This window comes from Pseudomonas sp. 1, assembly GCF_056626735.1.
Window position 1 is genome coordinate 173,014 of record NZ_JBWXMQ010000011.1, and the last position, 56,914, is coordinate 229,927.

A 56,914-nucleotide genomic window follows, 5' to 3' on the forward strand; every position below is an offset into this window, starting at 1 on the left:
GTTCGGCAGGGCGTTGAGGTCTTCCAGCAGGCCGGTACGGTTCACATCGTGGGTGGCGGCGTCGTAGTAGCGGTAGTTCTGCACCGGGAAACCGGCGGTTTCGAACAGCGCGCGGTGGTTTTCCCAGCTCGGATCGCTGATCGCTACAACGGCATTCGGCAGCAGTTGCTTGAGGAAGTCGGCACCGATTTTCAGTGCGCCGGTCCCGCCGACGGCCTGAGTGGTGACAACGCGACCAGCTGCCAGCAGTGGCGAATCATTGCCGAACAGCAGCTTTTGCACGGCCTGATCGTAAGCGGCGATGCCGTCGATTGGCAGGTAGCCGCGCGAGGCGTGCTGAGCGGCGCGAATGGTTTCGGCTTCGATGACGGCGCGCAGGAGTGGAATTCGCCCCTCTTCGTTGCAGTACACACCCACCCCGAGATTGACCTTATTGGTCCGGGTATCGGCGTTGAATGCTTCGTTGAGGCCCAGGATTGGATCGCGGGGTGCCATTTCGACAGCGGAGAACAGGCTCATTTTTACGGCAGCTCTAATGGAGAGTGGAGGGACGTGTGGCGCTCCAGCCGAATGCACTAGAGCGGTGCACAAACGGGGAGCTAGTATAGAGGCCATCATCGATCAATGGCGACAGGCGAATCGGCTTTTAAGGTAAGTTTTTCCGATTATTTCTCGACCGTTAGTCGAATGGATTTGTCAGAAGCTTTACCGGATGTAGGACGTTTGCCTTGAAAGGCGAGGCAATCGGCTCCACATTCAGCACAATCTTCGTTTTTCCTTGCGCGACATCGGTCGTTTGCGGTCTTTCTCGTGGGCCTGCGCTTTGTCGTCGGCGTCGCGACTCCAGAGGTGTTTATGTCTGAATTCCAGCTCGTCACCCGTTTCGACCCCGCCGGCGATCAACCCGAAGCCATTCGCCAGATGGTCGAAGGCATCGAAGCCGGGCTGGCGCACCAGACGCTGCTCGGGGTGACCGGGTCGGGCAAGACCTTCAGCATCGCCAACGTGATCGCCCAGGTGCAGCGTCCGACCCTGGTGCTGGCGCCGAACAAGACCCTGGCTGCGCAGTTGTACGGCGAGTTCAAGTCGTTCTTCCCGAACAACGCCGTCGAGTACTTCGTTTCCTACTACGACTACTACCAGCCCGAAGCCTATGTGCCGTCGTCCGACACCTTCATCGAGAAGGATGCGTCGATCAACGACCACATCGAGCAGATGCGGCTGTCGGCGACCAAGGCCTTGCTTGAGCGCAAGGACGCGATCATCGTCACCACGGTGTCGTGCATCTACGGTCTGGGCAGCCCGGAAACCTATTTGAAAATGGTCTTGCACGTCGATCGCGGCGACAAGCTCGATCAGCGTGCGCTGGTTCGGCGCCTGGCCGACCTGCAATACACCCGCAACGACATGGATTTCGCCCGGGCGACGTTTCGGGTACGCGGCGACGTGATCGACATTTATCCGGCCGAATCCGACCTCGAAGCGATCCGGATCGAGCTGTTCGATGACGAAGTAGAAAGTATTTCCGCGTTCGACCCGCTGACCGGTGAGGTCATCCGCAAGCTGCCGCGCTTCACCTTTTACCCGAAGAGCCACTACGTGACGCCCCGGGAAACCTTGCTCGACGCCATCGAGGGGATCAAGGTCGAGTTGCAGGAGCGCCTGGAATACCTGCGCAACAACAACAAACTGGTGGAAGCCCAGCGGCTGGAGCAGCGCACCCGGTTCGACCTGGAGATGATCCTCGAACTCGGCTACTGCAACGGCATCGAGAACTACTCGCGCTATCTGTCGGGCCGTCCGGCTGGCGCGCCGCCGCCGACCCTCTACGATTACCTGCCGGCCGACGCGTTGCTGGTGATCGACGAGTCCCATGTCAGCGTGCCGCAGGTCGGCGCGATGTATAAGGGCGACCGTTCACGTAAGGAAACACTGGTGGAATACGGTTTCCGCCTGCCATCGGCGCTGGATAACCGGCCGATGCGTTTCGACGAGTGGGAAGGGGTGAGCCCGCAGACGATCTTCGTTTCGGCCACGCCCGGCAACTACGAAGCCGAGCACGCCGGTCGGGTGATCGAGCAAGTGGTGCGACCGACCGGTCTGGTCGATCCGCAGGTTGAAGTACGCCCGGCGCTGACTCAGGTCGACGATCTTTTATCGGAAATCACCAAGCGGGTGGCGTTGGAGGAGCGGGTGCTGGTCACCACGCTGACCAAGCGTATGGCCGAAGACCTGACCGATTACCTGGCCGACCACGGCATTCGTGTGCGTTATCTGCACTCCGATATCGACACCGTCGAACGGGTCGAAATCATCCGCGACCTGCGTCTCGGCACGTTCGATGTGCTGGTGGGGATCAACCTGCTGCGTGAAGGCCTGGACATGCCGGAAGTGTCACTGGTGGCGATTCTCGACGCGGACAAGGAAGGTTTCCTGCGTTCCGAGCGCTCGCTGATTCAGACCATCGGCCGGGCGGCGCGTAACCTCAATGGCCGGGCGATTCTCTACGCGGATCGCATGACTGGTTCGATGGAGCGCGCCATCGGCGAAACCGAGCGCCGTCGCGACAAGCAGATCGCCTTCAACCTGGCCAATGGCATCACGCCCAAGGGTGTGTTCAAGGACGTCGCCGACATCATGGAAGGCGCCACCGTGCCCGGTTCGCGCAGCAAGAAGCGCAAGGGCATGGCCAAGGCCGCCGAAGAGAGCGCCAAGTACGAAGCCGAACTGCGCTCGCCGAGCGAGATCACCAAGCGCATCCGCCAACTTGAAGAGAAGATGTACCAGTTGGCCCGCGACCTGGAGTTCGAAGCGGCGGCGCAGATGCGCGACGAAATTGCAAAGTTGCGTGAGCGGCTGTTGGCCGTTTAACGGATCGTTCCCACGCTTTGCGTGGGAATGCGGTCCTGGACGCTCTGCGTCCGCTCAAGGTTAATGTGCCTCGCCGGCCTTCAGTCCGGCGGGTAGTTTCTTGGTGAGCAAGATCGCCAACATGCTGATCCCCAACGCAATCCCGACAAAATGAAACGCATCGTTGTAGGCCATGATCAGCGCCTGCTGATGAACGATCTCGCTTAATTTGCCCAGCGCCGCCGTGTCACTGCCGAACCGATCGGTCATCGACGCCAGGCGTTCGGCCACCTGCGGATTGGTCGGCACCACCGCTTCACGCAAGTAATCGAAGTAAGTCTTGGTGCGCGCGTCCAGCAACGTCGCAAGCAGGGCGATGCCGATGGCGCCGCCGAGGTTGCGCAAAATGTTGAACAGACTTGACGCCGAGCCCGCGTCCTGCGGCAGGATGTAAGCCGTGGCGATCAGCGAAATGGTCACCATGATCAGTGGTTGACCGAGGGCGCGGATAATCTGGATCTGATTGAACTGCGGCCCGGCGAAATCCGGGTTTAGCACGCCAGATGAAAAACTCGCCAGCCCGAACAGGCCAAAACCGATCGTGCACAGCCATTTTGGCGAGACGAATTTCATCAGCTTCGGCACCAGCGGAATCAGAAACAGCTGCGGCACGCCCATCCACATGATCACCTCACCGATCTGCAGGGCGTTGTAGTTCTGGATCTGTGCCAGGTACAGCGGCAACAGATAGATCGAGCCGTACAGCCCGACGCCCATGCCGAGGCTGGAAATACTCGACAGACCGAAATTGCGGTTGCGCAGGATGCCCAGGTTGATCAGCGGATTGGGCTTGGAGATCTGCACGATCACGAAGGTGATCAGGCTCAGCAGGGCGATGCTGCCCAGCGTCACGATCAGATTCGATTCCAGCCAGTCCTTGCGATGGCCTTCCTCAAGGAAAACCTGCAAGCAACCGAGGCCGACGCCCAGCGTGAGAATGCCGGTGTAATCGGTGCTTTTCAGCAGTTCCCAGTGCGCTTCTTTCTTCTCCAGGCCGTACATCAGCCCGGCGATCATGATCAGTCCCGGCGGGATGTTGATATAGAAGATGTACTCCCAGCCCCAGTTTTCCGTGAGCCAGCCGCCGAGGGTCGGGCCGATGGACGGGGCGAAGGTGGCGGTCATGGCAAACATGGCCATGCCTTTGGCCCGGTGGTGTTCGGGGAGTTTGATCAGCGTCAGGGTGAACGCCAGCGGGATCAGCGCGCCGCCGGTGAAGCCTTGCATGGCGCGAAACACGATCATGCTTTCCAGGCTCCAGGCCATCGAGCACAGCAGCGACGAAATCAGAAAACCCAGCGAAACCCACACCGCCAGCCGCCGGGCCGACAGCAACTGCACCAGCCAGGCGGTCAGCGGAATCATGATGATTTCCGCCACCAGATAAGACGTCGAAATCCACGAGCCTTCTTCCAGCGTCGCCGACAGGGCGCCTTGAATGTCCTTGAGCGATGAGTTGGTGATCTGGATGTCGAGCACCGCCATGAAGGCGCCGAGCATCACGCTCATCACGGCGATCCAGTCCCGCCGGGTCGGTTCGCCGGCCGGGCGGATCAGTTGGTCACCGGCCATTGTCAGGGGCGTCTTTGATATTCACGGTTGCGGTGACCGACATGCCCGGACGGATTTTGCCGTGCAGCGGGTTATCGGCCTTGAAGGTCAACTTGACCGGAATCCGCTGCACGACCTTGGTGAAGTTGCCGGTAGCGTTGTCCGGCGGCAACAGGCTGAACTGCGCGCCGGAGGCCGCGAACAGGCTGTCCACCCGCGCTTCGATCGGCGTATCGCCGTAGGCATCGAAGATCAGCTCGGCCTTCTGTCCCGGTTGCATGTGGCCGATCTGGGTTTCCTTGAAGTTGGCCTGGACCCAGATGTCCTCGTCCGGAACGATCGACAAAAGATAGGCGCCGGCCTGCACAACTTGCCCATTGCGGGCGGCGCGCTGGCCGATCAGGCCGCTGATCGGTGCGTGGATTTCGCTGCGGGTCAGGTTCAGTTCGGCCTGGGCAAGGTCGGCGCGGGCGTTGGCGATCTGCGCGTCGAGGCGTTTGATTTCGGCGGTCAGTGCATTGACCTGCTGGCGCTGGCTCTGGGCATCGGCTTGCGCCTTGGCCACTTGCGAGCGGGCGATGTGGGCTTCGGCAGAAAGGGTGGTGACACGCTCCTCGGAAACGTAGCCGGGTTTGCGCAGGGTTTCTGCCCGCGACAAATCCACCTGCGAGCGGCCGAGTGTCGCCTGGGTGCTGGCCACCTGTGCGTCGCTGGCGGCGATCAGGCTGGCTTGCTGGGTCAGTTTGCTCTGGGCTTGCAGGCGCTCGGCCTCGCGGGTGGCGAGGGCGGCGTTGGCCCGATCGACGGCAAGGCGAAAGTCATTGCCTTCGAGACGGATCAGCAGTTGGCCTTTTTCCACGTGCTGATTGTCCTGCACCAGCACTTCGTCGATACGCGCGCTCAACTGGCTCGACACACGGGTGATTTCACCCTGGACATAAGCGTTGTCGGTGCTTTCATAAAAGCGGCCCTTGAAAAACCAATGGGCGAAAAAGCCCCCGGCAATCAACAGGACCAGCAACAGGAAAATGAACAGGCGACGCTTGAGTTGGGCAGGCATGGGCAAACTGTAGTCGAGGAATTGTAAGGAAAGTTATCAGCAGGCGAATCTGGCATACAGCCGATGAGCGGTAAATGCCGTCTGTTGATAATCGGCCATTCATCACGACCAACGGGCGTTCCAGACGCAACCTTGGCTTAAATGCCCTGCCCGCTGGAGCGGGGCGGGTGTCGCCTGTTACCATTCGCCGCTTGATTGTTCTTTGCTTTTCATTCTTTTCGAGACATGCCATGACCACCGTCCGCACTCGCATCGCGCCATCGCCTACCGGGGATCCCCACGTAGGTACCGCTTACATCGCACTGTTCAACTACTGCTTTGCCAAGCAGCACGGCGGTGAGTTCATCCTGCGGATCGAAGACACCGATCAGTTGCGTTCGACCCGCGAGTCCGAACAGCAGATCTTCGACGCTTTGCGCTGGCTGGGTATCGACTGGAGCGAAGGCCCGGACGTCGGCGGCCCGCACGGTCCATACCGTCAGAGCGAGCGCGGCGACATCTATCAGAAGTACTGCCAGCAACTGGTCGACATGGGCCACGCCTTCCCGTGCTTCTGCACCGCCGAAGAGCTGGATCAGATGCGCGCCGAGCAAATGGCGCGCGGCGAAACCCCGCGTTACGACGGCCGTGCGCTGCTGCTGTCCAAGGAAGAAGTCGCCCGTCGCCTGGCTGCCGGCGAACCCCACGTGATCCGCATGAAAGTGCCGACCGAAGGCGTCTGCGTGGTGCCGGACATGCTGCGTGGCGACGTCGAGATCCCGTGGGATCGCATGGACATGCAGGTGCTGATGAAGACCGACGGCCTGCCGACGTACTTCCTGGCCAACGTGGTCGACGATCACCTGATGGGCATCACCCACGTGCTGCGCGGTGAAGAATGGCTGCCGTCGGCGCCGAAACTGATCCTGCTCTATGAATACTTCGGTTGGGAACAACCGCAGCTGTGCTACATGCCGCTGCTGCGTAACCCGGACAAGAGCAAGCTGTCCAAGCGCAAGAACCCGACCTCGGTGACGTTCTACGAGCGCATGGGCTTCATGCCGGAAGCGATGCTCAACTACCTGGGCCGCATGGGCTGGTCGATGCCGGACGAGCGCGAGAAGTTCTCGCTGCAGGAAATGGTCGACAACTTCGACCTCAAGCGTGTGTCGCTGGGCGGGCCGATTTTCGACATCGAGAAGCTGTCGTGGCTTAACGGCCAGTGGCTGCGTGATCTGCCGGTCGAAGAGTTCGCTGCTCGTGTACAGAAGTGGGCGTTCAATTCTGAATACATGATGAAGATCGCGCCGCACGTTCAGGGCCGTGTCGAAACTTTCAGCCAGGTTGCACCGCTGGCCGGATTCTTCTTCGCCGGTGGCGTGAATCCGGATGCCAAGCTGTTCGAGTCGAAAAAGCTCTCGGGTGATCAGGTTCGTCAACTGATGCAGTTGATCCTGTGGAAACTGGAAAGCCTGCGTCAGTGGGAGAAGGACAGCATCACCGCGACGATTCAGGCGGTGGTCGAATCCCTCGAGCTGAAGCTGCGTGATGCGATGCCGTTGATGTTTGCGGCGATCACCGGTCAGGCGAGCTCGGTGTCGGTGCTTGATGCGATGGAAATCCTCGGGCCGGACCTGACCCGTTTCCGTCTGCGCCAGGCGATTGACCTGCTGGGCGGCGTGTCGAAGAAAGAAAACAAAGAGTGGGAAAAGCTGTTGGGCGCCATCGCCTGATTGGGTTTGACTCTGCAGGATGCGCCGCAGGTCAGGATCTTTTGATCCCGTCCTTCGGCGTTTTCTCCCGAATTTCCGGGGGGAGGGCGGTAAGTGATTGTAATGCCGACAAAAAATTTTGAATTTTTTCAAAAATAAGTTTGACAGCCTTTCGATACGCCCTTAAGATTCGCCCCGTCCTCAGCGATGACATCAACGATGAGGGGCTATAGCTCAGCTGGGAGAGCGCTTGCATGGCATGCAAGAGGTCGACGGTTCGATCCCGTCTAGCTCCACCAATTTACACTTCGAAGCCTGGCCACGCCGGCTTCGAAGCGATCAACACTCAGCGTTGATCAGTTGTATAGAAGGGTTTGCGTCCCCTTCGTCTAGTGGCCTAGGACACCGCCCTTTCACGGCGGTAACAGGGGTTCGAGTCCCCTAGGGGACGCCAGTTTTACAGAAGCGATGTTGCAAGATGTCGCTCCGCCGAGAGGCGAAAAATCCGGGGCTATAGCTCAGCTGGGAGAGCGCCTGCATGGCATGCAGGAGGTCAGCGGTTCGATCCCGCTTAGCTCCACCAATTTACAGTTCAAGGTCTGGCCACACCGGCCTTGAATCGATCAGTACTCAGCGCTGATCAGTTGTATAGAAGGTTTGTGTCCCCTTCGTCTAGTGGCCTAGGACACCGCCCTTTCACGGCGGTAACAGGGGTTCGAGTCCCCTAGGGGACGCCACGATTACCCGCTCTGCGGGATTTTATAAGGGTCATTCAATTATTGAATGGCCCTTTTGTTTGTCTGGCGTTTGGCCAAATCCTCTTTTTCCTTAACACTGTGCTTCAGACCAGCGGTCACGCTTGTGACTTGCGGAATATTATTATGAGAATAATATTGCTATCGTAATATTCGGAGGCGACGATGAACGACAAGAAAGCTCAAACCCGCGAACGCATTCTCAAGGCCGCCAGCGCTGCACTGATCCAGCGCGGCCCCGCTGAACCGAGCGTGGGCGAAGTGATGGGCGCTGCCGGCCTGACCGTCGGTGGCTTCTACGCACACTTCGAAAGCAAGGACGCAATGATGCTCGAGGCGTTCAAGCAATTGCTCGGTCGCCGTCGCGACCTGATTGCGGACATGGACAGCGAACTGACCGGTGAAGAGCGCCGCGCCCTGGTGGCTGCGTTCTACCTGTCGCGCAAACATCGCGATTCCAGCGATTCGGCGTGCCCGATTCCGGCCTCCATTGGTGAGCTGGGCCGTCTGCCAGAAGCGTTCCGGATCGCATTGAACGAACACCTGGAATTGATGATTGCGCAGTTGGCCGCAACGCCGGAAGACACCGATAAAGCGTTGGCCGACGTGGCCTTGATGGTAGGTGGTCTGGCGCTCGCGAGGGCGTTGGGCCCTGGGGATTTATCCGATCGATTGCTGCGCGCTGCCAAGTCGGCGGTGCGTTGACCTGAAGGCTACAAGCCCGAGGAGAGAGCGATGAGCACGTTGAAGTGGGTTCGTGGCGTTAATGGCACCTTGGGCTGGTTTGCACCGAAACTGGTGGCGAGCAAAATGCGGCTGGCGTTCATGACGCCGCGCGCGAATGCGCCGCGGGACTGGGAATTGCCGCTGCTGGAGAAATCCGAGCGCATCACGTTGCGTTTCGGTCTCTCGGCCCTCCGTTGGGGGCAAGGCCCGACTGTCTTGCTGATGCACGGCTGGGAAGGGCGGCCCACCCAGTTTGCCGCATTGATCACGGCGCTGGTCGAAGCGGGTTACACCGTAGTCGCGCTGGATGGCCCGGCCCACGGCCGCTCGCCGGGGCGCGAAGCCAATGTGGTGTTGTTCGCTCGTGCGATGCTTGAGGCCGCTGCAGAGTTGCCACCGTTGCAAGCGGTCATTGGCCACTCCATGGGTGGTGCCAGCGCCATGCTCGCCGTGCAATTGGGCTTGCGCACTGAAACCCTGGTGAGCATCGCCGCTCCGGCGCGAATCCTTGGTGTTTTGCGCGGATTCGCCCGCTACGTCGGTATGCCACCCAGAGCTCGTTCCGCGTTCATTCGTCAAGTCGAGCAGGACGTTGGCATGCGCGCAGCCACGCTCGATGTCGCCCACTATCAACTGGATATGCCAGGCCTGATCGTACATGCCGAGGACGACACTTTCGTCCCGGTCAAGGAATCCCGACTGATCCACGAATCCTGGTTCGACAGCCGCTTGCTGCGTCTGGAAACCGGCGGCCATCAGCGAGTGCTGGCCGACCCTCGGGTGATTGATGGTGTGTTATCACTGCTGGCCGGGCGAAGCCTTCAGGCGCGGCAATCGGCGTAGTCATCCGTTACACTGCCCCGGTTGATTAATCTGACCGGGAGTAGGGCATGGGCTGGGATCGGGCGACGCCGTTTACCATTGATCTGCAAGTGGGCGCCGAGGACATCGACGGGCTGGGCCACGCCAACAACGCGGTGTACGTGACCTGGCTCGAGCGCTGCGCCTGGCGCCACTCGCAGCGCCTGGGTCTGGATCTGGTCGAGTACCGGCGTCTGGATCGGGCAATGGCCGTTGTACGACACGAAATCGATTACCTGGCGGCCGCCTACGAGGGCGACGAGCTGCAACTGGCGACCTGGATCGTCGATTGGGATCATCGCCTGAAAATGACCCGTCACTTCCAGTTGATTCGCCCCAGCGACAACGCCACGCTGCTGCGCGCCCAGACCACCTTCGTCTGCATTGAGCTGTCGACCGGCAAGCCCAAGCGCATGCCCACCGAGTTCATCGAAGGCTACGGCCCGGCCATACAGACGGCGGACATGGGTTTAACCCGCGAAACCCAGTAAACTGCCGCACGTTTTTCCTTGAGTGTGTGTTTCCCATGCAAATTGCTCTGGCGCCGATGGAAGGGTTGGTCGACGACATCCTGCGCGATGTCCTGACCCGTGTCGGCGGTATTGACTGGTGCGTGACCGAGTTCATTCGGGTCAACGACCAGTTGCTGACCCCGGCCTACTTCCACAAGTTCGGCCCTGAACTGCTCAACGGTGCGCGCACCGCTTCAGGCGTGCCATTGCGCGTGCAATTGCTGGGTTCCGATCCGGTGTGCCTGGCGGAAAACGCGGCACTGGCCTGCGAGTTGGGTTCTGAGGTGATTGACCTGAACTTCGGCTGCCCCGCCAAGACCGTTAACAAGTCCCGTGGTGGTGCGGTTCTGCTCAAGGAGCCGGAACTGCTCAACCAGATCGTCGAGCACGTCCGTCGCGCTGTCCCTGCGCACATTCCGGTCACTGCCAAGATGCGCCTGGGGTTCGACAGCCCCGATGGTTCGCTGGTATGCGCCACGGCGCTGGCCGAGGGCGGTGCCGAGCACATCGTGGTTCATGCCCGGACCAAGATGGACGGCTACAAACCGCCGGCGCATTGGGAGTGGATTCCGCGTGTGCAGGACGTGGTCAAGGTGCCGGTGTTCGCCAATGGCGACATCTGGAGCGTCGAAGACTGGCGTCGCTGCCGGGAAATCAGCGGTGTCGAAGACATCATGCTCGGTCGTGGCCTGGTGTCGCGTCCGGATCTGGCCCGTCAGATCGCCGCCGCTCGTGCCGGCGAGGAAGTCGTCGAGATGACCTGGTCCGAGCTGCTGCCGCTGATCCAGGACTTCTGGCTGCAAGCCAAGGCACAGATGACCGCGCGTCAATCGCCGGGCCGCCTGAAGCAATGGCTGGCGATGCTGACCCGCAATTACTCCGAAGCCACCGAGCTGTTTACCGTGCTTCGCCGCGAAACTGAACCGGATCAGGTCTCGCGTTTGCTGGGCTTGCCGGTCGCCGAAGCGGCCTGAAAAAAATCTTCAAATCGTCTCTTGAAAACAAAATGCAGGTCCCTATCTAAGGGTTACGCGATGCCGAATTCGGGTCGCGGAGACAAAAAAACTTGCTGATTGTTTTCAGGAGATTTGAACCATGAGTACTGCATTTTCCCTCGCTCCACTGTTCCGTTCCTCGGTAGGTTTCGACCGTTTCAATGACCTGTTCGAAACCGCCCTGCGCAACGAGCCAGGCAGCAGCTATCCTCCTTACAACGTCGAAAAACACGGTGACGATCAATACCGCATCGTCGTGGCGGCGGCCGGTTTCCAGGAAGAAGACTTGGAACTGCAAGTCGAGAAAGGTGTGCTGACCATCAGTGGCGGCAAGCGTGACGCGAACGAAGGCGTCACTTTCCTGCACCAGGGCATCGCCCAACGTGCATTCAAGCTGTCCTTCCGCCTGGCCGATCACATCGAGATCAAGGCTGCCGACCTGCGTAACGGTCTGTTGAGCATTGACCTGCTGCGAGTGATCCCGGAAGAAGCGAAAGCCAAGCGCATCCCGATCAACGGGGCGGAGAAGCCGGTCCTGCAATAAGCCGACCGGGAAGAAGGGCGCCGAAAGGCGCCCTTTTTTGTGCCCGTCATTCCAGCAATCCTTTCAACCCCTCCAGCGGCAACGGCCGGCTGTGCAGATAACCCTGATACAAATGGCAACCCAGCCCCTGCAGGAAGGCCAGCTGTTCCGGGGTTTCCACGCCTTCGGCGATCACTTCCAGTTCCAGGCTGCGGGCCATGGCGACAATGGCGCGGATGATTTCGGCGTCGTTGGGGTCGCTGGTGGCGTCACGGATAAACGATTGATCGATCTTCAGCGTGTCCACCGGCAATCGCTTCAGGTAGGTCAGCGATGAATAGCCGGTGCCGAAATCGTCCATGGCAAAGCTCACGCCGAGTTTTTTCAGGCGACGCATTTTGCTGATGGTGTCTTCCAGGTTCTGGATGACGATGCCTTCGGTAATTTCCAGTTTCAGCAGTGAGCAGGGCAGGCCGTGGCTGCTCATGCTGTGCTCGATGCGCTCGACGAAGTCGTTCTGGCGGAACTGCCGGGGGCTGATGTTCACGCACAGGGTGAAGGCCAGAGGATCGATCAGCTGTTCGGCGATCAATTGCTTGAAAGCTTCGCACGCCTCATCGAGGATCCAGGTGCCGACCTCCAGAATCAGCCCGCTGTCCTCCAGGACCTTGATGAATTCGGCGGGCGATTGCGCGCCGAGTTCCGGGTGGTTCCAGCGCACCAGGGCTTCAGCGCCGATGATGCGATTGTCCCGGGCGTCGATCTGCGGTTGGTAATGAACGTCGAATTCACCCCGGGACAGCGCCAGGCGCAGGTCGGTCTCCATGCGCAGCCGTTCGCTGGCCGCTTTCTGCATGGTGTTGTGGTACATCTGCGTGGTATTTCGTCCGGAATCCTTGGCGCGGTACAGCGCAATGTCGGCACGTTTGAGCAGATCGGTCGGCGTCGAGCCGTGATCGGGAATCAGCGCCACGCCGATGCTCGGCGTCACTTGCAGGCGCTGGCCGTCGAGGAACATCGGCTCCGACAGCAACTCGCGAATGGTGTCGGCCAGCTCGCGCACCTGGGCGCTGACTTCATTACGCGTGCCTTCCAGACCACTGAGCAACACCACGAATTCATCGCCACCCAGTCGCGCCACGGTGTCTTCCATGCGCACGCTGGCTTCAAGGCGCGCGGTGATGATTTTCAGCACCGTGTCGCCGACCGGGTGACCCAGTGAGTCGTTGATGTGCTTGAAGTGATCCAGATCGAGAAACAGCAGCGCGCCGCGCAGGTTGTGGCGCTTGAGCAGGGCGATCTGCTGGCTCAGTCGATCCATCAGCAGCGCGCGGTTGGGCAGGTTGGTCAGCGGATCGTGATAGGCCAGGTGGCGGATCTGCGCCTCGGCGTTCTTCAGCAGGCTGACATCCCGGGCCGTGAGCAACAGGCAGGCGGTTTCATTGAGGGTGATCGGTTCGACCGAGACTTCCACCGTCAGTATCTCGCCGCGCTTGTTGCGCCCGAGCATTTCCTGATGATGCACGCGGCCCTTGATCTGAAGTTCGGCGAGCAGCGCCGAACGCTGTTTTTCCTCGGCCCAGATGCCGATCTGATACACGGTTTTACCCACCACTTCGTCGGCGCGGTAACCGGTCAGGCGGCAGAAACCGTCATTGACCTCCAGATAGCGCCCGGTGTCGCGTTCGGTGATGGTGATGGCGTCGGGGCTTGAGTGAAACGCCTTGGCGAATTTCTCTTCACTGGCCTTGAGTGCCGCTTCCGAGCGCTGTTGCTGAGTAATGTCGCGCAATGTGGTGACGATGCACGGCTGGTTGCCAACGCTGATCTGGCGGCTGGAAATCACGCAGGTCAGCGACTGGCCGTCTTTGTGCTGGACGATGATCGCGACATTGCTCAGGCCCTGTTCGCGGATCACCCGTTCGATGCGTTGCAGACTTTTCGCCGAGGCGTCCCACAGGCCGATTTCTTCGGCGGTATGGCCGATCACATCGCTGGTGCTCCAGCCGAAAGTCTGGGAAAAGCTGGAATTGATCTCGATGAATTCCCCGGTTTCCTGGCGCGTCACGCATATCGGGTCGGGACTGACCTGGAACAGCGTGGCGAATTTCTCTTCCGAAGCCACCAGTCGTTGTTCGCGCTCGACCTGATCGGTGATGTCCAGCAGGGTGCCGGCCATCCGCAGCGGTACACCGTTGTCGTCGCGATAGAGGCGGGCGCGGCTTTCCAGGTAGCGCGAGCTGCCATCCGGCAGTTGCACGCGGTAAGTCAGCTGATAATTGCCCGCCGGGCCTTCGCGCAGGCTGCGATAGGCGTCGCGCATGCTGTCGCGCTCTTCGCCGGGGACGCCCTCGAAGAATTCTTCGAACGATTCATGAAATGGTTTCGGCTCAAGACCGTGCAATTGCGCGGCCCGGGCCGAGCCGTAGAGCATGCCGCTGGGAATGTGCCAGTCCCAGGTGCCGAGCTGTGCCGAATCCAGCGCCAGGTCGAGGCGTTCCTGACTGTCCTTCAGGGCATGCTCGGCGGCCTTGCGTTCGGTGGTGTCGAGAAAGGTGCTGAGCAGGTACGGCTGGCCTTCCAGTTCGACCTTTTGCGCGCTGAGGATGCCGTCGTGGATCTGGCCGTTGCTGGCGCGGAACTGCACCTCCATGCTGATCAGTTCGCCCTTGGCCTTGGTTTTCTTGACCAGCTCCGCCCGTTGTTCGGGATGGACCCACAGGCCCAGCTCCAGGGTGGTGCGACCGATGGCGCTCTGCACCGGCCAGCCGAACAAGCTTTCGAAATACTGGTTGGCCTCGCTGATCAGGCCGTCTTCCTGACGGGTCAGCAGCACCATGTTCGGGCACAGGTGAAACAGCGTGGCGAAACGTTTTTCAGAGCTGCTGAGCGCCTGTTCCCTTTGCCTTTGGTGGGTGATTTCTCGGATGACCCCGATCATTCGGGGCCGGCCGTGTTTGTCCGGCAGCAGGCTGCCGTTGATCTCCAGCCAGTGCAGGCTGCCGTCGGGCCAGCGGATGCGGTGATGCATCGCCTGTTCCAGCGGCGCGCCGGCGATGACCGCGTGGAAGGCGCGAATGGTTTTCGCCCGGTCTTCCGGCGGCAACAAGTCGAGGTATTCCAGGTCTTCGGGCAGCGGTTGCCGCGGGTCGAAGCCGAACAGGGCCTGAGTGCCGCGCGACCAGCTGATCTGCCCGCGCTCGATATCCCAATACCAGGCACCAAGCCGAGCGCCGTTGAGCGCCGCGAGCAATTGCGGCGCGCTCTCCCAGCTCTGCTCGGAACGCCGTGGATCAATGGCCTGAATACGCGGCATCGGCGGAATACGGTCAACAGATTTCGGCATTGTTAAGGGGCCTTGAGCTGATGTGGGCGTTTGGCACAGGGACGGCAGCTCTATAGGAGTAGCACAAGTTAGCCGAGAGTCCCTGGCAGATCGATTTGAGCGTCCAGCAGGGCCATAAATGCCCGTGCAGCATTCGACAGCGTCCTTTCAGTGTGCAGGATATAGCCTAGCTGGCGACGGAGCTGTATGCCCGGTAAAGGTATGCGCGCCACCTGTTCATCGAGCATCGTGCGCGGCAAAACGCTCCACGCCAGACCGATCGACACCATCATCTTGATGGTTTCCAGGTAGTTGGTGCTCATCGCGATGTTCGGCGTCAGGCCCTGAGCCTCGAACAGCCGTTGGACAATGTGGTGGGTAAAGGTATTGCCGCCGGGGAAAACTGCCGGATGACCGGCAATGTCCGCCAATGTGACGGCGCCGTTGCTGATCAATGAATGTTCGGGGGCGACCACGAAATCCAGCGGGTCATCCCAGACCGGCGTGGCCTTGACCAGCGTATGTGGTTCCGGCGCGAGCGTGATGACCGCCAGTTCCGCCCGGCCGTGAAGAATTTCTTCGTAGGCCACTTCCGAATCGAGGAACTGAATATCCAGCGCAACCTGTGGGTAGCGGCGAGTGTATTCCCTTAATAAGGGCGGCAAGCGGTGCAGACCGATGTGGTGACTGGTGGCCAGGGTCAGGCGGCCCGTGACTTCGCCGGTCAGGTTGGTCAGGGCGCGGCGGGTGTCATCGAGCACGTTGAGAATCTGATAAGCCCGTGGCAGCAAGGCGCGGCCGGCCTCGGTCAGGCCCACTTCACGACCGAGCCGGTCGAACAGTCGCACATTCAATTGCTGCTCCAGCCCGGCGATGCGTTTGCTGATGGCCGGTTGCGTCAGGTGCAGGCGTTCACCGGCGCCGGAGAAGCTTCCGGTTTCGGCAATCGCGATAAAAGCGTTGAGGTTGGCCAGGTCCATGTTTGTATTCCAGCTGGTTATCCAAAGCATAAAAAATATGAATTTGAGTTATTTAATCTAACCCCATAGGATCGGCCTCACAAGCCAAAGGGTTATTGATAAGCCCAGGGCATAGAAACAAGCTGATGAGGAACCGTCTGATGGCCGGCAAAACGCTCTACGACAAGCTCTGGGATTCGCATTTGGTCAAGCAGCGCGACGATGGCTCGGCGCTGATCTATATCGATCGTCACATCATTCACGAAGTGACCTCGCCGCAGGCCTTCGAAGGCCTGCGTCTGGCCGGGCGCAAGCCGTGGCGCATCGATGCCAACATCGCCACCCCGGACCACAACGTACCGACCACCCCGGAGCGCAAGGGCGGCATCGAAGCCATTGCCGACCAGGTCTCGCGTTTGCAGGTTCAGACCCTCGATGACAACTGCGATGAATACGGCATCGTCGAGTTCAAGATGAATGACGTGCGACAGGGCATTGTCCACGTGATCAGCCCGGAGCAGGGCGCGACCTTGCCGGGCATGACCGTGGTCTGCGGCGACTCGCACACCTCGACTCACGGCGCGTTCGGCGCCCTGGCTCACGGTATTGGCACTTCCGAGGTCGAGCACGTACTCGCCACCCAGTGCCTGGTCGCCAAGAAAATGAAGAACATGCTGGTGCGCGTCGAAGGCCAGCTGCCGTTCGGCGTGACCGCCAAGGACATCGTCCTCGCCGTCATTGGCAAGATCGGCACGGCTGGCGGTAACGGCCATGCCATCGAGTTCGCCGGCAGCGCGATCCGTGATCTGTCGATCGAAGGCCGCATGACCATCTGCAACATGTCCATCGAAGCCGGCGCCCGCGTGGGTCTGGTAGCGGCGGACCAGAAGACGGTGGATTACGTCAAGGGTCGTCCGTTCGCACCGAAAGGCGCCGAGTGGGATCTGGCGGTCGAGTCCTGGAAAGATCTGGTGTCCGACGCCGACGCGCATTTTGACACCGTGGTCGAGCTCGACGCCGCGCAGATCAAGCCGCAGGTCAGCTGGGGCACTTCGCCGGAAATGGTCTTGGCCGTTGATCAGAACGTGCCGGACCCGGCCAAGGAAATGGATCTGGTCAAACGCGACTCAATCGTCCGCGCCTTGAAATATATGGGTCTGACCGCCAATCAGGCGATCACCGACATTCAGCTCGATCGCGTATTCATCGGCTCCTGCACCAACTCGCGCATCGAAGATTTGCGCGCTGCCGCGGTGATCGCCAAGGGCCGCAAAGTTGCGTCGACCATCAAACAGGCCATCGTGGTGCCGGGTTCGGGTCTGGTGAAGGCACAGGCTGAAGCCGAAGGTCTGGACAAGATTTTCCTGGAAGCCGGTTTCGAGTGGCGCGAGCCGGGTTGCTCGATGTGCCTGGCGATGAACCCGGACCGTTTGGAGTCCGGCGAGCACTGTGCGTCGACCTCCAACCGTAACTTCGAAGGCCGTCAGGGCGCCGGTGGCCGTACCCACCTCGTCAGCCCGGCCATGGCCGCTGCGGCGGCGGTGAACGGTCGTTTCATCGACGTTCGTGAATTGATCTGAGGAGCGCAGCATGAAAGCTTTTACCCAGCACACCGGCCTTGTCGCACCTCTGGATCGTGCCAACGTCGACACCGACCAGATCATCCCGAAGCAGTTCTTGAAATCGATCAAGCGCACCGGCTTCGGCCCGAACCTGTTCGACGAGTGGCGTTACCTCGATGTGGGTCAGCCGTATCAGGACAACTCCAAGCGCCCGCTGAACAAGGAATTCGTGCTCAACGCCGAGCGTTATCAAGGCGCCAGCGTGTTGCTGGCCCGCGAGAACTTCGGTTGCGGTTCCAGCCGTGAGCACGCGCCGTGGGCGCTGGAAGAATACGGGTTCCGCAGCATCATCGCGCCGAGCTACGCCGACATCTTCTTCAACAACAGCTTCAAGAACGGTTTGCTGCCGATCATCCTGAGCGACGCAGAGGTCGACGAGCTGTTCAAGCAGGTCGAGGCCGAGCCGGGCTATCAGTTGCAGATCGATCTGCAAGAGCAGACCGTGACCAGCCCGAACGGCAAGGTCTATCGCTTCGAGATCGATGCCTTCCGCAAACACTGCCTGCTCAATGGCCTGGACGACATCGGCCTGACCCTGCAGGACGGCGATGCGATTGCCGCGTTTGAAGCCCGGCATCGCGCGAGCCAGCCGTGGTTGTTCCGCGACGCGTGATTGATTCGAGATGATGTAGTCAGGGCTGGCCCCTTCGCGGGCAAGCCCGCTCCCACATTTGAAGTGCATTCCCCTGTGGGAGCGAGCTTGCTCGCGAAAAGGGCAGTTCAAACAACATAGGAATCAGGATGTGACCATGACCAGCACCGCCCACAGTCAGGTTGTACAAAAGCAATTCGGTGAGCAGGCCGCCGCCTACCTGAGCAGCGCCGTTCACGCTCAAGGCACTGAATTTGCGCTGCTGCAGGCTGAGCTGGCGGGGCAGGGCGAGGCGCGGGTGCTGGATCTGGGTTGCGGCGCCGGGCACGTGAGTTTTCACGTTGCTCCGTTGGTGAAGGAAGTGGTCGCGTACGACCTGTCGCAGCAGATGCTCGACGTGGTCGCCGCCGCTGCCGTTGATCGCGGATTGAGCAACGTGTCCACGGTCAACGGCGCCGCCGAGCGTCTGCCGTTTGCCGATGGCGAATTCGACTTCGTGTTCAGCCGCTATTCGGCGCACCACTGGAGCGACCTCGGCGTGGCCTTGCGCGAAGTGCGCCGGGTGCTGAAACCGGGCGGCGTGGCGGCATTCATTGATGTGCTGTCGCCGGGCAGTCCGCTGTTCGACACCTATCTGCAGAGCGTCGAAGTGCTGCGCGACACCAGTCATGTGCGCGATTATTCGGCCGGTGAGTGGTTGCGCCAGGTCAGCGAGGCCGGTCTGCACACACGCAGCACCACGCGTCAGCGCCTGCGTCTGGAGTACAGCAGCTGGGTCGAGCGCATGCGCACGCCAGAAGTGATGCGCGCCGCGATCCGCCAGTTGCAGCAATCGATGGGCAACGAAGTGCGCGAATATTTTGAGATTGAGGCCGATGGATCGTTCAGTACAGATGTACTGGTGCTCTGGGCCGAGAAATAAACTTAGAACGACAAGCATTTTTCCGGGCGCGCCAGTCGATGGCGCACCGATTGAAGACACGAGGAAAGCATGAGCAAGCAGATTCTGATTCTCCCAGGCGACGGTATTGGTCCGGAAATCATGGCCGAAGCGGTCAAGGTGCTGGAGCTGGCCAACGACAAGTACAGCCTGGGTTTCGAGCTGAGCCATGACGTGATCGGTGGCGCCGCCATCGACAAGCATGGCGTGCCGCTGGCCGACGAAACGCTCGATCGCGCTCGCGCTGCCGATGCCGTGCTGCTGGGCGCCGTGGGCGGCCCGAAATGGGACACCATCGAACGTGACATCCGCCCTGAGCGCGGCCTGCTGAAAATCCGTGCGCAACTGGGCCTGTTCGGCAACCTGCGTCCGGCGATCCTTTACCCGCAACTGGCTGACGCTTCGAGCCTGAAGCCGGAAATCGTTTCCGGCCTGGACATCCTGATCGTCCGTGAGCTGACCGGCGGCATCTATTTCGGTGCGCCGCGCGGCACTCGCACCCTGGAAAACGGCGAGCGCCAGTCCTACGACACGCTGCCGTACAGCGAAAGCGAAATCCGCCGCATCGCCCGTGTCGGTTTCGACATGGCCATGGTCCGCGGCAAGAAGCTGTGCTCGGTGGACAAGGCCAACGTGCTGGCGTCCAGCCAGTTGTGGCGTGAAGTGGTCGAGCAGGTGGCCAAGGATTACCCTGAAGTCGAACTGAGTCACATGTACGTCGACAACGCCGCCATGCAACTGGTGCGGGCACCGAAGCAGTTCGACGTGATCGTCACCGACAACATGTTCGGCGACATTCTGTCCGACGAAGCGTCGATGCTCACCGGCTCCATCGGCATGCTGCCGTCGGCCTCGCTGGACGCCAACAACAAGGGCATGTACGAGCCTTGCCACGGTTCGGCACCGGACATCGCCGGCCAAGGCATCGCCAACCCGCTGGCGACCATCCTGTCGGTGTCGATGATGCTGCGTTACAGCTTCAATCTGCACGAAGCGGCGGATGCCATCGAGAAAGCGGTCAGCGTGGTGCTGGATCAAGGCCTGCGCACCGGCGACATCTTTTCGACCGGTTGCACTAAAGTCGGTACGCAGGAAATGGGTGACGCAGTAGTCGCCGCGCTGCGGAATCTGTAATCTCTCGGGCCCGCTGCGAAATTCAATACAAAGCAGCGGCCCACTTTTCAAGAAGGTGTAGTTGCGATGAAACGTGTAGGTCTGATCGGTTGGCGCGGCATGGTCGGTTCCGTGCTCATGCAGCGGATGCTGGAAGAGCAGGATTTCGATCTTATCGAGCCGGTGTTTTTCACCACTTCCAATGTCGGTGGCCAAGGCCCGTCCGTGGGCAAGGACATTGCTCCGCTCAAGGACGCTTACAGCATTGAAGAGCTGAAGACCCTCGACGTGATCCTGACCTGCCAGGGCGGCGACTACACCAGCGAAGTATTCCCCAAGCTGCGCGAAGCCGGCTGGCAGGGTTACTGGATCGACGCGGCCTCGAGCCTGCGGATGAACGACGACGCCGTCATCATCCTCGACCCGGTCAACCGCAAGGTCATCGACCAGCAGCTCGACGCGGGCACCAAGAACTACATCGGCGGCAACTGCACCGTCAGCCTGATGCTGATGGGCCTGGGCGGCTTGTTCGAGGCCGGTCTGGTCGAGTGGATGAGCGCCATGACCTATCAGGCGGCCTCGGGTGCCGGCGCGCAGAACATGCGTGAACTGATCAAGCAGATGGGGGCGACCCACGCCGCTGTCGCCGATCAACTGGCCGATCCGGCCAGCGCGATTCTCGACATCGACCGTCGTGTGGCCGAAGCCATGCGCAGCGACGCATACCCGACCGAAAACTTCGGCGTGCCGCTGGCCGGCAGCCTGATCCCTTGGATCGACAAGGAACTGCCGAATGGCCAGAGCCGTGAAGAGTGGAAGGCCCAGGCCGAAACCAACAAGATCCTCGGCCGCTTCAAGAGTCCGATCCCGGTCGACGGCATCTGCGTGCGCATCGGCGCCATGCGTTGCCACAGCCAGGCGCTGACCATCAAGCTGAACAAGGATGTGCCGATCGCCGACATCGAAGGGTTGATCAGCCAGCACAACCCTTGGGTCAAGCTGGTACCGAACAACCGTGAAATCAGCATGCAGGAGCTGAGCCCGACGAAAGTCACCGGCACGCTGAACGTACCGGTCGGTCGTCTGCGCAAGCTGAACATGGGTTCGCAATTCGTCGGTGCCTTCACCGTCGGCGACCAACTGCTGTGGGGCGCTGCCGAACCGCTGCGCCGCATGCTGCGGATCCTGCTGGAGCGTTGATCGCTTGACGCAATGAAAGAACCCGCGCCTTGCAAGAGGCGCGGGTTTTTTTGTACCTGTTGATCGTTCCCACGCTCTGTGTGGGAAATGCAGCCATGGACGCTCCGCGTCCGCTCTTCGCGGCGGGCGCGAATTGCCTGTGTGCGACTCACCCGGTAAAGTGCCGCTCCCCCCGTTTCGCCAGAGGTAGCAACATGACCCAGACCCTTGATATTGCCGTGATCGGCGCCACCGGTACTGTCGGCGAAACGCTTGTGCAGATTCTCGAAGAGCGCGACTTCCCGGTTGGCACACTGCATCTGTTGGCCAGCAGCGAATCGGCTGGCAGCTCAGTGTCGTATCGTGGCAAGAACGTGCGGGTGCGTGAGGTCGATGAGTTCGACTTCGCCAAGGTCAAACTGGTTTTCTTTACCGCGGGGCCTGCGGTCACCCTGAGTTACGCGGCTCGCGCTCATGCCGCGGGTTGTTCACTGATCGATCTGTCCGGTGCCTTGCCGGCCGACCAGGCCCCGCAAGTGGTGCCGGAAGCCAATGTCGAGGTGTTGGCCGGTCTGAAAGCGCCGTTTCAGGTCAGCAGCCCGAGCCCTTCGGCCACTGCGCTGGCCGTGGTGCTGGCGCCATTGCGCGAGCTGATCGAGCTGCAATACGTGCGTGTCACCGCCAGTCTGGCCATTTCCGCTCAGGGGCGCGAAGCAGTCTCCGAGCTGGCGCGCCAGACCGCTGAACTGTTGAATCTGCGTCCGCTGGAGCCGAAATTCTTTGATCGGCAGGTGGCATTCAACGTACTGGCCCAGGTCGGTACGCCGGATGCGCAAGGCCATACGCTGCTGGAAAAGCGCCTGGTGCGCGAACTGCGTCAGGTGCTGGCGCAGCCTTCTTTAAAGATTTCCGCGACTTGCATTCAAGCCCCGGTGTTTTTTGGCGATAGCTTTAGCGTGACCTTGCAGTCAGCGAGCGCGGTCGACCTGGAAAAGGTCAATGCTGCGCTTGAAGATGCCGAGGGTATCGAGCTGGTCGAGGCCGGCGATTATCCGACTGCTGTCGGTGATGCGGTCGGGCAGGACGTGGTCTATGTCGGGCGGGTGCGCGCCGGTGTCGACGAGCCGTCGGAACTTAATCTGTGGCTGACGTCAGATAACGTACGCAAGGGTGCGGCCCTCAACGCCGTGCAGGTCGCCGAGTTGTTGATAAAAGACCTGCTGTAAAAGATACTTGGCAACAATTTGTCGACTGATTCTAGGCGAGCGCTATGCTTGCCCCGAGCACTCGATGACGTGTCACCCTCCGGGACTTTCCGGGGCATCAAAGAAATGATCGCGCGCGGCATGCTGTCGTCGTCGCGCGCAATGCCTTACGGCAGCGACAATCAACATCTTCTCGCTGGCCGAGGAACGTTCAAACAAAGGAAGAGGCTATGGTTCAAGTTCGCAAACTGGTGTTAGCAATAGCGGCCGCCTCGGCGCTGTCCTCCGGTATGGCGCATGCCCTCGGGCTCGGGGAGCTGACCCTGAAGTCGACCCTGAACCAGCCGCTGGTGGCGGAAATCGAGCTGCTCGATGTCAAGGATCTGACCGCTGCCGAAGTGGTGCCGAGCCTGGCCTCGCCGGAAGATTTTGCCAAGGCCGGCGTCGATCGCCAGGCCTTCCTCAATGATCTGACCTTCACCCCGGTGCTCAACGCCAGCGGCAAAAGCGTGCTGCGCGTAACGTCGAGCAAGCCGCTGTCGGAACCGATGGTGAAATTCCTCGTGCAGGTGATGTGGCCAAACGGCCGTCTGCTGCGTGACTACAGCGTCCTGCTGGATCCGTCGAAGTTCTCGCCGCAGACCGCTGATGCTGCCGCTCAACCAGCGCCAGCGCAAACCATCACCGCACCGACCACCGGTGCCACGCATTCGACCCACACCACCACGCCGCGCGACACCCTGTGGGAAATCGCCGCCAAGGCGCGCACCGGCGGTTCGGTGCAGCAGACCATGCTGGCGATCCAGGCCCTGAATCCGGACGCGTTCATCGACGGCAACATCAACCGCCTGAAAACCGGCCAGGTGCTGCGTCTGCCGGATCAGGTGCAAAGCACTGCGCTACCGCAATCCAAGGCGATTGCCGAAGTGGCCGCGCAGAACGAAGCCTGGCGTCAGGGCCGTCGTTATGTGGCCAGACCGGGCACCGGTCAGCAGCAGCTCGATGCGACCAATCGTGGGCGCGCCAATACCGGCGCTGCGCAAAACACCAAGGACAACCTGAGCCTGGTGTCCGCCGAAAGCGCCAAGGCGCGTGGCAAGGGGCCGGCCGGCGATGCCAAGGCCCTGAGCAACAAACTGGCGGTGACCCAGGAAAGTCTCGACACCACCCGTCGCGACAACGAAGAACTGAAAAGCCGCATGGCCGATCTGCAAAGTCAGTTGGACAAGCTGCAGCGCCTGATCGAGCTGAAGAACAATCAACTGGCGAAAATGCAGGCCGAAGGCTCGGGCGCTGCCCCAGCCGGCGCTGCCACTGCGCCAGTGGTGCCGGCGATCACCGCGGAACTGGCTGCCACGCCGCCGGCAACTCCGGCAGAGGCTGCTCCGGCCGCGCCTGTGCCTGAGGCTGCTGCTCCGGCCCCGGTCGAGCCGGTTGTCGAGCCTGTGGTTGAAACCGCGCCCGCCGCCGATGACGAGAAGAACTTCAATGAACTGCTGACCAATCCGATCCTGTTGGGTCTGGTTGGTGGCGGTGCAGTGGTTCTGCTGCTCCTGCTGTTGCTGCTGGCGCGTCGCCGCAAGGCGCAACAGGAAGCCGAAAAGCACTTGCGTATGGCCCGTGCTCTGGAGGAGCAATCCTTCTCCCAGGACCTCGACCTGCCGGAAAGCAGCTTCGAAGGTCTGGAAGTACCAGCCGCCAGCGTCAAGCTGACCCCGGCTCCGGCTCCGGCTCCGGCTCCGGCTCCGGCTCCGGCACCTGCTGCCGCTGCCGTGGTTGCTCCGGTGGTGATGGCCGAGCCGATCGCCGCGCCGTTGGTGGCGCCGGCTGCCGAGCGTTCCGACGACGTGCTGGACAAGGCGCAGTCGCACATCGACGGCGGTCGCCTGAACCAGGCCGCCGCGTTGCTGGAGGAGGGCGTGAGCCTGGAGCCGCAGCGCAGCGATCTGCGTCTGAAACTGATGGAAGTTTACGGTCGCCAGGGTGATCGCGATGGCTTCGTCGGTCAGGAGCGCCAACTGGTTGCCAATGGCGACAACTTCGCCAAGGTCGAAGAGCTGAAAAGCCGCTTCCCGGCCATGGCGGTCGTCGCGGCCAGCGGCCTGGCAGCAGCGGCCATTGCTGCCGAGCTGGACGCGGAATACGTCAAGGAGCTGTTGCTCGATGAGCCTGAAGCGCCTGCTGCGGCAGATAACGAACTGGACAGCGCTTTCGACCTGAGCCTCGACGATCTCGACAACATCACGCCGGTAGAACCTGTGGCTGCTGTCGAGCCGGAAGCGCCGGTCGAGCTGGACGCATTCCCGACTGACGACGACCTGAGCTTCGAGTCGGTTCTGCAACAGCAGACCGACATCAAGGAAAATCTCGACGACCTGTCGGACTTCGACCTGGATCTGGACCTCGGTGCCGATCCTGCGCCTGCGCCGGTCGAGCTGGCGGACGATGATTTCCTGCTGGATCTGGACGAAGGCGTGAAGGATCTGCCGCTGGTCGACACCCCGGCCGTGGCCGACGTGCCGCAGGACGATCTGGAACTGCCAGCCGATTTCGACCTGTCTCTGGCTGACGAAATGGACGCGGCGCCTGCCGAGCCGGATGCGTTCGCCGCCGAACTGGACGACGTCAACGCCGAGCTGGATCGCCTGTCGAGTAGCATCAACGAGCCAAGCTTCACCGAAGCTGATGCCGCGTTGGGCGATGATCTGGGTGAGGATGACTTCGACTTCCTGTCCGGCACCGACGAAGCCGCTACCAAACTCGATCTGGCTCAGGCCTACATCGACATGGGCGACAACGACGGTGCGCGGGATATCCTCAATGAAGTCATCAGCGAGGGTAACGACAAGCAGAAGAGCGAAGCGAGCGAAATGCTCTCGCATCTGGCCTGAGTCGGCATTCAGCACTAAACAAAACGGCAGCCCATGAAGCTGCCGTTTTTGTTTGGGTCTGGTTTCCCCGTCCCGCCGCCTTATAATGCCCGCCTTTGTAGATCAGCAGGCTGTACCGACTTGGCAAACATAGATAACCCGGCCGCCGAAATGGCCCCCGAAGGCTTTTTCCGCGTCGCGCTGGGCGTTGAATACAAGGGCTCGCGCTACAGCGGCTGGCAGCGCCAGTCCACCGGTGTGCTCACCGTGCAGGAAACCCTGGAAAACGCCCTGTCGAAGGTCGCCGATTCGCCGATCTCGCTGCAATGCGCCGGGCGCACTGACGCCGGTGTGCATGCCTGCGGGCAAGTGGTGCATTTCGATACCCGGGTCGACCGCTCGCTGAAGGCCTGGGTCATGGGCGCCAACATCAATCTGCCCCACGACATCAGCGTCAGTTGGGCGAAGGTCATGCCGGCGCATTTCCATGCGCGATTCAAGGCAATTGCCCGACGCTATCGCTACGTGATCTACAACGATCAGATCCGCCCGGCGCATCTCAACGAAGAAATCACCTGGAATCACCGTCCGCTGGACGTCGAACGCATGGCCGAAGCCGCGCAGTACCTGATCGGTACCCATGATTTCAGTGCCTTCCGTGCTGGCCAGTGCCAGGCCAAGTCGCCGATCAAGAAGATGCATCACTTGCGCGTGACCCGTCACGGCAAAATGATCGTTCTGGATATCCGCGCCAACGCGTTCCTGCACCACATGGTGCGCAACATCGCCGGCGTGCTGATGACCATCGGTGCGGGCGAGCGGCCGGTGGAGTGGATGAAAGAAGTGCTGGAGAGTCGCGAGCGGCGTTCCGGCGGCGTCACGGCGCATCCGTTCGGTCTGTATCTGGTGCAGGTCGAGTACCACGACGAGTTCCCGTTGCCCGAGCGTTTCATCGGGCCACATTTCCTTACGGGTTTCTCGGAACTTGACGGCTGACGCCCTCGAACGCATTTGTTACCATCCGGGACTTTCTCGGATTTGCCTTGGGGTTTTTATCGACATGTCAGCCGTTCGCAGCAAGATTTGCGGGATTACCCGCATGGAAGATGCGTTGGCAGCCGTCGAGGCCGGGGCCGATGCCATCGGTTTTGTGTTCTACGCCAAAAGTCCCCGGGCGGTGACCGTGCAGCAGGCGCGGGCGATCATCGCCGCCTTGCCGCCGTTCGTGACCACCGTCGGGCTGTTCGTCAATGCCAGCCGCTGCGAGCTTGGGGAAATCCTCGATGCCGTGCCGCTGGATCTGCTGCAGTTCCACGGCGACGAAACCGCTGCCGAGTGTGAAGGCTGGCACCGGCCGTACATCAAGGCCTTGCGGGTCAAGGCGGGCGATGACATTGCCGCCGCCTGCGATGCCTACCCGAGTGCCAGCGGCGTGCTGCTCGACACTTATGTCGAAGGCGTGCCCGGCGGAACCGGCGAAGCGTTTGACTGGTCATTGATTCCGCAAGGCTTGAGCAAGCCGTTGATTCTGGCCGGCGGCCTGACGCCGGAGAACGTCGCCGATGCGGTCGCCCGGGTGCGGCCGTATGCGGTGGATGTCAGCGGCGGGGTAGAGGCGAGCAAGGGCATCAAGGATCACGCAAAGATTCGTGCATTCATCAACGCCGTACGCTGATGTGACGGCTGGCAGACTGCCGCCGTCCACAGCTCTGTAGAAAAGAGGCTGAGGGTCTTTTCGGGGTGTACGCAGGTCAGTTCCGCTGACCCGGCAGCCCGGACGATCATCGCCACACATGAATTTAGCTGAAGGGCATACGCGGGGCCGCGAACCAGAGCGTTCGGGCCGCCGGTACTGGAGAAAGAAAGCATGAGCAACTGGTTGGTAGACAAGCTGATCCCTTCGATCATGCGTTCCGAGGTCAAGAAGAGCTCGGTGCCTGAAGGTCTGTGGCACAAATGCCCGTCCTGCGAGGCCGTGCTGTATCGTCCGGAGCTGGAAAAGACCCTGGACGTTTGCCCTAAATGCAACCACCACATGCGCATCGGGGCACGCGCGCGCATCGACATCTTCCTGGATGCAGAAGGTCGTGTTGAGCTGGGTGCCGACCTGGAGCCGGTTGACCGTCTGAAATTTCGTGACGGCAAGAAGTACAAGGATCGCCTGACTGCTGCGCAGAAGCAGACCGGCGAGAAAGACGCGCTGGTTTCCATGAGCGGTACCCTGCTGGGCATGCCTGTCGTGGTTTCGGCGTTCGAATTCAGCTTCATGGGCGGTTCCATGGGCGCCATCGTCGGTGAGCGCTTTGTACGCGCCGCCAACTACGCGCTGGAAAACCGTTGCCCGATGGTCTGCTTTTCCGCCTCCGGTGGTGCGCGGATGCAGGAAGCCCTGATCTCTTTGATGCAGATGGCCAAGACGTCGGCTGTGCTGGCGCGTCTGCGTGAAGAAGGCATCCCGTTCATCTCCGTGCTGACCGACCCTGTCTACGGCGGCGTTTCCGCCAGTCTGGCGATGCTGGGTGACGTGATTGTCGGCGAGCCAAAGGCTCTGATCGGCTTCGCCGGCCCGCGCGTAATCGAGCAGACCGTGCGTGAAAAACTGCCGGAAGGCTTCCAGCGCAGCGAATTCCTGCTGGAACACGGTGCAATCGACCTGATCATCGACCGTCGCGAGCTGCGTCCGCGTCTGGGCAACCTGTTGGCGCAGCTGACTGGTCAGCCTACGCCGACATTTGTCGCTGCTCCTGTTGAGCCGATCGTCGTTCCGCCGGTGCCTGCCAACGTATGACCGAGCGCACCCTTGGCGAGTGGCTCGCCTACCTCGAACAGTTGCATCCATCGGCCATCGACATGGGGCTGGAGCGTTCGCAACAGGTAGCGTCCCGCATGGGACTGGGCCAGCCGGCGCCACGGGTGATTACGGTCACTGGCACCAACGGCAAGGGTTCGACCTGCGCTTTCATGGCTTCATTGCTGCGGGCGCAGGGCCTCAACGTCGGTGTCTACAATTCTCCGCACCTGTTGCGTTACAACGAGCGGGTGCAGCTCAATGGCGTCGAAGCCACTGATGCGCAGTTGTGCGAAGCCTTCGCAGCGGTCGAGGCGGGGCGCGGCGACACTTCCCTGACTTACTTCGAAATGGGCACCTTGGCGGCGTTCTGGCTGTTTCAACAGGCCGGGCTCGACGCGGTGGTGCTGGAAGTCGGGCTGGGCGGGCGCCTGGACACGGTCAACGTGGTCGATGCCGATATCGCGCTGGTCACCAGCATTGGCGTCGATCATGCCGATTACCTGGGCAATACCCGCGAATCCGTGGCTTTCGAGAAGGCCGGTATTTTCCGTCAGGGCAAACCCGCGCTGTGCGGCGATCTGAATCCTCCACAACCCCTGCTGGACAAGGCGCGCGAGCTGGCTTGCCCGTTCTTCCTGCGCGGGCGCGATTTCGATCTGGGTATCACGGATCAGTTCTGGCAATGGCGCGGCACCGATGCTGAGGGGCGGCTCGTCGAGCTGCACGATTTGCCTTTGCTCGATCTGCCGATGGAGAACGCCGCGCTGGCGTTGCAGGCTTATCTGCTGCTCGGTTTGCCATGGAATGCCGGGCAGATTGTTGCGGCGTTGCAGGCGACTCGCGTGGTCGGTCGTCTTGATCGTCGTTCGTTCGAATGGAATGGCAAGCGTCTGAATCTGCTGCTGGACGTTGGCCATAACCCGCATGCGGCGGAATATCTGGCGCGGCGTCTGGCTGCGCGTCCGCCGGTCGGCAAGCGTCTGGCGGTGTTCGGCCTGTTGGCGGACAAGGATCTGGACGGTGTCATCGGTGAATTGAATGCCAGCGTCCAGCATTGGGCGGTGGCGCCGTTGGATTCGCCGCGTGCGCGTCCGGTGGCCGAATTGAATGCTGCACTGCAGAACCTTGGCGCGTCGGTCACGTCTTATGACAGCGTGGCGGCCGCTTTGGAAGGGCAGTGTGCAGTGGCCACCAGCGACGACGAGATCTTGCTGTTCGGATCATTTTATTGTGTCGCCGAGGCCCTCGAATGGCTGTCTCGGCGCTCCACGGAGGAAGCGGCAAATGGCTTTGCTGGATAAAGCGTACAAGCAGCGCATGGTCGGTGCCCTGGTGCTGGTGGCGCTGGCGGTGATTTTCCTGCCGATGCTGTTTTCCCGTCAGGATGAACAGCGTCAGGTAACCGTCGAGGCACCGGCAGCGCCGCAAGCGCCTGCCGTGGCGCAAATCCAGATGGAAACCGTGGCCGTGCCCGAGCCGCAGGTTCTGCCGCAAGAGCCAGTACCAAGCGATGACGAAGTCGCCGAGCAAACGGCGCCAGCAGCGCCGATTGCTTCCGCTGCACCAGCCCCGGCTCCCGCTCCGGTAGCCAAACCGGTTGCGCCGGCTCCGGCTCCCGCTCCGGTGGTAAAACCTGCTACAGCACCTGCTCAGCCGATCGCTGCGCTTTCCACCAAGCCTGATACCACTCAAAGCCGCGTCGACGCCAATGGCCTGTCGGTGAGCTGGTCGGTGCAACTGGCCAGTCTGTCGAGTCGCGCCAGCGCCGAAAGCCTGCAGAAAACCCTGCGCAGCCAGGGCTATAACGCTTACATCCGTTCCGCCGATGGCAAGAACCGGGTGTTCGTCGGTCCGCTGATCGAGCGCGCCGAAGCCGATCGTCTGCGTGATCTTTTGAGCCGCCAGCAGAACCTGAAGGGGTTTGTGGTGCGCTTCCAGCCTGAGCGTGGCTGAAATCTATCGCCCCGATTGAAATGCACTGACATTCGCAGCTTACCGACAGCCCTGCGCTCTGCTAAAATGCGCCGCCTTATCCGTCTGTAGGCTGCACTGTGCCATTTACCTGGGTTGACTGGGCGATCGTTGCAATCATCGCCATCTCCGCTTTGATCAGTTTGAGCCGCGGCTTCGTCAAAGAAGCATTGTCGCTGGTGACCTGGATCATCGCAGGAGTTGTTGCCTGGATGTTCGGTGGCTCACTGTCCGAGTACCTCGCCGGATACATCGAAACACCGTCGGCTCGTGTGATCACGGGCTGTGCCATCATGTTTGTCGCCACACTGATCGTGGGCGCAATGATCAATTATCTTATCGGCGAGTTGGTTCGCGTCACCGGGTTGTCCGGGACCGATCGATTCCTCGGCATGGCCTTCGGCGCTGCGCGTGGCGTGTTGCTGGTGGTCGTGGCGGTCGGGCTGTTGAGCCTGGGGCCGGTACAGCAGGACGGGTGGTGGAAAGAATCACAGCTCGTGCCAAAGTTTCTATTGGTCGCAGACTGGTCCAAAAACCTGATTCTTGGGTGGAGCAGTCAGTGGCTTGCCAGCGGAATCAGCGTACCCGCTGATATTCCGTTCAAGGAACAACTCTTGCCGTCGGCCAAAACGCCTCAGTGAGTGTTGTTCAGTTCAGATCCATTAAGTAGGGGTTGCGTCGCATGTGTGGCATCGTCGGTATCGTCGGTAAGTCGAACGTCAATCAGGCGCTGTATGACGCGCTAACCGTGCTCCAGCACCGCGGCCAGGACGCTGCCGGTATCGTGACCAGCCATGATGGCCGGTTGTTCTTGCGCAAGGACAATGGCCTGGTGCGTGACGTGTTTCAGCAGCGTCACATGCAGCGCCTGGTCGGCCACATGGGTATCGGCCACGTCCGTTACCCGACTGCCGGCAGCTCGACGTCGGCCGAGGCTCAGCCGTTCTACGTCAACTCGCCATACGGCATCACCCTGGCGCACAACGGTAACCTGACCAACGTTGAACAGTTGGCCAAAGAGATCTACGAATCCGATCTGCGTCACGTCAACACCAGTTCCGACTCGGAAGTGTTGCTCAACGTGTTCGCCCATGAGCTGGCCCAGCGCGGCAAGCTGCAACCGACCGAAGAAGACGTGTTTGCCGCCGTGACCGACGTGCACAACCGTTGCGTCGGTGGTTACGCCGTCGTGGCAATGGTGACCGGTTACGGCATCGTCGGCTTCCGTGATCCGCACGGCATCCGTCCGATCGTGTTCGGCCAGCGTCACACCGACGAAGGCGTCGAGTACATGATCGCCTCCGAAAGCGTTTCGCTGGACGTGCTCGGCTTCACCCTGATTCGCGACCTGGCGCCGGGCGAAGCGGTGTACATCACTGAAGACGGCAAGCTGCACACCCGTCAATGCGCGACCAACCCGTCCCTGACCCCGTGCATCTTCGAGCACGTCTACCTGGCGCGTCCGGATTCGATCATCGACGGCGTGTCGGTCTACAAGGCCCGTCTGCGCATGGGTGAAAAGCTGGCCGAGAAGATCCTGCGCGAGCGCCCGGAGCACGACATCGACGTGGTCATCCCTATTCCGGACACCAGCCGCACTGCCGCGCTGGAGCTGGCCAACCATCTGGGCGTGAAATTCCGCGAAGGCTTCGTCAAGAACCGTTACATCGGTCGTACCTTCATCATGCCCGGCCAGGCTGCGCGCAAGAAGTCGGTACGTCAGAAGCTCAACGCCATCGAGCTGGAATTCCGCGGCAAGAACGTGATGCTGGTGGACGACTCGATCGTTCGCGGCACCACCTGCAAGCAGATCATCCAGATGGCCCGTGAAGCCGGCGCGAAAAACGTCTACTTCTGCTCGGCGGCTCCGGCCGTTCGCTTCCCGAACGTTTACGGCATCGACATGCCGAGCGCTCACGAGTTGATCGCGCACAACCGTTCGACCCAGGATGTGGCTGATCTGATCGGCGCCGACTGGCTGATCTATCAGGATCTGCCTGACTTGATCGAAGCGGTTGGTGGCGGCAAGATCAAGATCGAAAACTTCGATTGTGCAGTGTTCGACGGCAAGTACGTCACCGGCGACGTCGACGAGGCTTACCTGAACAAGATCGAACAGGCACGCAACGATGCCTCGAAGGTCAAGACCCAGGCGGTCAGTGCGATCATCGATCTGTACAACAACTGAGTTTCAACCGGCCCTTAGGGGCCGGTTTTGTATCTGGCAAAAGACTTTTTATTTATCGAGAAAAGGGCAAGGAGTGACAGCATGAGTCAGGAATGGGATGCCGGTCGGCTGGACAGCGACCTCGAAGGCGTAGCGTTCGATACCCTGGCCGTACGTGCCGGTCAGCACCGTACGCCGGAAGGCGAGCACGGTGATCCGATGTTCTTCACTTCCAGCTACGTGTTCCGTACCGCCGCTGACGCCGCCGCACGGTTTGCCGGGGAAGTGCCGGGCAACGTTTACTCGCGCTACACCAACCCGACCGTTCGCGCGTTCGAAGAGCGCATTGCGGCGCTGGAAAGCGCCGAGCAAGCGGTGGCCACGGCGACCGGCATGGCCGCGATCATGGCGGTGGTGATGAGCCTGTGCAGTGCCGGCGATCATGTGCTGGTGTCGCGCAGCGTATTCGGTTCGACCATCAGCCTGTTCGAGAAGTACTTCAAGCGTTTTGGCGTGGAAGTCGATTATGTGCCGTTGGCCGATCTGTCGGCCTGGGACGCAGCGATCAAGTCCAACACCAAATTGCTGTTCGTCGAGTCGCCGTCCAATCCGTTGGCTGAGCTGGTGGATATCACCGCGCTGTCGGAAATCGCGCACGCCAAGGGCGCGATGCTGGTGGTCGACAACTGCTTCTGCACGCCTGCCTTGCAGCAGCCGCTGAAGTTGGGCGCAGATATCGTTGTGCACTCGGCCACCAAGTTCATCGATGGCCAGGGCCGTTGCATGGGCGGCGTGGTTGCTGGTCGCAGCGAGCAGATGAAAGAAGTCGTCGGTTTCCTGAGGACGGCCGGGCCGACCCTGAGCCCGTTCAACGCCTGGATCTTCCTCAAGGGTCTGGAAACCCTGAACCTGCGGATGAAGGCGCACTGCGCCAACGCCCAGCAACTGGCTGAATGGCTGGAGCAGCAGGACGGCATCGAGAAGGTGCATTACGCCGGTCTCAAGAGCCATCCGCAACACGAGTTGGCTCGGCGTCAACAAAAAGGCTTCGGCGCAGTTGTCAGTTTTGAGGTGAAGGGTGGCAAAGAGGGCGCTTGGCGTTTCATCGATGCGACCCGTTTGATTTCGATCACCGCCAATCTCGGTGACAGCAAGACCACCATCACTCACCCGAGCACGACGTCCCACGGCCGTCTGGCGCCGCAGGAACGTGAAGCTGCCGGGATTCGTGACAGTCTTATCCGCATTGCGGTCGGTCTGGAAGACGTGGCTGACCTGCAAGCCGACCTGTCGCGCGGCCTGGCGGCGTTGTGATCGAGTTGCCTACGCCGAAGACTGGCACCCATGGCCGCGTTGCATTGGTCACGGGTGCTGCGCGCGGGATAGGTCTGGGAATCGCAGCGTGGCTGATCAGCGAAGGCTGGCAGGTGGTGCTGACGGACCTGGATCGTGCGCGGGGTTCGAAAGTGGCAAAGGTGCTGGGCGAAAACGCCTGGTTCATCGCCATGGACGTGGCGGACGAAAGTCAGGTGGCGCTCGGAGTCGCGGAAGTGCTCGGGCAGTTTGGCCGCCTGGATGCGCTGGTGTGCAATGCTGCCGTGGCCGATCCGCACAACATCACGCTGGAAAGCCTCGATCTGGCTTACTGGAATCGGGTGCTGGCAGTGAACCTCGGTGGGCCGATGTTGCTGGCCAAGCACTGCGCGCCGTATCTGCGTGCGCACAACGGGGCGATCGTCAATCTGGCCTCGACCCGTGCGGCGCAGTCGGAGCCGGATTCGGAGGCGTATGCAGCGAGCAAGGGTGGTTTGCTGGCGCTGACGCATGCGCTGGCGGTCAGTCTGGGGCCGGAGATTCGCGTCAATGCGGTCAGCCCGGGCTGGATCGATGCGCGGGACCCTTCTGCCCGACGCGCGGAACCGCTGAGCGATACCGATCATGCCCAGCATCCTGCGGGCAGGGTAGGTACGGTCGAGGACGTTGCGGCGATGGTGGCGTGGTTGCTGTCGAAGAATGCAGGGTTTGTGACCGGGCAGGAATTCGTGGTCGATGGCGGCATGACCAAGAAGATGATTTATACGGAATGAAGCAATTTCGTCTTTTTTAGAAAAACTTCAATCCTGCTATTGACTTAGGTTCGCTACCTGCGTAAATTTCGCGGCCTCGGAGATGCAAACGGGTGATTAGCTCAGCTGGGAGAGCGTCTGCCTTACAAGCAGAATGTCGGCGGTTCGATCCCGTCATCACCCACCACTCCCGAGATACTTGCGTAAGCAAGAACGTAGGCTGAAAGTGCCTGCACCGACGCGCAGCGGTAGTTCAGTCGGTTAGAATACCGGCCTGTCACGCCGGGGGTCGCGGGTTCGAGTCCCGTCCGCTGCGCCATATTTAACGAATCAGGCACTGTCTGGTTCGCGATTGAAAAGCACCGAAGCTTTCAGTCAAACGAGTTACTTGAGTTCAAGCTCAAAGCGATACGCAGCGGTAGTTCAGTCGGTTAGAATACCGGCCTGTCACGCCGGGGGTCGCGGGTTCGAGTCCCGTCCGCTGCGCCATATCTGTTTCAAGGACTACTGAACGCCTTGAGACACCGAAAGCAACCTCTGGTTGATTCGGAATCGATAGCAAAGACCCTGGTCGAAAGACCGGGGTTTTTTGTGTCTGAAATTTGACCTTTCCCACACTTCTCCTCTTTAGCCGGCGATGAACACGAACCGTGGTTCGTTCGATGCTGCCGCGCAATCTGGCCTGCGGCCACGGGCCGCTGCGCTGCAATGCCGCATTGATTTTTGATTCTTTGGTCAAATTTTTGTAACTGGTTGTTTGCTGCGAGCCCAGAAACCTTTAAAGTTAACCTTTCGGTCAGCTTTGCACTGTCATCACGCCCTTTGTTTAGCCAAAAAGGGCTTCTGCAAGACTCGAGATTCCCAGTAGATAACCAGAAGGGCGGATCCATAACCGTCCAGAGGATGATCCATGTCCAACCGTGAAATATCCCGGCGCTCGTTCCTTCAGGGCGGGCTGGTGGCGGGTGTGAGCGTTACACTCACACCGCTCAGCAGTCAGGCGCTCGGTGCCTTGATGGAAAACAGCGTGACCGTGCCGTCCGAGCAGTGGCTCGGCAACAATGGCAAGGCACGCCAGCGTAACGATGCCTTGTCCAAGGTCTGCGGCAGCAAGGTATTTGCCCGCGACATCCGTTCCAAGGACATGCCGGGCTGGCCCCAGCAGCAAGGCCACGCCATGTTGCTGAAAACCATCAAGGCCGACCGCATCTACGACGGATACGACCTGTCGTGGCTCGGCGCCGATCTGCAGCCTGATCGTATCGTTACCGCCGCCGATCTGGACAAGGACGGCATCGTGTTCCCTGAAGAGCACGCGCCGGATCCTCTACTGCCGGAAGGCAAGGTACCGATGTTCATCGGTCACCCGGTCGCGATCCTGATCTGGAACGACTTCGAGCGTTTCCGCCAGGCCAAGAACAAACTCAAATTCAATGACAAGGCAATTCGTTACGGTGCCCAAGTACCGTTCTACGAAGGCGATCCCTATGGCAGTTTCCGCTACGTGCGCGTCGGTGGCCCGACGTCGGCGGACGAGGATGAGTTCGCCAGCCTCAAGGATTCGATCCTGTTCCCGATGCTGAAAAACCGTCGTCCGGTGTGGAATTCCCAGCCGAACCTGCACGGCAACCTGACCGAGCGCGGCCTGTTTTACGCCGACCGCATGAAGAAAGAGATCGACACCCCGCCGGACAACTGGCTGGTGTTCGACGAGCGCTACAAAACCCCGTCGATCGAACCGGCCGCAATGGAACCGGACAACGGTAACGGCTGGTACGACCCGGCGACCAAGACCCTGCATTTCGTCGTCGCCACCCAATGTCCGCTGGAAACCGCTACCGAGACCGCGAAGATGATCGGGCCGTCGCGTTTCGGCCTGGCGAACCTGAACATGCACCCGGGTTACACCGTCGGTTACGGCTCCAAGGACCACAACATTTTCGTCTACTACGCGGCTCTGGCAGCGTTGTACGGCGCAGGTGTGCCGATCCGCCTGGCCAACGACCGCTACGAGCAGTTCCAGAGCGGCATCAAGCGTCACCCGTTCGACATTCGCTACCAGTTGGCAGTGGACAAGACCGATCACAGCTTCAAGATTTTCCGTGCCGAGATGAGCGTCGACGGTGGCGGCCGGATCAACTACAGCCCGTCGGTAGCGGCCGTTGGCGCCACGGCGGCGCAGTCTATCTACTACATGCCGCAGAACGACCTGCAGGTCACCGCTTACCATTCTCGCGCGGTTGAGGCGGGTTCGATGCGCGGCTACGGCACGCTGCAGAGCATGGCTTCCACCGAGATGATGGTCGACGAAATTGCCGATCGCCTTGGTGTCGACGCGATTGATCTGCGCCGCAAGAATGCGTTGCGTTCTGGGATGAAAAACACCCAGGGTGCGATCCCGGCCGGTGCGTTGCGCCTGCACGAAATTCTCGACAAGGCTTCGCTGCACGAAGTCTGGAAAAACCGCGACGCGATCAAGAAACAGCGTGAAGCGGCAGACCCGGACAACTGGTATGGCGTAGGTTTCGCCATTTGCCAGAAAGACTTCGGCACCGGTTCCGAAGCGCCGATGGCCAGCATCGAGTTCACCGCCGACGGGCGCATTTCCCTGCGGCACATCGGTATCGAGATCGGTACCGGCATGTCCACCTCGCAAGCGTTGGTGGTGGCTGACTTCCTCGGCAGCGCGGCTCACGATGTGAAGACCGGTGAAACCGAGTGGGATGAACTGCAGCTGGTGACCGCCGGCAACCCTTACATCATGAGCCAGGCCGAGCAGGACAACTTCCTGCGCAATCCGCGCTGGGTCGGCAAGCTGGCATCGGCCTCGTCCGCGACCAACTCCGCCTACTACTTCAGCCACGCTACTCGTGAAGCGGCGCGCGTGCTGTTCAACCACGGCCTGTGGCCGGCGGCGCTGGAGATCTGGCGTCAGGGCCCATACGGCGGCCAGGCCAACCCCTACGTGGTGCGCCGCGAAGATGCGCATTGGGTTGACGGCAAACTCACTGCCAACGGCATGCAGCCGCTGACCTTCGAAGAGCTGGCCAAGCGTGCTCACGAGCGCGGTCTGGTTACTGGCGCCACGGTTCACGGTTTCAACCGCTGGAGCTGGGCAGAAGCTGAATACAGCATCGACGGCGTGCGCGAACGTCTGCCGCTCGACGGTCTGGCGGTGAAATACGGTGATGGTGCGCCAAAAGCGAAAAAGGCACAGATGACCAGTGCCGGTTTCCACCTGCTGGATCGGCAGAACATCGCCTATCCGGTGGTTCAACTGAACAACGCCGCCGTGACCTACTACAGCCCGGTCGCAACGCTGGTCGAGTTGAAGGTCAACAAAGGTTCGGCAGAAGTCGAAGTGCTCAACCATCACTCGTGGCTGGAATGCGGTCGAGTACTGGTCGAAGAACTGGTGCGTGGCCAGCTCGAAGGCGGAATCGCCATGGGCATCGGTCACGCCTTGATGGAAGAGATGCCGCTGTACGAAGGCGGGCCGGGGGAGGGTGACTGGAACTTCAACCGTTATCGCCTGCCGATGGCGCGCCATGTGGCGGTGTGGAAGCAGACGTCGGAAATCCTGCCGCCGCTGTCCTCAAGCGACCCGTCCAAAGGCATTGCCGAAGTGGTGATGATCCCGGTGGTCGGTGCCATCGGTAACGCCGTGGCCCACGCCATCGGTAAACGTGTTCGCGATTTGCCAATCACTGCTGCGCGCATCAAGGAGGCCCTCAATGGCTAACCGTCCGCTTCAACTGACCCTCAACGGTCAATCCGTCGGCCCGGTGGACATCCCTGATGACCTGCCGATGATCGATTACCTGCACGAATACAAGAACCTCACCGGCTCGCGCCTGGGTTGCGGGCAAGGCATCTGTCACGCCTGCGTGGTGATCGTCGACAACCCGGACGGCACCAGCGAAGAAGTGCGCACCTGCATCACCGGCGCGCATTACTTCGAGGGCAAGAAAGTCCGCACCATCGAAGGCCACGCCAAACGTGACGAGCAAGGTCAGGTCACCGAGCTGAACCCGATCCAGCAGCGTTTCGTCGACGAATTCGCCTTCCAGTGCAGCTACTGCGCCCCAGGCTTCGTCAACGCCGCAACCGTGCTGGTGGAAAAGCTGCAACGCCAGCCGATCGTCAAAAGCAAACTGGAACAAGTCATCGAGGACAGCCTCGGCCATCACGTCTGCCGTTGCACCGGGTACGTGCGTTACTACAACGCCACCCGCAACGTGCTGACCGATCTCGGCCTGGTCAAGGAGGGTTAAGCATGAAGCAATTACTGACCCGCCTGACCCTGGCGGTCGGGCTGGCCGTGCCTGTGTTGGCGGTGCACGCGGATGATCAGGTCAAGCGCGGCGAATACCTCGCCCGCGCTGCCGACTGCATGGCTTGCCACACGGCGCCCGGCGGCGCGCCATTTGCTGGCGGCCTGCCGATCGTATCGCCGTTCGGCACGATCTATGGCACCAATATCACTCCAAGCAAGGAGCACGGCATCGGTCTTTACACCGATGAAGAGTTCTTCGCCGCGCTCACCGAAGGCAAGCGTCGTGACGGCGCCAATCTGTACCCGGCGATGCCGTATACCTCGTATCACTTGATGCCGCGTGCCGATTCGGATGCGATTCATGCGTATCTGAAAACCATCGAGCCGATTGAGCGTGCAGCGCCGGTGACGAGTCTGAGCTTTCCGTTCAACGTCCGTCCGGGCTTGATCGGCTGGAACATGATGTACGGCAAAGCCTTGAAGCTGGAACCGGCCGAAGGCAAAAGCGACGCCTGGAAACGCGGCCAGTACATGGTCGAAGTGCTCGGCCACTGCGGCGAATGCCACACACCACGCGGCCTCCCGGGCGCGATGCAGTTGGACAAGCGCCTGGCCGGCGGCATCCTCAATGGCTATCTGGCACCGAGCCTGCTGGCCACTGATCTGGCGGCGCGCGGCTGGAATCATCAAGATCTGAGCACGTTCCTCAAGCACGGCATGAGCGCCCAGGGCACGATGTTCAACGAGATGTTCCCGGTGTTCCACAACAGCACTCAGGGCCTGAATGATCCGGATCTGGCAGCGATGGCAACCTTCCTGCTCGGCGACAAGCCGCCGGCGGCAAAAGAACTGACCGAAGTGCCCCTGGAAAAACTCAGTGCCAGCGCTCAACGCGGCCGACAGGAATACTTGAACGTCTGCGCCGGCTGTCACGCGGCCGGGGGCGAGGGCAAGCCGCACATCGCGGTGGCCATGCGCGGCAACACTACGCTGCGCCTGGAAGACCCGCGCAACCTGTTGCGAGTGATCGAGGATGGTATCGGCGAACAGAAATTCGCCGGGTTCGAACACATGCAGCCAATGCCGGGTTTTGCCGACAAGCTCAGTGCCGAACAGCTGACCGATCTGCTGAACTACCTGCGCCAGGGTTGGGGTGGTCAGTCGGCCGAGTTGGCGGTCGGCGATGTGCAGAAGCTTCAGGCTGACGCCCCGTCTATCGAGCACAAGGCGCACTGATCATGCAGCATCTCGATCTGCAGGTTGTGCGTCGGGCGCTGGAGTGGTCGACGGCGGGGCGGCGCATCTGGTTCTGCACCGTCCTGACGACCTACGGTTCGGCGCCGCGCGCGCCGGGTTCGCTGCTGGCGGTGAACGACGGCGGGCAGTGGATCGGGTCGCTGTCCGGTGGTTGCGTCGAGGAAGACTTTCTCGAGCGCGTCGCCGAAGGTGCGTTTCTCGATGCGATCAACGTCGTGCGTTATGGCGAAGGTGACGATCCGCGCTCGCGGGTCAGCCTGCCGTGCGGTGGCATTCTCGACGTGCTGGTAGAGAAATTTGACGCCGACTGCGATGTGCAAGCGCACCTGCGTGAACTCGAATCGGCATTGCTGGGGCAGCGTCGATTGATTCGCGAGGTCGATCTGGCCACGGGCGCGCGTAGCCTGTTTGCCGATCGCGAGCAAGGTGCACGGATCGAGCGTGAAATCGACCGGGTGCGGATTCGCATCGGTGCCGCTCAGCGTTTGCTCCTGGCGGGGTATTCCAGCGTGGCGCAGGCCTGTGCGGAATTCGCGGTCGGTCTCGGCTTCGAAGTGATTCTCTGCGACCCGCGTGATGAAGTACTGGAAGGCGTATCGCTCAGCGGTGTGGAGATTCGCCGGCAACTGCCGTCGGTGTTCATCGCCGATGGCGGGTGCCACCGTGATACGGCGGTGGTGGCGTTGACCCACGATCCGCGCATCGACGATCTGGCGATGATGGAGGCCGTACGCACCGAGGCTTTCTACATCGGCGTGATGGGTTCGTTGCAGACGTCACAGAAGCGCTTCGAGCGCTTGCGCCGGATCGGTAGTCTGGGGGAGGGCGAGCTGGCGCGGATTCATGCGCCGATCGGCCTTAATCTGGGCAGCAAGACCCCGTCTGAAATCGCTTTGGCGGTGCTGGCGGATATCCTGCGGATTCGCAACGGGATCGCGCGGGATCAGTTGTGATTGATGCCGGATGTTAAAAGGGCCGCTGTTCAGCGGCCCTTTTTTTGCTCATCAGAAACCGAGCTTGTCGCGCAGTCCGTAGTACCACGCGCCCAGTGCGGCAAATGGTGTGCGCAGCAGTTGCCCGCCGGGGAACGGGTAGTGCGGCAGATCGGCAAATGCATCGAAGCGCTCGGCTTGTCCGCGCAGTGCCTCGGCCAATACCTTGCCGGCCAGATGCGTGTACGTCACGCCGTGGCCGCTGCAACCCTGGGAGTAATAGATATTGTCGCCCAGGCGTCCGACCTGCGGCAGGCGCGACAGGGTCAGCAGGAAATTGCCGGTCCAGGCGTAGTCGATCTTCACGTCCTTGAGCTGCGGGAAGGCCTTGAGCATTTTTGGGCGGATGATCGCCTCGATGTTCGCCGGATCCCGCGCGCCATACACCACGCCACCGCCGAAGATCAGGCGTTTGTCGCCGGTCAGGCGGTAGTAGTCGAGCAGGTAATTGCAGTCTTCGACGCAGTAGTCCTGTGGCAGGAGCGATTTCGCCAGCTCATCGCCCAATGGCTCGGTGGTGATCACCTGAGTACCGCACGGCATCGATTTGGCCGCCAGCTCCGGCACCAGATTGCCGAGGTAGGCGTTGCCGGCGACGATGATGAATTTGGCCCTGACTTTGCCCTGCGGCGTGTGCACGATCGGATTGGCGCCGCGTTCGATGCGCACGGCCGGCGACTGTTCATAGATGGTACCGCCCAGGGATTCCACGGCAGCGGCTTCGCCCAAAGCAAGGTTAAGCGGGTGGATGTGGCCGCCGCTCATGTCGAGCATGCCGCCAACGTATTGATCGCAAGCCACCACTTCGCGGATGCGGCGTTGATCGAGCAGTTCCAGTTGGGTGTGGCCGAAGCGTTCCCACAAGCGCTTCTGCGATTCCAGGTGGCCCATTTGCCTGGCGGTGAGGGCGGCGAATACGCCACCGTCCTTCAAGTCGCACTGAATGTTGTACTTGCTGATGCGCTCACGAATGATCCGGCCGCCCTCGAACGCCATCTGCCCGAGCAGTTGTGCCTGTTTTGGGCCGACGCTACGTTCGATCACGTCGATGTCACGGCTGTAGCTGTTGACGATTTGCCCGCCATTGCGCCCCGAAGCACCGAAGCCAACCTTGGCGGCCTCCAGCACGGTCACGCGAAAACCGTTCTCAAGCAGGAACAGAGCCGAGGACAGTCCCGTATAACCAGCACCGATCACACAGACATCCGTCTCCACGTCATCCTGCAGGGCAGGGCGTGGTGGTACGGCGTTGGCCGACGCAGCGTAATAAGACTCTGGGTAAGGGGTGTTCGCCATCCTGCAGCCTCTGTTTAATATATTTTACGAGTGAGGCGATCCTACCCCAGTTGAAAAACCTCCGCCAGCCACCGGGAAATCTTCTTGTGGCGGGTCGAAATTAAATATTTTGCATATTCATAGGGTTAGGTGAAAAAAAGGTGTTGACACCCCTCCGGAATTCCGTAGAATGCCGCCTCACAGCAGGCACGTAGCTCAGTTGGTTAGAGCACCACCTTGACATGGTGGGGGTCGTTGGTTCGAGTCCAATCGCGCCTACCAAACAAAATCCGCTCTGCTGGGCGGTCTGAAAGGGCTCACCGAAAGGTGGGCCCTTTTTTGTTGTCTGCGATTTCACAGCATTTGCAAATTTCGGTTCGGTCGATCACAGCTGCACTCCGGCACATTTGCAGGAATGTATTCATGATTCGCCAACTCAGGCGCGCGGGTTCAGGCGATATTGAAAGTTTGTTGAAGAATGATTCAGTCGCTGGAAAAGATAGCTTCTGTCGCAAGAGCCGTCAGAGTAGGGAGAGCGCTGGTTTGCATGCGAGATGAGCGCTCCCTCCGGCTACGGATGCCTGGGTCTAAATTTTCACAGTGAGTTGTTCATACGTCTTGTGGTCGTCTCCAGTGCGAACAGGCGTTGCGGCGTGGGACGACTGATACGTCCAACTCGCTGATGCGAGAGCTGCTGATCAATCTCGGGTATCCGCACAGCGGAACGGTGAAGAACCTTGATCCGGGCGATCCTGACTCATTCTTGTAAAATCCTGTGTCAGGCGCTTATTGGCTGCGATGGATTTTGATCCATTCGTCGCCGATTTCGCGATCTCCCTTTTAAATAGTTTGGATATTTAATGGGTTACGTATTTTATTAACCATCCGGTTATCAAAAATACGTTGTTACAAGACGAATAAGTCAGTAATATCCGCCCCGCGTTCACCACCACGGTTTATGCATTTTTAAATCCCAAGCTTCCATCAGCTGCTTGGGATTTTTTTTGCCTGCTATTTGCCTTTCTCATACCTCTGCCCGTTTCTCGTCTCGCTCGCTCCTGTTTCCGGGAAGGGTGACAGGCAAGTCCACACTTTTTCGACTACTACTGTCAGGCGGATTTCAACTCTGCCGGACGGGAGCACATCGATGCTGGTTCACTGGTTTCTTGCGGCGATACATTTACTGGCATTTGCCATGGGTTTCTGGGCGGTGTTGACCCGTGGGACGTCTTTCAGCCGCCTGGCGTCCGGCTCGGGTGAGGTGGGGCGCGTATTGCTTGCCGACAGTCTATGGGGGCTTTCGGCGCTGGTGTTGCTTATCACCGGTGGCATGCGGGCTTTTGGAGGTTATGAGAAGGGAACCGATTACTACCTGCACCAGCCGCTGTTCCATCTAAAGATGACGTTGTTTGTGCTGATTCTGCTTCTGGAGCTTTTGCCGATGATCACCCTGATCAAATGGCGCGTGGCCAAGGCGCGCGGCACTGCCCCTGATACTGGGCGAGCAAAGGTGTTCGCGCGGATCAGTCATGCCGAAGCGCTGCTGTTGATATTGATGGTCGTGGCGGCTACCGGGATGGCGCGTGGCGTCACATTTGGTTAAGCAGGCGAGATTCCCGACTGCTATTCGGAAATGTCCGACAGCCAGCCCATTGAATGAAGGTTAGTATCGGTTGCGAAAAGGCTTGAGGCAGGAAGGGGCGTGGCGCGCGCCGTCACCAGGGAGGTGGGGGAATGGCAATACGGCGCTTGAATCTTTAGCCAGTCATTGCGCGCAGGCAAAACTGGCTACTGACTACGATAGGGCTCAGGGCGTTTGTGGCTTGTCCGGTGCGGTCAGGCCCGCCTGGATGCGCTGGTAGATTTCTTCCCGGTGCACTGCAACGTTCTTTGGAGCATTGATGCCGATTCGAACTTGCTGGCCGCTGACGCCAAGAATGGTGATCGTGATGTCATCACCAATGTTTATGCTTTCACCGACTTTGCGGGTGAGTATCAGCATGGTCTTCTCCTTGATTGCTTTGTAGGGCACCTGATTCAGACAGTGCAGAGGTCGGTGGTACGTATAGATTAGTGCGAAGTCTTACTGTTTGGGTGCCTCTTTCTGACGCGCAGCAGCGGCATTAATTCCCAGCGCGTAACTATACAGGGGCCGCCAGCATCAATCTCGTAGTTTTGTGCCCATTTTGCGGGGCTCAGAAACTATTCTCGAATGTTAAGATCGCCGCTTTGAAAATTCAGAGGGAAGCGTTGTGCGCAAATTGGTCTGGGTAGTCGCGGCACTGGCACTGGCAGGATGTGGCGAAGGCAAGAGTGTGGATGCGCAAAAGCCGAAACCGGCGGTGGTAACGGCGCCTGCTGCGGTGGGCCCGCAGTGGGATCTAGAAGTGCGCGGTGAAACACCTCAAGCCGTCAGCGACCTCAGCGGCTGGCTGATCGAGCATGGCTTTGTGGCCAGTGTCATCAAGGACGCCAGCGGCAAGACCCGGATTCTCCTTGGCCCTTTCAATTCGAAGGCTGACGCCGAGGCGCGTCAGGCGGATGTGGATGCCGCGCTGATCAAGGCGAAGAAGCAGAACATCGAGACGCTGGTACTTGCGCGCACGGCCGCGCAATAAGCGATCCATTCGGCGGAGCTGACTAAAGGGTGTCTCACGTGATTCGTTTTTAAAGCCATCACTGAAGATACTCAAAAGGAGCTCCGCATGGCCTCCACCAATCCTTACAAGTTGTTCGACGTTGTTTTGCGTCACAAGCAGCAGTTGAGCCCGCATCTCATGCGAGTCACGCTCGCAAGCCCCGCTGTCACCGAGATGGCAACCTGGGCACCGGATCAGCGAGTGAAACTGTTTTTTCCGGCAGCAGACGGTTCGCCCGCCAGGCTTTCTGAGGGGGAGGGGTGGTATGCCCGGTTTCGCTCGATGCTGGTTGATCGTCGCCCGGTGATGCGCACCTACACCATCCGTCATTTGCGCGCTGAGTCAGGTGAGGTCGATATCGATTTCGTCCTGCACGGCGAGACCGGCCCGGCCTCCCGATGGGCGTTGCGAGCACAGCCCGGCGAGTCGATGCAGATCCTGGCCCCCGACAGCCAATTTTCGGCACAAGAGGCGGGGGGATTTGAATGGAAGCCTCCGCAAACGCTCAAGCAACTTCTCCTGGTCGCCGACGCGACAGCATTGCCGGCCGCCATGGGAATTCTGGAAGAGCTGGCGACGCTGGCTGAACCGCCGCAGACTCAGGCGTTTTTTGAAGTCGAAAGTCGTGAAGACATGTTGGCCGTTCCTGACTGGCCCGGGCTTTCGGTGCAATGGCTGATTCGCGATCACGCGGCTGCGGGTACGTTGATGGTGGAGGCTGTGCGGCAGGCGACGTTGCCTGTTGACGCATCGCCGGTTGGGCAAGCGGTCGAACTGGCGGATGTCTACATCGAAGAAGAGATTCTGTGGGAGATCGCCGATACGGCCAGCGAGGGATTCTATGGTTGGGTCGCAGGAGAATCCGCGGCGGTCATGAGCCTGCGCAAATACCTGATAAAGGAGCGCGGCATCCCTCGCGAATCACTCAATCTGATGGGTTACTGGCGTTACAACAAGTCCGGCGGTTGAGCAAAAAAAGGCCTTGAGTTTATCGCTCAAGGCCTTTTCTTTTGATCAAGCAATCATCCGCAGGCTTTTAGGTTCACCGGGCCGACGAAATCGTTGCCGCGTCCCATCACACACGCCACGCTCTGGTTTCGCTGGCGTTCCCAGTCTTGCACCGGGTAAGTCTTGTCCCAGGCTTCGTACAATTGCCGATCCTGCTTCGACAAGCGCAAGCCATATTGTTTGCTCATGTAAAAGTAGGTGCGGGCGATCATGCCGCGAATCGAAGGGCGGGGCATGACCTTCTTTGCCTTGAAGTCGACCTGTGTCAGGCATGAGCCGTACTGACCTTTTTCGACCGGCAGCCAACCGTAGCTGAAATTACTGCGGTCACCATTCACCTCGCCGATGCTCGGCACCAGATTGTGCAGGTCGGCTTCGGCTTTCTGATAACTCGGGTCGTAGCGGGTGCAATTCTTGCGTCCGCCTTCCTGCCAGCATTGGCGCTGATGGCCGAACTGCCAGGCCGGAACAATGTGCTCCCATTCGATGCGGGCCGCTCGCTTGGCGTTCTTGCGCGGGACATAGCCGCAGGCGGCCAGATCGACCTTGTTGCCGGTGTATTTGCACCCGCAATAGAACTCGGTGGATTGTGGGGCGTACAGCTTCCAGGCGACCTTCTTGGCCTCGGTGAAAGTACGCGGCGCGCCAGCTTGCGCACCCACGGAAATGAACAGCAACAGCACAGCAGCAAAACGCAGAATCATTGAATCAATCTTCCTTCGGCACAACCCAGAAAATCTGCACGCCGCCATCGTCGCGGTAGGCGAGGGTGACGTTGTCGTTTTCGTCGATCTCTTCCAGCAAGCGCTCCCACTCATCCACCGGTTCGTCCGGAAGGCGGAAGATCAGTGCGGCTTTGGCTTTTTGTGCGGTGGGGGAGTTGATGATTTTCTGAACGCGCATGCCCATGCGTTCGTAAGCGTCAGGAGCATCAGGGGAAGTGACCACGAGGTTATCCTTATTAAGCTGTACGTGCATACAGTATTTAACTGTAGGCAATTTCGCAACTGCTTAAATTTCAAGAAAATCCTCTGACAATGGTTTTCCGGTTTTGATGTCACGCAGATGAAATTTTTCTTTGAGCGAGGCGGGAGCTTCACCCTCCGTCAGGTTGACGAAGGGTGAAACCAGTGGCCGATCAGGAAAGGATCGGACGAAGGCAAATCAATATTCCCAGAACATCCGTTGCAGCTCTTTGCTGTCGTTGGTCTTGGTCAGCGCGACCATGGCCAGGATGCGGGCTTTCTGTGGGTTCAGGTCGTGAGCCACCACCCAGTCGTATTTGTCATCAGGCTGTTCGGCGTTACGCAGGACGAAACCGCCGGCATTGACGTGTGACGAGCGAATGATCTGCACGCCGTCCTTGCGCAGCGCTTGCAGGGTCGGAACCACGCGGGAGGAAACGGAACCGTTGCCGGTGCCGGCATGGATGATCGCCTTGGCGCCGGACTGGGCGAGAGCCTTGTATGCGGTGTCGCTGACATTGCCATAGGAATAGGCGATTTCTACATCAGGAAGGCTCTTGATGTTCTTGATATCGAACTCCGAATCCATGGTGTGGCGCTTGGCTGGCAGACGGAACCAGTAGGATTTGCCTTCAACCACCATGCCGAGCGGGCCCCAGGCGCTTTTGAAGGCTTCGGTCTTGATGTTGATCATCTTGCTGACATCGCGACCCGACTGGATTTCATCGTTCAGGGTCACCAGTACGCCTTTGCCGCGAGCCTCTTTGCTGCTGGCGACGGCCACGGCGTTGTACAGGTTCAGCATGCCGTCCGCCGACATGGCAGTGCCCGGGCGCATGGAGCCGACGACGATGATCGGCTTGTCGGTTTTTTCCACCAGGTTCAGGAAGTACGCGGTCTCTTCCAGTGTATCGGTGCCGTGGGTGATGACGATGCCGTCGACGTTTTTGCTGTCGGCCAGCTCGGAAACGCGACGACCCAGTTGCAGGAGGTTTTCGTTGGTGATGCTTTCCGAGGCGATTTGCATGACCTGTTCGCCACGCACATTGGCCAGCGTACTCAGTTCGGGGATGCCGGCGATCAATTGTTCGATGCCCACTTTCGCAGCCTGATAGGTCGCGCTATTGGCTGCACTGGCGCCAGCGCCGGCGATGGTGCCACCGGTGGCCAGTACCACCACGTTGGCCAGTTTGGCCTGGGTTTCAGCTTCTTTTGCCTGGAGGGCGGTGGGCAGGAGCAGGAGAAGGGCCAAAGCGCCCGGAACGAAACTCTTCAAAGCAGATGTCATTATTTTTCTCTCTAGTAGTGAGACGGTGCTGATGCAGGTTCATCTAGATGCGCCCCGGGCCAATCTGAATGCCAGGGGTGCAGGTAGGGAGCAGGATCTGTACCAGTCGTAATCTGCTTCAGAGAAATGTTTAACCTTATGATTTAAATCAAGATTTATTCGAAGGCTGGCTGTGAGCTTCCGTCACTCATCCGGGTTTCCGAACGCGGGATGTTTTCTTGTTCGGCTCACCGAAAAGGACTACGAATCTCGTCCACAGCCTGAGCTGGCAGCTTTTCAGATCTCAGCTAAAGAAAACGGTGCGTTAGCCGATGCGTCTTGATAGGGATCCAATTTTTCAGGAGTTCAAATGTCATTGACTATCGGTTTGCCAAATCCCGGCGCGGTCACTATCGGCGGAAAAACGGCTGCTACGATCAATGCAATGAGTGAAGCTGAAGCCGACGCGTCTGCTCAGGCACTGGGTATCGAGAAGGTTGAAACCAATCAGGTCAGAACCGGTGGTCCTGCCCAGGAAGCAAGCGCGCGCGAGGCTGAAGGCGGTGACAATCTGAGCGTCACTATCAAGACGCTGTTGAAACGCATGCAGGAATTGCAAAAGCAGCTTCAGGAGCAGCAACAGCAACTGGCTGCCGCGCAGGCTGCGAGTTATCCAACGCCCGAAGCCAAGTCGCAAGCGGTGATGTCAATCCAGGGGCAGATCGCCCAAACCAGCGGTGCGCTGCTGGAGGTCTCCGCTGCACTGGTCAAGGAAATGTCGAAGGGCTCCTCCGCCGGTAACGTGGTCAACACCACGGCTTGAGCACTCCAGGGGCGGATCGATGGATTCGCCCTGCAACGCAATACCGATTTCTGATTGTTGACAAATGTCGGCGTGATTCGCATAGTTCGGTCTACGCAAACGTTTGCGCGGCCTTCGCGATGATTGATCATCGTGGGGTGCAACGAGCTTACGCCAGCGCAAGCGTTGCTCACAATAATCATAAGATCGGAGTGAACCCATGAAGCTGCCATTCGCTGGACGTCTTCTTGCTGTCGCCATGCTGGCTGCCGCATCCGCCGCACTGCCTGTCTCTTCGGCTTTCGCCGAATCCCCTGAAAAACCCAAAGTCGCCCTGGTCATGAAATCCCTGGCCAACGAGTTCTTCCTGACCATGGAAGACGGTGCCAAAGCCTACCAGAAAGAACATTCCGCCGATTTCGACTTGATCTCCAACGGCATCAAGGACGAAACCGATACGGCGGGGCAGACGCGCATCGTCGAGCAGATGATTCTGGCGAAGGTCAACGCTCTGGTCATCGCACCGTCTGATTCGAAGGCGATGGTGCCGGTGATCAAAAAGGCGGTCGATGCCGGTATCACCGTGATCAACATCGACAACCAGCTCGATCCGGCCGTGATCAAAAGCAAAAACATCAGCGTTCCGTTCGTAGGTCCGGACAACCGCAAGGGCGCGCGTCTGGTGGGCGAATACCTGGCCAAGCAACTGAAGGCCGGTGACGAAGTCGGCATCATTGAAGGTGTCTCCACGACGACCAACGCCCAGCAGCGTACTGCTGGCTTCAAGGATGCGATGGAAGCTGCGCAGATCAAGGTTGTTTCCCTGCAGTCCGGCGATTGGGAAATCGACAAAGGCAACAAGGTGGCCGCTTCGATTCTCAGCGAATACCCGGACGTCAAGGCGCTGCTGGCCGGTAACGACAGCATGGCCGTGGGTGCTGTTTCCGCCGTGCGCGCTGCCGGTAAGGCCGGTCAGGTGCAGGTTGTCGGTTATGACAACATCAATGCCATCAAGCCAATGCTGAAGGACGGCCGCGTTCTGGCGACTGCCGACCAGTACGCCGCGAAACAAGCGGTGTTTGGCATCGAGACCGCGCTGAAAATCATCAAGGGCGAGAAAGTCGACAGTGGTGCAAATGGCGTGATCGAAACGCCGGTCGAGCTGGTCACCAAATAAGTCCTTTGGCGACACAACGGCGCTCGTCCGTCCGGGCGAGCGCATGGAGATTTTTATGTCAGTTTCCGCTCCGAACGCTGTCCTCTCGGTCAGCGGTATCGGCAAGACCTACGCGCAACCGGTTCTGACCGGCATCGACCTGACGTTGATGCGCGGTGAAGTACTGGCGCTGACCGGTGAGAACGGTGCCGGCAAAAGCACCTTGTCGAAGATCATCGGCGGGCTGGTCACACCCACCACCGGCCAGATGCAGTTCCAGGGCAAGGAATATCGTCCCGGCAGTCGCACGCAAGCTGAAGAGCAGGGTGTGCGCATGGTCATGCAAGAGCTCAATCTGCTGCCGACGCTTTCGGTGGCGGAGAACCTGTTCCTCGACAATCTGCCGAGCAACGGTGGCTGGATCAGCCGCAAGCAACTGCGCAAGGCCGCCATCGAAGCCATGGCTCAAGTCGGCCTCGATGCCATCGATCCGGACACACTGGTCGGCGAGCTGGGCATCGGTCACCAGCAAATGGTCGAGATCGCCCGTAACCTGATCGGCGATTGTCATGTGCTGATTCTCGACGAGCCGACCGCGATGCTGACCGCCCGCGAAGTCGAGATGTTGTTCGAGCAAATCACCCGGTTGCAGGCGCGCGGCGTCTCGATCATCTACATCTCTCACCGTCTCGAAGAACTGGCCCGGGTCGCACAGCGCATTGCCGTGCTGCGCGACGGCAACCTGGTTTGCGTCGAGCCGATGGCCAATTACAACAGCGAGCAACTGGTCACCCTGATGGTTGGCCGCGAGCTGGGCGAGCATATCGATCTGGGGACTCGCCATATCGGCGCGCCGGCCTTGACGGTCAAAGGCCTGACCCGCTCCGACAAGGTTCGCGACGTGTCCTTTGAAGTGCGCGCCGGTGAGATTTTTGGCATTTCGGGGCTGATCGGGGCAGGGCGCACCGAGCTTTTGCGGCTGATCTTCGGCGCCGACGTCGCGGACAGCGGCACGGTGGCGCTCGGTTCGCCGGCCAAAACGGTGAGCATTCGTTCGCCCGTCGATGCTGTGCGCAACGGCATCGCCTTGATCACCGAAGATCGCAAGGGCGAAGGCCTGCTCCTGAGTCAGTCGATCAGCGCCAACATTGCCTTGGGTAACATGCCGGAAATTTCCAGCGGCGGGTTCGTCAACAACGGCGATGAAACGAAGCTCGCGCAGCGGCAGATCGACGCCATGCGCATCCGCAGTTCCAGCCCGACCCAGTTGGTGTCCGAGTTGTCCGGTGGCAACCAGCAAAAAGTCGTGATCGGGCGCTGGCTGGAGCGCGACTGTTCGGTGCTGCTGTTCGACGAGCCCACTCGCGGTATCGATGTCGGCGCCAAATTCGACATTTATAACCTGCTTGGTGAACTGACCCGTCAGGGCAAGGCGCTGGTTGTGGTGTCCAGCGACCTGCGCGAGCTGATGCTGATCTGTGATCGCATTGGCGTGCTGTCGGCAGGGCGCCTGATCGACACTTTCGAGCGCGACAGCTGGACCCAGGACGACTTGCTTGCTGCCGCGTTCGCCGGCTACCAGAAACGTGATGCGTTGCTCAACGAAGCAGCGCCTAGGGATCTCCCATGAAAACTGCATCTTCCGCCGGCAAATCCAGTGGCAATTTCTACGGCCTCGGCACTTATCTGGGCCTGGCCGGCGCCTTGCTGGCAATGATTGCGCTGTTCTCGGTCATGAGCAGCCATTTCCTGTCGTACAACACCTTCAGCACTCTGGCCAACCAGATTCCCGATCTGATGGTTCTGGCGGTGGGCATGACGTTCGTCCTGATCATCGGCGGGATCGACCTGTCGGTAGGCTCGGTACTGGCACTCGCGGCATCCACTGTCAGCGTGGCGATTCTTGGCTGGGGCTGGAGCGTACTGCCGGCTGCCTTACTGGGTATGGCCGTCGCGGCGTTGGCCGGCACAGTTACCGGCTCGATTACCGTGGCGTGGCGAATTCCGTCATTCATCGTGTCTTTGGGTGTCCTGGAAATGGCCCGTGGCCTGGCCTATCAGATGACCGGTTCGCGCACCGCCTATATCGGTGATTCCTTCGCCTGGCTTTCGAACCCGATTGCCTTCGGCATTTCGCCATCGTTCATCATTGCCTTGCTGGTCATCTTTATTGCCCAGGCCGTTCTGACTCGTACCGTGTTCGGTCGCTACCTGATCGGCATTGGCACCAACGAAGAAGCGGTGCGGCTGGCAGGAATCAATCCAAAACCCTACAAGATCCTGGTGTTCAGCCTGATGGGGCTGCTCGCCGGCATTGCGGCACTGTTCCAGATTTCCCGGCTGGAAGCGGCCGACCCGAACGCCGGTTCCGGCCTTGAGCTACAAGTGATCGCCGCTGTGGTGATCGGCGGTACCAGCCTGATGGGCGGGCGTGGTTCGGTGATCAGTACCTTTTTCGGCGTGTTGATCATCTCCGTGCTGGCGGCCGGTCTGGCGCAGATTGGCGCGACCGAGCCGACCAAGCGCATCATCACCGGTGCGGTGATCGTGATCGCCGTGGTGCTCGACACCTACCGCAGTCAACGCGCAAGCCGACGGGGCTGATAAATGGCAACGATCAAGGATGTGGCGGCACTTGCAGGAATTTCCTACACGACCGTGTCCCACGTAGTAAACAAGACCCGACCGGTGAGCGAAGAAGTGCGGCTCAAGGTCGAGGCGGCGATCAAGAGTCTCGACTATGTGCCGAGCGCCGTGGCCCGTTCGCTGAAAGCGAAAACCACTGCAACCATCGGTTTGTTGGTGCCCAACAGTCTCAACCCGTACTTCGCCGAACTGGCGCGCGGGATCGAGGATTACTGCGAGCGTAACGGTTACTGCGTGATCCTCTGCAACTCCGACGACAACCCGGACAAACAGCGCAGCTATCTGCGGGTCCTGCTGGAAAAACGCATCGACGGCCTGATCGTCGCCTCTGCCGGTGGTGACAGCGGCCTGGCGCAAGGGCTGGCGGGCGTGAAGACGCCGATGGTGATCGTCGACCGTGGACTCGAAGGCGTAGACGCCGACCTGGTGCGCATCGACCACGAATATGGCGCGTACCTCGCGACACGGCATCTGCTTGAACTCGGGCATCGCGACATCGCCACGATCGGTGGTCCTGCCAGTACCAGTGTTGCGCAAATGCGTCAGGCCGGTTTTTCTCGAGCGCTGAAAGAGGCCGGGATTGAAGTGTCCCCGTCGCGCGTGCTGGAAAGCGACTACACCAGCACCGGCGGTTACAACGCGGCTTCGGTCCTGCTTGAACGCAACCCGCCGAGCGCGATTTTCGCTGGTAACGACATGATCGGCATCGGTGTGTTGCGGGCTGCGGCGGAACGCAACGTGCGCGTGCCCGCCGAGCTTTCAGTGATCGGCTTCGACGATATCCAGATGAGTCGCTACGTGTATCCCGCGTTGACGACCGTGGGCCAGTCGATCCTTCAGTTGGGAGAAATGGCGGCGGAAGTGTTGTTGCGAAGAATTGCCGCTCCGGGTCTGGCGACGGATCAGCGGATCGTGACCCCGAGTATTGTCCTGCGTGAATCGACTGCACCGCTGTCCGGCGTGTTCACCGAATATCGCTGAAACGAATTGAAGAGTAGTGATGTATGTCCGCAAATGTAGTGGTAATAGGCAGCCTGAACATGGACCTGGTCACCCGGGCGCCGCGTTTGCCCCGGGGCGGTGAGACGCTGATCGGCCATTCCTTCGCGACCGTGTCCGGTGGCAAGGGCGCCAATCAGGCGGTGGCCGCTGCTCGATTGGGTGCGCAAGTGTCGATGGTTGGTTGTGTCGGCAATGATGACTATGGCCTGCAATTGCGCGACGCGTTGCTGGCCGAGCAGATTGATTGTCAGGCAGTCAGCGTGGTGGAGGGTTCCAGTGGTGTGGCGCTGATCGTGGTCGATGACAATAGCCAGAACGCGATTGTCATCGTGGCCGGCGCCAATGGTTCGATGACCCCGGCGGTCATCGACCGGTTCGACGCAGTGCTGCAGGCGGCCGACGTGATCATCTGCCAGCTGGAAATTCCCGATGCGACTGTGGGCCATGCGCTGAAACGCGGACGTGAACTGGGCAAGACGGTCATCCTCAACCCGGCGCCGGCCAGTCGTCCGTTGCCGACGGACTGGTTTGCCGCCATCGATTACGTGATTCCCAACGAGAGCGAGGCCGCCGCCCTCAGCGGTTTGCCGGTGGATTCGCTGGAGACCGCCGAGAAAGCCGCTGCACACCTGATTTCACTGGGCGCTGGCAAGGTCATCATCACACTGGGCGCTCAAGGTTCACTGTTCGCCGATGGCAAGGGTTACCAGCATTTTCCGGCACCCAAAGTGGAGGCAGTCGATACCACCGCCGCCGGGGATACCTTTGTCGGCGGATTTGCGGCTGCACTGGCGGCCGGCAAAACCGAGGACGAGGCCATTCGTTTCGGGCAAGTCGCGGCGGCCCTGTCGGTTACCCGGGCAGGTGCCCAGCCGTCCATTCCCACTACCTCCGACGTACAGGCATTCAAATCCGCATGAAAAAGACTCCTTTGCTCAATGTCGCCCTGTCGAGGCTGGTTGCCTCCCTCGGTCACGGCGACATGGTCGTGATCGGTGATGCCGGCCTGCCGGTGCCGCCGGGTGTTGAACTGATCGATCTGGCGTTGACGCACGGCGTCCCGGATTTCGTCAGCACCCTGAAAGTCGTGCTCAGCGAGATGCAGGTGGAAAGCCATGCGCTGGCCAAGGAGATTTTCGACAAGCAACCGACCGCGCTGTCCACGCTGGAAGAGCTGAATGACGAAGGCTCGCTCGGGCGGCGCGATCTGCTCAGTCACGAGCAATTCAAGGTACTCAGCCGACAGGCACGAGCGATTGTTCGTACGGGAGAATGTCAGCCGTACTGCAACATCGTGCTGGTGTCCGGGGTTACATTCTGACGGGGTTCGCCCCTTTTGATTTCATCTGCACAAGGAATGCGCCATGCAACGCTATGCTCAAAAAATTCATCAATTGATTCGGAGTCTGCTGCTTTTGTCTGTGATAACAGCGACCGGCGCCCACGCGGCGGAAAAGATCGACCTGATCATCGATACCGATCCGGGCGCCGACGACGTGGTCGCCCTGTTGTTTGCCCTGGCCTCCCCGGAGGAGCTGAACATTCGCGCGTTGACCACCGTGGCTGGCAACGTCCGTCTGGACAAGACTTCGCGCAATGCCCGGTTGGCCCGTGAGTGGGCAGGGCGGGAAGAGATTCCGGTATACGCCGGTGCGCCTAAACCGATGATGCGTACGCCGATCTACGCCGAAAACATCCATGGCAAGGAAGGCCTTTCGGGTGTCGCGGTACATGAGCCGAAGAAAGGCCTGGCTGAAGGTAATGCGGTCAATTACCTGATCGACACTCTGAAAAAAGCCAAGCCGCACAGCATCACCATCGCGATGCTCGGTCCGCAGACCAACCTGGCCCTGGCACTGATTCAGGAGCCGGAGATTGTTCAGGGGATCAAGGAAGTGGTGATCATGGGCGGCGCTCACTTCAATGGCGGCAACATCACGCCAGTGGCCGAGTTCAACCTGTACGCCGACCCGCAAGCGGCTGAGGTGGTGCTCAAGAGCGGTGTGAAACTGACTTACCTGCCGCTGGACGTGACCCACAAGATCCTGACCAGCGATGCACGCCTCAAGCAGATTGCGGCACTGAACAACAATGCGAGCAAGATTGTCGGCGACATCCTCAACGAGTACATCAAAGGGGATATGGAGCACTACGGCATTCCGGGTGGTCCGGTGCATGACGCTACCGTCGTGGCTTATCTGCTCAAGCCTGAGCTGTTCACTGGTCGTTCGGTGAATGTGGTGGTCGACAGCCGTGAAGGCCCGACGTTCGGCCAGACCGTTGTCGACTGGTATGACGGTCTGAAGGCGCCCAAGAACGCCTTCTGGGTGGAGAACGGCGACGCCCAGGGCTTCTTCGATCTGCTGACCGAGCGTCTGAAGCGTCTGAAATAAGCCATGCGCCTGCAAGTGCCAGCTTGCGGGCTTTTACTCCCTCTCGGTACCCGATGTCCCTTTGAAGGCATCGGGATACTTCTCGAACAGCTGGGCAATGAAGGATTGCGCGCCCTGTGTTCCCAACGTCTTCACCAGCAAGTCGATGCTGATCAATGCCAATTCCTCCGGGCTGCCCGGACTGTAAGAGCTATGCCCTTGTGGCCAGGTGGCCTTTATGTCGGCGGTGATGCTTACGGTGGTCATGGCGGGGCTCGGTCACGGGATCGGAGTTTTGAGTTAACCACTTTGCCGAGTGTTTGGCACTGCGACTTAGGCATGAGCGCAGGGCTATGCGACACTTGGTCATTTCCGCAAAAAACAAGGATTGCGCTGTGCAGATCGATTTGAACAGCCCCGACGGCCTGACCCTTGATGCTGTGCGTCGCATGCTGGCGTCGGCCAGTGATGACGAGCACACCCAGCTGCGCGTGACCAAGGGCGGCATCGCTTATATCTCTTCGGGCGTCACTGGCGGCCAGGAGATCGATGGCCTGCTGTTTCGTCTGGAGACCTGGGCAAAAGGCTCGGGATACGTGGGAAATGTCGCGGCCAGCGACGAAGTCTGGGTCATGCAGATTTTCAATGCGCTCAAGGACAACTGGCCGAACCCGCCCTATGACTACATTGATGTCTATTGAACGTCATTAATATTCAGTGACGTTTTACGGGGTGATGCTTCAGGTGATGCTCAGGCACACTCGGCGTTTTTCCGATCGTAGGGCAGGGTGATAGCACTCACCGTGAAACCAAACGCTGTATTGGCGGTCGCACGATCTCTGCTCAAAATTGAAATAAGGAGGCTTCAATGCC

General features: G+C 60.1%; 51 protein-coding genes and 8 tRNA genes (2 of these 59 running past the window's edge). 48 read left to right on the forward strand and 11 right to left on the reverse strand.

Annotation, left to right across the window (positions count from 1 at the left end; translation table 11 throughout):
* Positions 1–519, reverse strand: the 5' end (the start) of a protein-coding gene (locus tag AC1MDC_RS18075) for an amino acid aminotransferase (RefSeq protein ID WP_480393444.1). 678 nt of this gene lie to the left of the window's left edge; only the first 519 of its 1,197 coding nucleotides appear in the window; the start codon lies at positions 517–519; its stop codon lies beyond the left edge, outside the window.
* A gap of 336 nt (positions 520–855) precedes the next feature.
* On the opposite strand from AC1MDC_RS18075, the gene uvrB reads away from it, so the two are divergent.
* The gene (uvrB, locus tag AC1MDC_RS18080; protein WP_085700166.1) at positions 856–2,871 is read left to right on the forward strand and encodes an excinuclease ABC subunit UvrB; all 2,016 of its coding nucleotides are present in this window, start codon (positions 856–858) and stop codon (positions 2,869–2,871) included.
* A gap of 60 nt (positions 2,872–2,931) precedes the next feature.
* Here uvrB and AC1MDC_RS18085 read toward each other — a convergent pair whose 3' ends face one another.
* Together AC1MDC_RS18085 and AC1MDC_RS18090 are read right to left on the reverse strand one after the other, a co-directional pair.
* Positions 2,932–4,482, reverse strand: a complete 1,551-nt coding sequence (locus AC1MDC_RS18085; RefSeq protein ID WP_480393445.1) for an MDR family MFS transporter — start codon at positions 4,480–4,482, stop codon at positions 2,932–2,934.
* Complete coding sequence (locus tag AC1MDC_RS18090) at positions 4,472–5,521, reverse strand: HlyD family secretion protein (protein WP_085700164.1); 1,050 nt, start codon at positions 5,519–5,521, stop codon at positions 4,472–4,474. The genes AC1MDC_RS18085 and AC1MDC_RS18090 overlap by 11 nt, the downstream gene beginning before the upstream one ends.
* Before the next feature lie 230 nt (positions 5,522–5,751).
* On the opposite strand from AC1MDC_RS18090, the gene gltX reads away from it, so the two are divergent.
* The 10 genes from gltX to AC1MDC_RS18140 all read left to right on the forward strand — a co-directional run bounded on the left by gltX (position 5,752) and on the right by AC1MDC_RS18140 (position 11,605).
* Entirely contained in the window at positions 5,752–7,233 is a 1,482-nt protein-coding gene (gene gltX, locus AC1MDC_RS18095; protein WP_085700163.1) for a glutamate--tRNA ligase, read from the forward strand.
* Positions 7,234–7,435: 202 nt separating this feature from the next.
* Positions 7,436–7,511 (forward strand) — tRNA-Ala (locus AC1MDC_RS18100).
* Positions 7,512–7,590: 79 nt separating this feature from the next.
* Positions 7,591–7,666 (forward strand) — tRNA-Glu (locus tag AC1MDC_RS18105).
* A 53-nt stretch (positions 7,667–7,719) separates the two neighbouring features.
* A tRNA-Ala gene (locus AC1MDC_RS18110) sits at positions 7,720–7,795 on the forward strand.
* A gap of 78 nt (positions 7,796–7,873) precedes the next feature.
* A tRNA-Glu gene (locus AC1MDC_RS18115) sits at positions 7,874–7,949 on the forward strand.
* 183 nt (positions 7,950–8,132) lie between these two features.
* A complete protein-coding gene (locus tag AC1MDC_RS18120; protein ID WP_011333341.1) occupies positions 8,133–8,672 on the forward strand; it encodes a TetR/AcrR family transcriptional regulator in 540 nt (179 codons plus the stop codon).
* Between the two features lie 30 nt (positions 8,673–8,702).
* Positions 8,703–9,536 carry an alpha/beta fold hydrolase gene (locus AC1MDC_RS18125; protein WP_085700162.1) on the forward strand — a complete coding sequence of 278 codons (834 nt, stop codon included), beginning with the start codon at positions 8,703–8,705 and terminating at the stop codon, positions 9,534–9,536.
* A gap of 47 nt (positions 9,537–9,583) precedes the next feature.
* The gene (locus AC1MDC_RS18130) at positions 9,584–10,045 is read left to right on the forward strand and encodes an acyl-CoA thioesterase (RefSeq protein WP_480393446.1); all 462 of its coding nucleotides are present in this window, start codon (positions 9,584–9,586) and stop codon (positions 10,043–10,045) included.
* A 35-nt stretch (positions 10,046–10,080) separates the two neighbouring features.
* Positions 10,081–11,040 (forward strand): tRNA dihydrouridine synthase, encoded by a 960-nt coding sequence (locus AC1MDC_RS18135; protein ID WP_085700160.1) that lies wholly within the window; start codon positions 10,081–10,083, stop codon positions 11,038–11,040.
* 121 nt (positions 11,041–11,161) lie between these two features.
* A complete protein-coding gene (locus tag AC1MDC_RS18140; protein ID WP_065261390.1) occupies positions 11,162–11,605 on the forward strand; it encodes an Hsp20 family protein in 444 nt (147 codons plus the stop codon).
* 46 nt (positions 11,606–11,651) lie between these two features.
* On the opposite strand, the gene AC1MDC_RS18145 is transcribed toward AC1MDC_RS18140, so the two are convergent.
* On the reverse strand, positions 11,652–14,930 hold the full coding sequence (locus AC1MDC_RS18145; RefSeq protein ID WP_085701271.1) for a bifunctional diguanylate cyclase/phosphodiesterase: 3,279 nt from the start codon (positions 14,928–14,930) through the stop codon (positions 11,652–11,654).
* 68 nt (positions 14,931–14,998) lie between these two features.
* Positions 14,999–15,889: a LysR family transcriptional regulator gene (locus AC1MDC_RS18150; RefSeq protein ID WP_085701270.1), complete on the reverse strand. Its 891-nt coding sequence runs from the start codon at positions 15,887–15,889 to the stop codon at positions 14,999–15,001.
* A 140-nt stretch (positions 15,890–16,029) separates the two neighbouring features.
* Here AC1MDC_RS18150 and leuC point away from each other — a divergent pair, with 140 nt between their 5' ends.
* The 23 genes from leuC to AC1MDC_RS18265 all read left to right on the forward strand — a co-directional run bounded on the left by leuC (position 16,030) and on the right by AC1MDC_RS18265 (position 40,870).
* Positions 16,030–17,448, forward strand: a complete 1,419-nt coding sequence (leuC, locus tag AC1MDC_RS18155) for a 3-isopropylmalate dehydratase large subunit (RefSeq protein ID WP_074687686.1) — start codon at positions 16,030–16,032, stop codon at positions 17,446–17,448.
* A 10-nt stretch (positions 17,449–17,458) separates the two neighbouring features.
* The gene (gene leuD, locus AC1MDC_RS18160; protein ID WP_085701269.1) at positions 17,459–18,103 is read left to right on the forward strand and encodes a 3-isopropylmalate dehydratase small subunit; all 645 of its coding nucleotides are present in this window, start codon (positions 17,459–17,461) and stop codon (positions 18,101–18,103) included.
* 136 nt (positions 18,104–18,239) lie between these two features.
* Positions 18,240–19,004: a class I SAM-dependent methyltransferase gene (locus AC1MDC_RS18165; RefSeq protein WP_085701268.1), complete on the forward strand. Its 765-nt coding sequence runs from the start codon at positions 18,240–18,242 to the stop codon at positions 19,002–19,004.
* Between the two features lie 69 nt (positions 19,005–19,073).
* A complete protein-coding gene (leuB, locus tag AC1MDC_RS18170) occupies positions 19,074–20,156 on the forward strand; it encodes a 3-isopropylmalate dehydrogenase (RefSeq protein WP_085701267.1) in 1,083 nt (360 codons plus the stop codon).
* Positions 20,157–20,222: 66 nt separating this feature from the next.
* Positions 20,223–21,335: an aspartate-semialdehyde dehydrogenase gene (gene asd / locus AC1MDC_RS18175; protein WP_011333354.1), complete on the forward strand. Its 1,113-nt coding sequence runs from the start codon at positions 20,223–20,225 to the stop codon at positions 21,333–21,335.
* Positions 21,336–21,529: 194 nt separating this feature from the next.
* Positions 21,530–22,540, forward strand: coding sequence for an aspartate-semialdehyde dehydrogenase (locus tag AC1MDC_RS18180; protein ID WP_480393447.1), 1,011 nt, complete (start codon positions 21,530–21,532; stop codon positions 22,538–22,540).
* Between the two features lie 209 nt (positions 22,541–22,749).
* Positions 22,750–25,410, forward strand: a complete 2,661-nt coding sequence (locus tag AC1MDC_RS18185) for a motility hub landmark protein FimV (protein ID WP_480393448.1) — start codon at positions 22,750–22,752, stop codon at positions 25,408–25,410.
* 150 nt (positions 25,411–25,560) lie between these two features.
* Positions 25,561–26,385 carry a tRNA pseudouridine(38-40) synthase TruA gene (truA, locus tag AC1MDC_RS18190; RefSeq protein WP_085701264.1) on the forward strand — a complete coding sequence of 275 codons (825 nt, stop codon included), beginning with the start codon at positions 25,561–25,563 and terminating at the stop codon, positions 26,383–26,385.
* A gap of 64 nt (positions 26,386–26,449) precedes the next feature.
* Positions 26,450–27,064: a phosphoribosylanthranilate isomerase gene (locus AC1MDC_RS18195; RefSeq protein ID WP_085701263.1), complete on the forward strand. Its 615-nt coding sequence runs from the start codon at positions 26,450–26,452 to the stop codon at positions 27,062–27,064.
* A gap of 192 nt (positions 27,065–27,256) precedes the next feature.
* Positions 27,257–28,177: an acetyl-CoA carboxylase, carboxyltransferase subunit beta gene (accD, locus tag AC1MDC_RS18200; RefSeq protein ID WP_085701262.1), complete on the forward strand. Its 921-nt coding sequence runs from the start codon at positions 27,257–27,259 to the stop codon at positions 28,175–28,177.
* Positions 28,174–29,481, forward strand: a complete 1,308-nt coding sequence (folC, locus tag AC1MDC_RS18205; protein WP_480393449.1) for a bifunctional tetrahydrofolate synthase/dihydrofolate synthase — start codon at positions 28,174–28,176, stop codon at positions 29,479–29,481. Before accD ends, folC begins: the two co-directional genes overlap by 4 nt.
* Positions 29,465–30,133, forward strand: coding sequence for an SPOR domain-containing protein (locus AC1MDC_RS18210; RefSeq protein ID WP_480393450.1), 669 nt, complete (start codon positions 29,465–29,467; stop codon positions 30,131–30,133). The genes folC and AC1MDC_RS18210 overlap by 17 nt, the downstream gene beginning before the upstream one ends.
* Before the next feature lie 98 nt (positions 30,134–30,231).
* The gene (locus AC1MDC_RS18215; RefSeq protein ID WP_085701259.1) at positions 30,232–30,792 is read left to right on the forward strand and encodes a CvpA family protein; all 561 of its coding nucleotides are present in this window, start codon (positions 30,232–30,234) and stop codon (positions 30,790–30,792) included.
* Between the two features lie 41 nt (positions 30,793–30,833).
* The gene (gene purF, locus AC1MDC_RS18220; RefSeq protein ID WP_007956466.1) at positions 30,834–32,339 is read left to right on the forward strand and encodes an amidophosphoribosyltransferase; all 1,506 of its coding nucleotides are present in this window, start codon (positions 30,834–30,836) and stop codon (positions 32,337–32,339) included.
* A gap of 81 nt (positions 32,340–32,420) precedes the next feature.
* A complete protein-coding gene (locus AC1MDC_RS18225) occupies positions 32,421–33,632 on the forward strand; it encodes an O-succinylhomoserine sulfhydrylase (RefSeq protein WP_085701258.1) in 1,212 nt (403 codons plus the stop codon).
* On the forward strand, positions 33,629–34,405 hold the full coding sequence (locus AC1MDC_RS18230; RefSeq protein WP_085701257.1) for an SDR family oxidoreductase: 777 nt from the start codon (positions 33,629–33,631) through the stop codon (positions 34,403–34,405). The genes AC1MDC_RS18225 and AC1MDC_RS18230 overlap by 4 nt, the downstream gene beginning before the upstream one ends.
* A gap of 90 nt (positions 34,406–34,495) precedes the next feature.
* Positions 34,496–34,571, forward strand: a tRNA-Val gene (locus AC1MDC_RS18235).
* Positions 34,572–34,626: 55 nt separating this feature from the next.
* Positions 34,627–34,703 (forward strand) — tRNA-Asp (locus tag AC1MDC_RS18240).
* Positions 34,704–34,796: 93 nt separating this feature from the next.
* A tRNA-Asp gene (locus AC1MDC_RS18245) sits at positions 34,797–34,873 on the forward strand.
* Between the two features lie 421 nt (positions 34,874–35,294).
* On the forward strand, positions 35,295–38,126 hold the full coding sequence (locus AC1MDC_RS18250) for a xanthine dehydrogenase family protein molybdopterin-binding subunit (protein ID WP_227235079.1): 2,832 nt from the start codon (positions 35,295–35,297) through the stop codon (positions 38,124–38,126).
* A complete protein-coding gene (locus AC1MDC_RS18255; protein ID WP_007956473.1) occupies positions 38,119–38,658 on the forward strand; it encodes a (2Fe-2S)-binding protein in 540 nt (179 codons plus the stop codon). Before AC1MDC_RS18250 ends, AC1MDC_RS18255 begins: the two co-directional genes overlap by 8 nt.
* Positions 38,659–38,660: 2 nt before the next feature.
* Positions 38,661–39,896 carry a c-type cytochrome gene (locus AC1MDC_RS18260; protein ID WP_480393451.1) on the forward strand — a complete coding sequence of 412 codons (1,236 nt, stop codon included), beginning with the start codon at positions 38,661–38,663 and terminating at the stop codon, positions 39,894–39,896.
* A 2-nt stretch (positions 39,897–39,898) separates the two neighbouring features.
* Positions 39,899–40,870: an XdhC family protein gene (locus AC1MDC_RS18265; protein ID WP_085703499.1), complete on the forward strand. Its 972-nt coding sequence runs from the start codon at positions 39,899–39,901 to the stop codon at positions 40,868–40,870.
* Between the two features lie 51 nt (positions 40,871–40,921).
* Here AC1MDC_RS18265 and AC1MDC_RS18270 read toward each other — a convergent pair whose 3' ends face one another.
* Entirely contained in the window at positions 40,922–42,205 is a 1,284-nt protein-coding gene (locus AC1MDC_RS18270) for an NAD(P)/FAD-dependent oxidoreductase (RefSeq protein WP_227235085.1), read from the reverse strand.
* Between the two features lie 184 nt (positions 42,206–42,389).
* Between AC1MDC_RS18270 and AC1MDC_RS18275 the strand changes: the two genes are divergently transcribed.
* Together AC1MDC_RS18275 and AC1MDC_RS18280 are read left to right on the forward strand one after the other, a co-directional pair.
* Positions 42,390–42,466, forward strand: a tRNA-Val gene (locus AC1MDC_RS18275).
* A gap of 865 nt (positions 42,467–43,331) precedes the next feature.
* A complete protein-coding gene (locus tag AC1MDC_RS18280; protein WP_085701238.1) occupies positions 43,332–43,787 on the forward strand; it encodes a DUF2214 family protein in 456 nt (151 codons plus the stop codon).
* Positions 43,788–43,991: 204 nt separating this feature from the next.
* On the opposite strand, the gene csrA is transcribed toward AC1MDC_RS18280, so the two are convergent.
* The gene (gene csrA / locus AC1MDC_RS18285) at positions 43,992–44,186 is read right to left on the reverse strand and encodes a carbon storage regulator CsrA (RefSeq protein ID WP_003179932.1); all 195 of its coding nucleotides are present in this window, start codon (positions 44,184–44,186) and stop codon (positions 43,992–43,994) included.
* A 250-nt stretch (positions 44,187–44,436) separates the two neighbouring features.
* On the opposite strand from csrA, the gene AC1MDC_RS18290 reads away from it, so the two are divergent.
* Entirely contained in the window at positions 44,437–44,802 is a 366-nt protein-coding gene (locus AC1MDC_RS18290; protein WP_085705379.1) for a penicillin-binding protein activator LpoB, read from the forward strand.
* Between the two features lie 87 nt (positions 44,803–44,889).
* The gene (locus AC1MDC_RS18295; protein ID WP_480393452.1) at positions 44,890–45,792 is read left to right on the forward strand and encodes a siderophore-interacting protein; all 903 of its coding nucleotides are present in this window, start codon (positions 44,890–44,892) and stop codon (positions 45,790–45,792) included.
* A 53-nt stretch (positions 45,793–45,845) separates the two neighbouring features.
* Here AC1MDC_RS18295 and AC1MDC_RS18300 read toward each other — a convergent pair whose 3' ends face one another.
* The 3 genes from AC1MDC_RS18300 to AC1MDC_RS18310 all read right to left on the reverse strand — a co-directional run bounded on the left by AC1MDC_RS18300 (position 45,846) and on the right by AC1MDC_RS18310 (position 48,084).
* A complete protein-coding gene (locus AC1MDC_RS18300; RefSeq protein ID WP_085701235.1) occupies positions 45,846–46,535 on the reverse strand; it encodes an endonuclease in 690 nt (229 codons plus the stop codon).
* Between the two features lie 4 nt (positions 46,536–46,539).
* On the reverse strand, positions 46,540–46,809 hold the full coding sequence (locus tag AC1MDC_RS18305) for a DUF1654 domain-containing protein (protein ID WP_371917949.1): 270 nt from the start codon (positions 46,807–46,809) through the stop codon (positions 46,540–46,542).
* A 186-nt stretch (positions 46,810–46,995) separates the two neighbouring features.
* Entirely contained in the window at positions 46,996–48,084 is a 1,089-nt protein-coding gene (locus tag AC1MDC_RS18310; protein ID WP_480393453.1) for an asparaginase, read from the reverse strand.
* Between the two features lie 349 nt (positions 48,085–48,433).
* Between AC1MDC_RS18310 and AC1MDC_RS18315 the strand changes: the two genes are divergently transcribed.
* The 8 genes from AC1MDC_RS18315 to AC1MDC_RS18350 all read left to right on the forward strand — a co-directional run bounded on the left by AC1MDC_RS18315 (position 48,434) and on the right by AC1MDC_RS18350 (position 56,062).
* Positions 48,434–48,886 (forward strand): hypothetical protein, encoded by a 453-nt coding sequence (locus AC1MDC_RS18315; RefSeq protein WP_227235090.1) that lies wholly within the window; start codon positions 48,434–48,436, stop codon positions 48,884–48,886.
* A 199-nt stretch (positions 48,887–49,085) separates the two neighbouring features.
* The gene (locus AC1MDC_RS18320; protein WP_007956008.1) at positions 49,086–50,042 is read left to right on the forward strand and encodes a sugar ABC transporter substrate-binding protein; all 957 of its coding nucleotides are present in this window, start codon (positions 49,086–49,088) and stop codon (positions 50,040–50,042) included.
* 55 nt (positions 50,043–50,097) lie between these two features.
* The gene (locus AC1MDC_RS18325) at positions 50,098–51,651 is read left to right on the forward strand and encodes a sugar ABC transporter ATP-binding protein (RefSeq protein ID WP_085701232.1); all 1,554 of its coding nucleotides are present in this window, start codon (positions 50,098–50,100) and stop codon (positions 51,649–51,651) included.
* Positions 51,648–52,625 carry an ABC transporter permease gene (locus AC1MDC_RS18330; protein ID WP_007956013.1) on the forward strand — a complete coding sequence of 326 codons (978 nt, stop codon included), beginning with the start codon at positions 51,648–51,650 and terminating at the stop codon, positions 52,623–52,625. Before AC1MDC_RS18325 ends, AC1MDC_RS18330 begins: the two co-directional genes overlap by 4 nt.
* 3 nt (positions 52,626–52,628) lie before the next feature.
* Complete coding sequence (locus tag AC1MDC_RS18335) at positions 52,629–53,648, forward strand: LacI family DNA-binding transcriptional regulator (RefSeq protein ID WP_085701230.1); 1,020 nt, start codon at positions 52,629–52,631, stop codon at positions 53,646–53,648.
* Between the two features lie 23 nt (positions 53,649–53,671).
* Complete coding sequence (gene rbsK / locus AC1MDC_RS18340) at positions 53,672–54,589, forward strand: ribokinase (protein ID WP_085701229.1); 918 nt, start codon at positions 53,672–53,674, stop codon at positions 54,587–54,589.
* On the forward strand, positions 54,586–54,990 hold the full coding sequence (gene rbsD, locus AC1MDC_RS18345) for a D-ribose pyranase (protein ID WP_085701228.1): 405 nt from the start codon (positions 54,586–54,588) through the stop codon (positions 54,988–54,990). Before rbsK ends, rbsD begins: the two co-directional genes overlap by 4 nt.
* A gap of 43 nt (positions 54,991–55,033) precedes the next feature.
* Positions 55,034–56,062 (forward strand): nucleoside hydrolase, encoded by a 1,029-nt coding sequence (locus tag AC1MDC_RS18350; RefSeq protein ID WP_480393454.1) that lies wholly within the window; start codon positions 55,034–55,036, stop codon positions 56,060–56,062.
* Between the two features lie 33 nt (positions 56,063–56,095).
* Here the strand turns inward: AC1MDC_RS18350 and AC1MDC_RS18355 are convergent, their stop codons facing one another.
* Positions 56,096–56,308: a hypothetical protein gene (locus AC1MDC_RS18355; RefSeq protein ID WP_085701226.1), complete on the reverse strand. Its 213-nt coding sequence runs from the start codon at positions 56,306–56,308 to the stop codon at positions 56,096–56,098.
* Positions 56,309–56,436: 128 nt separating this feature from the next.
* On the opposite strand from AC1MDC_RS18355, the gene AC1MDC_RS18360 reads away from it, so the two are divergent.
* Positions 56,437–56,742, forward strand: coding sequence for a hypothetical protein (locus AC1MDC_RS18360; RefSeq protein WP_480393455.1), 306 nt, complete (start codon positions 56,437–56,439; stop codon positions 56,740–56,742).
* A gap of 167 nt (positions 56,743–56,909) precedes the next feature.
* A protein-coding gene (locus AC1MDC_RS18365; RefSeq protein WP_085701225.1) for an I78 family peptidase inhibitor crosses the window boundary here: on the forward strand, positions 56,910–56,914 show its start. Its footprint extends 313 nt past the window's final position; the window shows 5 of its 318 coding nt (coding positions 1–5); the start codon lies at positions 56,910–56,912; its stop codon lies beyond the right edge, outside the window.

Coding starts and splice junctions, on each gene's coding strand:
- AC1MDC_RS18295 (WP_480393452.1), top strand. CDS start 44,890: ATGGCCTCCACCAATCCTTACAAGTTGTTCGACGTTGTTTTGCGTCAC.
- leuD (WP_085701269.1), top strand. CDS start 17,459: ATGAAAGCTTTTACCCAGCACACCGGCCTTGTCGCACCTCTGGATCGT.
- uvrB (WP_085700166.1), top strand. CDS start 856: ATGTCTGAATTCCAGCTCGTCACCCGTTTCGACCCCGCCGGCGATCAA.
- AC1MDC_RS18300 (WP_085701235.1), bottom strand. CDS start 46,535: ATGATTCTGCGTTTTGCTGCTGTGCTGTTGCTGTTCATTTCCGTGGGT.
- AC1MDC_RS18145 (WP_085701271.1), bottom strand. CDS start 14,930: ATGCCGAAATCTGTTGACCGTATTCCGCCGATGCCGCGTATTCAGGCC.
- AC1MDC_RS18125 (WP_085700162.1), top strand. CDS start 8,703: ATGAGCACGTTGAAGTGGGTTCGTGGCGTTAATGGCACCTTGGGCTGG.
- accD (WP_085701262.1), top strand. CDS start 27,257: ATGAGCAACTGGTTGGTAGACAAGCTGATCCCTTCGATCATGCGTTCC.
- rbsK (WP_085701229.1), top strand. CDS start 53,672: ATGTCCGCAAATGTAGTGGTAATAGGCAGCCTGAACATGGACCTGGTC.
- AC1MDC_RS18165 (WP_085701268.1), top strand. CDS start 18,240: ATGACCAGCACCGCCCACAGTCAGGTTGTACAAAAGCAATTCGGTGAG.
- AC1MDC_RS18260 (WP_480393451.1), top strand. CDS start 38,661: ATGAAGCAATTACTGACCCGCCTGACCCTGGCGGTCGGGCTGGCCGTG.
- AC1MDC_RS18225 (WP_085701258.1), top strand. CDS start 32,421: ATGAGTCAGGAATGGGATGCCGGTCGGCTGGACAGCGACCTCGAAGGC.
- AC1MDC_RS18180 (WP_480393447.1), top strand. CDS start 21,530: ATGACCCAGACCCTTGATATTGCCGTGATCGGCGCCACCGGTACTGTC.
- AC1MDC_RS18350 (WP_480393454.1), top strand. CDS start 55,034: ATGCAACGCTATGCTCAAAAAATTCATCAATTGATTCGGAGTCTGCTG.
- AC1MDC_RS18315 (WP_227235090.1), top strand. CDS start 48,434: ATGTCATTGACTATCGGTTTGCCAAATCCCGGCGCGGTCACTATCGGC.
- AC1MDC_RS18330 (WP_007956013.1), top strand. CDS start 51,648: ATGAAAACTGCATCTTCCGCCGGCAAATCCAGTGGCAATTTCTACGGC.
- AC1MDC_RS18320 (WP_007956008.1), top strand. CDS start 49,086: ATGAAGCTGCCATTCGCTGGACGTCTTCTTGCTGTCGCCATGCTGGCT.
- AC1MDC_RS18195 (WP_085701263.1), top strand. CDS start 26,450: ATGTCAGCCGTTCGCAGCAAGATTTGCGGGATTACCCGCATGGAAGAT.
- csrA (WP_003179932.1), bottom strand. CDS start 44,186: ATGCTGATACTCACCCGCAAAGTCGGTGAAAGCATAAACATTGGTGAT.
- AC1MDC_RS18140 (WP_065261390.1), top strand. CDS start 11,162: ATGAGTACTGCATTTTCCCTCGCTCCACTGTTCCGTTCCTCGGTAGGT.
- AC1MDC_RS18265 (WP_085703499.1), top strand. CDS start 39,899: ATGCAGCATCTCGATCTGCAGGTTGTGCGTCGGGCGCTGGAGTGGTCG.
- AC1MDC_RS18185 (WP_480393448.1), top strand. CDS start 22,750: ATGGTTCAAGTTCGCAAACTGGTGTTAGCAATAGCGGCCGCCTCGGCG.
- AC1MDC_RS18250 (WP_227235079.1), top strand. CDS start 35,295: ATGTCCAACCGTGAAATATCCCGGCGCTCGTTCCTTCAGGGCGGGCTG.
- AC1MDC_RS18090 (WP_085700164.1), bottom strand. CDS start 5,521: ATGCCTGCCCAACTCAAGCGTCGCCTGTTCATTTTCCTGTTGCTGGTC.
- AC1MDC_RS18305 (WP_371917949.1), bottom strand. CDS start 46,809: ATGCACGTACAGCTTAATAAGGATAACCTCGTGGTCACTTCCCCTGAT.
- AC1MDC_RS18120 (WP_011333341.1), top strand. CDS start 8,133: ATGAACGACAAGAAAGCTCAAACCCGCGAACGCATTCTCAAGGCCGCC.
- AC1MDC_RS18280 (WP_085701238.1), top strand. CDS start 43,332: ATGCTGGTTCACTGGTTTCTTGCGGCGATACATTTACTGGCATTTGCC.
- AC1MDC_RS18150 (WP_085701270.1), bottom strand. CDS start 15,889: ATGGACCTGGCCAACCTCAACGCTTTTATCGCGATTGCCGAAACCGGA.
- folC (WP_480393449.1), top strand. CDS start 28,174: ATGACCGAGCGCACCCTTGGCGAGTGGCTCGCCTACCTCGAACAGTTG.
- leuB (WP_085701267.1), top strand. CDS start 19,074: ATGAGCAAGCAGATTCTGATTCTCCCAGGCGACGGTATTGGTCCGGAA.
- AC1MDC_RS18130 (WP_480393446.1), top strand. CDS start 9,584: ATGGGCTGGGATCGGGCGACGCCGTTTACCATTGATCTGCAAGTGGGC.
- AC1MDC_RS18335 (WP_085701230.1), top strand. CDS start 52,629: ATGGCAACGATCAAGGATGTGGCGGCACTTGCAGGAATTTCCTACACG.
- AC1MDC_RS18355 (WP_085701226.1), bottom strand. CDS start 56,308: ATGACCACCGTAAGCATCACCGCCGACATAAAGGCCACCTGGCCACAA.
- AC1MDC_RS18135 (WP_085700160.1), top strand. CDS start 10,081: ATGCAAATTGCTCTGGCGCCGATGGAAGGGTTGGTCGACGACATCCTG.
- rbsD (WP_085701228.1), top strand. CDS start 54,586: ATGAAAAAGACTCCTTTGCTCAATGTCGCCCTGTCGAGGCTGGTTGCC.
- AC1MDC_RS18210 (WP_480393450.1), top strand. CDS start 29,465: ATGGCTTTGCTGGATAAAGCGTACAAGCAGCGCATGGTCGGTGCCCTG.
- leuC (WP_074687686.1), top strand. CDS start 16,030: ATGGCCGGCAAAACGCTCTACGACAAGCTCTGGGATTCGCATTTGGTC.
- AC1MDC_RS18085 (WP_480393445.1), bottom strand. CDS start 4,482: ATGGCCGGTGACCAACTGATCCGCCCGGCCGGCGAACCGACCCGGCGG.
- gltX (WP_085700163.1), top strand. CDS start 5,752: ATGACCACCGTCCGCACTCGCATCGCGCCATCGCCTACCGGGGATCCC.
- AC1MDC_RS18325 (WP_085701232.1), top strand. CDS start 50,098: ATGTCAGTTTCCGCTCCGAACGCTGTCCTCTCGGTCAGCGGTATCGGC.
- AC1MDC_RS18270 (WP_227235085.1), bottom strand. CDS start 42,205: ATGGCGAACACCCCTTACCCAGAGTCTTATTACGCTGCGTCGGCCAAC.
- truA (WP_085701264.1), top strand. CDS start 25,561: ATGGCCCCCGAAGGCTTTTTCCGCGTCGCGCTGGGCGTTGAATACAAG.
- AC1MDC_RS18310 (WP_480393453.1), bottom strand. CDS start 48,084: ATGACATCTGCTTTGAAGAGTTTCGTTCCGGGCGCTTTGGCCCTTCTC.
- asd (WP_011333354.1), top strand. CDS start 20,223: ATGAAACGTGTAGGTCTGATCGGTTGGCGCGGCATGGTCGGTTCCGTG.
- AC1MDC_RS18255 (WP_007956473.1), top strand. CDS start 38,119: ATGGCTAACCGTCCGCTTCAACTGACCCTCAACGGTCAATCCGTCGGC.
- purF (WP_007956466.1), top strand. CDS start 30,834: ATGTGTGGCATCGTCGGTATCGTCGGTAAGTCGAACGTCAATCAGGCG.